We start from the raw sequence: 57,372 nt of genomic DNA on the forward strand, positions 1-57,372 counted from the left end.
AAGAAGACGGTATCTACGTTTCGATGGAAGGCAAAAAAGCCCCGGCTGAAGCGCAGCGTTATGATGCGGTTCTGGTGGCGATTGGTCGTGTGCCGAACGGTAAAAACCTCGACGCGGGCAAAGCAGGCGTGGAAGTTGACGACCGTGGCTTTATCCGCGTGGACAAACAGCTGCGCACCAACGTGCCGCACATCTTCGCTATCGGCGATATCGTCGGTCAGCCGATGCTGGCGCACAAAGGCGTTCACGAAGGTCACGTTGCCGCTGAAGTTATCGCCGGGAAGAAACACTACTTCGATCCGAAAGTTATCCCGTCTATCGCGTACACCGAGCCAGAAGTGGCATGGGTTGGCCTGACCGAGAAAGAAGCGAAAGAAAAAGGCATCAGCTATGAAACCGCCACCTTCCCGTGGGCAGCTTCTGGCCGTGCTATCGCTTCTGACTGCGCAGACGGTATGACCAAACTGATTTTCGACAAAGAATCTCACCGTGTGATCGGCGGGGCGATTGTCGGCACCAACGGCGGCGAGCTGCTGGGTGAAATCGGTCTGGCGATCGAAATGGGCTGTGATGCGGAAGACATCGCGCTGACCATTCATGCGCACCCGACGTTGCACGAGTCCGTCGGTCTGGCTGCTGAAGTGTTCGAAGGTAGTATTACCGACCTGCCGAACCCGAAAGCGAAGAAGAAATAATCTTCTGTAGGTGGCAATGCGCCACCCGATACAAAAAAGCGGCTTTACAGCCGCTTTTTTTATGCATGGCAAATCAGATGTGTCAAATGATGGCGAAGGATAACGAAACCGCAAAATTTATCTTTTCCGCAGCAGTACGTTTTTCAAAGCTTATGCCGTCGGTAGTGCCTTTGTCTGTCATTTTCGACCAACTAATTGTTTCATAAGAAATACCTCTCCTTACTTTGTCATCACCCTGAAATTAGTAACTCTATAAAATAATAGCGAGCTAATTATGAGGTTTGATATATGAAACTTTTTCTGACAACAGCAGCGCTAACCGCGACGTTGGTTTCCGGCATGGCATTTGCTGGCGATCCCGTCATCCCTTGGGCGACTAACAGCGGCGGTACGGAAAGCACGCATATTGCGGCAATGGGCGAGGATTTGAATGCGCAGCATCAGCAGATCACCCACACGCATGAAGGCGTATGGGCGGCTAATTCCGGCAGCATTCAGGCTGATGAAGCCGCGCTGACCAGCAACAAGCCGCCGGTACAAGGCCACCCGGAATTAATGCCGCATCAGGGCTAATGATCACGGCCTGGCGATAACGCCAGGCGCTTACGGGTTATTCGGCGACCTGCCATTGCGCGTCTGGCGCAAAACGCGTGATAGCCTGAACTTTACTCTCCGTCTCCTTGCCTAAATCCGCCTGATAAATACGATCGTCCTGGTTGACCATAAAACTCATCACCCCGGTTTCGCCGTAATGCATCGGCCAGGCCAGAAGCGCCGCGCCGTGACCGTCGTTATCGCTGATAATACGGAAATGGTAGCCGTGGTAACCCTCGTCTGGCGCTGCGGGGCTAAAGTTTGGGCCTAAGGGACTGGGGACGTCGCCTGCTTTGGTTGGCCAGTACAGGCCATCTTTTTGGCCTTCGCTACTGATTATCCTGTGCGCCCAGCGATGGTTTTGTAAGTAATAGTCCTGCTGCGCATCAACGTAAGCATGCATGGCCTGTAAGGTAGAAAGTTCATTTCGCCCAATAGTACGGGTGAGGATCTCATTCCCGGCTGCCGCCATATCAAAGCGCCAGCCGCCAGTCTCTTTCACCATGGGCACCGGGAGCTGCCAGTCTTCTCGTCCGACATTCAGGTGCGCCGTATTGTCTTTTTGTACAATGCGATGGCCTTCGCGCCAGTCACGATTGAAGCGGGCCACGGCCTCGGGATCGGCACCTTCCGGCGGCAGAAATTGCCGCCAGTCATCGCCCAGTAGCGCGGTAAGCTGCGTTTCGTTTTTTCCGGCTACCGCCGCGGCGAAGGCGCTGGCGGCCGCTTCCGGGGAGGGGAACCGTTCCTGCGCGTAGCCCAGCAAGGGTAACGACAGTAACAGAGCGCTTAACATAACCTTTTTCATTATCTGCTCCGGTTAACGGCGATGAAATTCATGATGTTCAGAAAAATGTTCTCGCGCGGCGGCGCGTTGCTCGGTGTTCAAGTGACTGCCGCGACGGCTTTCCAGGCCGCGTAGCTGTTGCGATTGCCATGACGGCGATCGACTGTCGTTCCCGCTAAACACATTGGCGTGCATATTCTGGCGAAATGCCTGACGCTGTTGCGGCGTAGAGGATTCAATACGCTGGCGGGCGGTGTCTCTCTGCTGTTGTGAAACAGGGTGCTGCTGGGCTTTAGCCTTCAGCTCGGAACGATGCTGCTGCGTGGTGGATTTATTCAGTGTCTGCTGCGCCGCCTCGCGACGACTGCTGTTTTGTGTTCCGTCATAGCCACGGTAATTATTACGCTGGGCAATTTGATTTAACTGCTGCGATGCCGCTTTGCGCTGTCTATCGCGGGATGTCTCGCCTGACAGGTTAGCGGGTGATGTATGGCTGCGTTGTTGGAATTGCGCCATGGCCGCCTGGCGCTGACTGTCGCGAGACACTGGCGCTTGCTGCGTTGCGCTTAACCCGCCGCTAACATTGGTGGGATGGAACCGTTGCGCAACGGTATTATTCGGATAGGGGACGCCATTGCGCCTGGCGGGATTATGCTGCCAGCCCATCGTTTGGCCCGGCAGGTTTTGCCCGGATATCCGGTTGAAATTATTGACATTGATGTTGATATTATCGCCATTATGTTGATAACCGTTACCACCATGATGGTAATCATCATCATGATGGTCGTCGTCATGGTGGTGATGATCGTCGTCATCCCAGTCTATGCTGCTGAACAACGCATAGGTGGTGGCGACGCCCAGACTATAACCAAAACCTTTAACAAAACTATCGGCAAACTGCTGCCCCGGAGGGGGCGGTAAATACACCGGCGGATAAGCGGTATTGGGCCAGGCGCCATACACCGTCGCGGGGTTATAGTTCGGCACGTACACCACCTGCGGATTCGCGGGTTCAATTTTGATGACGGTCGACGGTGTCGCTGGCGTACTGGCGGATGTGGTGGTGGTTGTTGTCGTGACGGCGGTAGAAGCGCTGGGCTTCGGCACGCTGGTGACGGTTTGCTGCGGCGTTGATTTTAGCGAACCGGTTTGTTGAGCGAGCAGACGCAGCCTTTGCACCGCATCCATCACATCCTGTGGCTGGGCTAAGAACGCATCGCCCAGGTTTTGCACCCATTGCGGATTCTCGCCCATAAGCGCCATCAACTGGGGAAAGGCGACCAGCGATTTGACGCTGGGATCCCACGGTTGGCTGGCCACCGCCTGAATAGCGGCATCGCCCTGCAGCGTGGGGTTATCTCGCGACCACTGGACGGCCTGAACCACGTTCGCCGGGTAGGTGGAGGCCATGAGCACCTGCGAAAGCAGGGCATCGGGATAAAGCGCGACAGGCGCGACCCATTGATCGATTTGCGCAGTGGTAAAGGTCGTTTTCGCGACAGGCGCGGGCACAGCGGTCTGCGTTTGCTCAGGGGCGGGAGCTGCCGCCTGCGCGGGCGCTTCGGGAGCGCGGCTTTTAACATACAGTACGCCCGAAGCGGCAAATAACCCGGCACTGCACACAAGGGCAATGAGATGGGGTTTAAAGGGCAACGTCATTTTATCTCTCCCGATTCCAGAGAATCGCTATGGTCATTATGCCTGCCGCCGACGGGGTGCAGTTTCGCGTGAGTATAAAGGGACGATAGTTTAATTTTTAGCTAATGTTGGGATCGGTAACGTTACGTGACGATCAAAGCACGAAATGAGGTAAGCATTTATGGCTGCAGCTCCCGTCTCAGTAGAGCATTAGACCATCCTTAACGATTCAGCCACTTTTTTATGTTGCTTTTTTGTAAACAGATTAACACTTAAAGAAAATCCTGTTATTGTGCCTTATGCGGTACCGGGCATTTACCCTACTAACTACTGTCTCACAGGAGCGTGAAGAGAATCGCCCATCAACAAAAGCGCCGCATTATGACAATGAGAGCGAGGAGATATCGTCGTGCTAGAAGAATACCGTAAGCACGTAGCTGAGCGTGCTGCCCAGGGGATTGTGCCAAAACCTTTAGACGCAACCCAAATGGCTGCGCTTGTCGAGCTGCTGAAGACCCCGCCTGTGGGCGAAGAAGAATTCCTGTTAGACCTGTTGATCAACCGCGTTCCTCCTGGCGTAGATGAAGCCGCTTATGTTAAAGCCGGTTTTCTCGCTGCTGTCGCGAAAGGCGACACCACCTCCCCGCTGGTCTCCCCAGAAAAAGCCATTGAACTGCTGGGCACCATGCAGGGTGGTTACAACATTCATCCGCTGATTGATGCGCTGGACGATGCGAAACTGGCGCCGATTGCGGCCAAAGCACTGTCCCACACCCTGCTGATGTTCGATAACTTCTACGACGTAGAAGAGAAAGCCAAAGCGGGCAATGAATACGCCAAACAGGTGATGCAATCCTGGGCCGACGCCGAATGGTTCCTGAGCCGTCCGCCGCTGGCGGAAAAAATCACCGTCACCGTTTTCAAAGTGACCGGCGAAACGAATACCGACGATCTCTCTCCGGCGCCGGATGCGTGGTCGAGACCGGATATCCCGTTACATGCGCAGGCGATGCTGAAAAACGCCCGTGAAGGCATTGAGCCGGATCAGCCAGGCGTTGTCGGCCCGATCAAACAAATCGAAGCATTGCAGAAAAAAGGCTACCCGCTGGCTTACGTGGGTGACGTGGTGGGCACCGGTTCTTCCCGTAAATCCGCGACCAACTCCGTGCTGTGGTTCATGGGTGACGACATCCCGAACGTGCCGAATAAGCGCGGCGGCGGTCTGTGCCTCGGCGGCAAAATTGCGCCTATCTTCTTTAACACTATGGAAGATGCGGGCGCGCTGCCGATTGAAGTTGACGTTTCTAACCTGAATATGGGCGATGTGATTGACGTCTACCCGTACAAAGGCGAAGTGCGTAACCACGAAACCGACGAACTGCTGGCAACCTTCGAACTGAAAACCGACGTGCTGATCGACGAAGTGCGTGCCGGTGGTCGTATTCCGCTGATTATCGGCCGTGGCCTGACCACCAAAGCGCGTGAAGCGCTGGGACTGCCGCACTCAGACGTTTTCCGTCAGGCAAAAAACGTGGCGGAAAGCAGCCGTGGCTTCTCGCTGGCGCAGAAAATGGTCGGTCGCGCCTGCGGCGTGAAAGGTATCCGTCCGGGCGCGTACTGCGAACCGAAAATGACCTCCGTCGGTTCTCAGGATACTACTGGCCCGATGACCCGCGATGAGCTGAAAGACCTGGCCTGTCTGGGATTCTCCGCCGATCTGGTCATGCAGTCGTTCTGTCACACCGCAGCTTATCCGAAGCCGGTTGACGTGACCACGCACCACACGCTGCCAGACTTCATTATGAACCGTGGCGGTGTCTCTCTGCGTCCGGGCGACGGCGTGATCCACTCCTGGCTGAACCGTATGCTGCTGCCAGATACCGTGGGTACCGGCGGTGACTCCCATACCCGTTTCCCGATTGGTATCTCTTTTCCGGCGGGCTCTGGTCTGGTGGCGTTTGCCGCGGCGACCGGCGTGATGCCGCTGGATATGCCGGAATCCGTTCTGGTACGCTTCAAAGGCAAAATGCAGCCGGGTATCACCCTGCGCGATTTGGTACATGCCATCCCGCTGTACGCCATCAAACAGGGCCTGCTGACCGTTGAGAAGAAAGGCAAGAAAAACATTTTCTCTGGCCGCATCCTGGAAATCGAAGGTCTGCCGGATCTGAAAGTCGAGCAGGCGTTTGAGCTGACCGATGCTTCTGCCGAGCGTTCCGCTGCGGGTTGTACCATCAAGCTGAACAAAGAGCCGATCATTGAATACCTGACCTCCAACATCGTCCTGCTGAAGTGGATGATTGCGGAAGGCTACGGCGACCGTCGTACGCTGGAACGCCGTATCCAGGGCATGGAAAAATGGCTGGCGGATCCGCAACTGCTGGAAGCCGATGCCGACGCGGAATACGCGGCGGTGATCGACATCGATCTGGCGGATATCAAAGAGCCAATCCTGTGCGCGCCGAACGATCCGGACGACGCGCGTCTGCTGTCTGACGTGCAGGGCGAGAAGATCGACGAAGTGTTCATCGGTTCCTGCATGACCAACATCGGCCACTTCCGCGCGGCTGGTAAGCTGCTGGATAACCACAAAGGCCAGTTGCCAACCCGCCTGTGGGTGGCGCCGCCAACCCGTATGGACGCCGCGCAGCTCACCGAAGAAGGCTACTACAGCGTGTTTGGTAAGAGCGGTGCGCGTATTGAGATCCCAGGCTGTTCCCTGTGTATGGGTAACCAGGCGCGTGTAGCCGACGGTGCGACGGTGGTCTCTACCTCTACCCGTAACTTCCCGAACCGTTTAGGTACCGGTGCGAACGTCTTCCTGGCCTCTGCGGAGCTGGCGGCCGTTGCAGCGCTGATCGGCAAACTGCCGACGCCGGAAGAGTACCAGACCTACGTGGCGCAGGTGGATAAGACGGCGGTGGATACTTACCGTTACCTGAACTTCGACCAGCTCTCTCAGTACACTGAGAAAGCGGACGGCGTGATTTTCCAGACGGCGGTGTAAAAGTGACTGGCCCGGATTTCCGGGCCAGTTTTTACAGCGAAGAATCGTAATAAAAATGGATATCCAGGTTTTCATCGGGCTTGAAGTTTTTTTGTTTAAACTCCAGGGTTAACGGATCAATTTGTTTTAGCGGGTAATTAAAGCAGGGGACAACCACTTCAGTCTCATCCTTCTTATGAATGCGCAAGGTAAAGTCGCCAATGACACCCTCTTTCCAGTTAGCGCCAGTTTTCAGAATATAGCCCAGATAGCCCCAGCCGATATTCGCGCTACCGTCTTCGTTTTTATATTTTATTCCTGCATCCAGCTGTTTTAACGCCTTGCGAGTGGCGGTGGTCAGGCATTGATCGCCGAACTCATCACCAAGAAGACTGTCAAGGCTGTCAGGCACGCCGGTGGACGTACTGGGCGTGTATGAGTGGTGAATAACGATCTCCTTGCCCGCCGGAAAACGTTGTTGCCAGATAAAATATTGTTGAACGGCAATATTCAGATAGCCGTCATCAAACCACTCTGACGGTAATTGCTGTTTTCCCTCTTTATATCCTTCTTCAATAGAGGCTTTGCCCTCGCGATTGAGGACATGGCGTAGCTGTGGGATCGTCCAGCCGGTTTGCAGTAGTTTCGCCGTAATGTCTTCTTCACCTTTACCGCCTAAGTCATGGATGACTCGCCAGCGGGACTCGCTTTTAACCGGTTTACCGTCCACGCTGATCTTAAAGTTGGCAATACCTTCTGTGCTATCTCCCATATATCTTTGGGAAATAGCCGGCATCGGAAAGGCTACCGGAACGGTAATATCCTGCGCCGAATGATTAATAAATACATAATCGACATTGATACGATCGCTGGCAATCAACAATCGCTCTTTCGCCATGCTGATCTCATTTTGTTGCAGAAATTCAATGGAACCATTGGTTTCCCCGACCGCCGAGTCGTTTGCATAAGCATGATAACTGGTAATAAAACACAGGAGTACGCTCAGCCACTTAAAATATGTCATACCGGTGCATTCCATGTCCGAAACATAAACATTATCATAATCCGGCGAGTGCCGTTTTTCGAGGGAAGAAAAATGCGGTATTATTTATTTTTATTATTAATAATTTGCCAAAATACATTTGCCGAAGAAATAAAACCATTGCCACAAGGTGATACCTGGCGCAAATATATTGCCCTGTCGCTGCGCGATGAAGAAGGGCTTGAGGATGGGCTGTTTAACCTGCGGCGGATTGAAGCAAACAGTAGCATTGCTTACGTTTGTGGCTTAATAAAAGACAAAAACGATAATTTTCTGACGGATGGGCAAAATCAATATCATCTTTATGACCGCGTGATGGCGATAGGTTATCACTGGAGTTGGGGCAGCGTTGTGCGCTTTGATAAAACCATTGCTTCGCCGCAGGATGTTCACTGCCATTATGGTAAAAACGTACCGTTAACGTCTGCGCTCTTACGCGAGCAGGTCGCCGCGCAAGGGCGCAAAAATATTTGCCAGCCGGTAAAAGCCAGCGACCCGCTGCGAAGCGATATTCTGAACGGCCTGCGCGCCAGTTATATTGGCGACAGCAATAGCTTAACCCTTAACGGCCCGCTGCCGACGGTAAAATTTATCGTCGAAGACCTTTGCGCCACGGAAGATTATGCTTACTTTTTGGGTAAGGCGACGGGAGATAAAACGAGTTTTTTTATCCATGATGACGCCAATAATCGGCTTCGCGTCGTGCTGAAAAAATCCCCGGATGGCGTGTGGCGCCCGCAGCCGGAAAACAAGCTGCTGACACAACAATCTAAAGTGAGCGGCGGGTACTGTAGCGATGGCACGCTGCGAGAAACCGATTTAGCGCAACTGGCGCAGGCGTGCAGGGTGGAGGGAGACACCGTTAACCTCACCGGCACGCTTCGCCAGCAGGGTGACGGCGAGTCCGCTTACTGGACCCTGACCCCGGATAACCCCCTTGCCTGCGTGCGCGATGCCAATAAGCAGCAGCCTGGCTGGAACCAGACGATGCAACTGGTGCTAACCCCACAAGAGCGGGAATCGCTCAACAATTTGGTCGGTAAAAAAGTCAGCGTCGGCGGCGATATTTTTCTGGCGCTGATTGCCTCGCATCATACGTCGCTGTTACTGGATAATATTTTTCGCTTAACGGAAATAAAGTGAATGAGAAAGCTATGGGTTATAGGAATGCTATTGATGCTATGCGGCAACGCTGATGCGGCGGCTAAATTACAGTATTTACACGTTACTAACGGTGGGATGATGGCATTTTACGATGACGGTAACGCAAAAATGTGCGCGCGCTGCGAACCGATGGTGCAGAATCTCAAATCAATGAATAACAAGGCGCCTTATGCCCGTTGGAAACAGATGGGGGATGTCATAAAACTGAAGTCGCCAAATGGCGAGAGTGATTATAAATTTTACCAGCAGGGTGAAATTCTTTCTACCTGGTGGATTTTTAATTATAAGACGCTTCACGCGCTCGTGGATTTGAGTGAGTAAAGCGTTTTATGCCATCATTCGTACATAGACGATAAAGAATAAAACGTCACTGCCAAATTTTCCGCAGGCCGGAAATTTTTCTGCTTAAATTCCAGCGTAGTGGCGTTAACCCGCGTCAGCGGCGGCTGAAAGCAGGTGGTGATCACGTCGCCGTGAAGGCGCAGCGTAAACTCGCCGATGTCCCCCTCTTTCCACGCGGGATCACCGGTTAGCACCACATCCATCCGGTTTTGCCCCAAAGCGCCTGCCGGGCCTTGCTTCGTCATTAACTGATCCAGCGCCTGCTGTATTTGCTGGCGGTTTTCCGCCGTCGGGCAGGTGTTGTCATTGTCCAGCTCATCCGTTGACATTAGCGCGCTGAGTGACACGCTCGGGGTGTAAACCTGGTGGATAGTCACCGCTTTCCCCGCCGGAAAGGTCTGTTGCCAGATGAAGTTGCGCTGGATAGTAAACTGCGGCTGATTATCCTTAAACCATTCCGGCGGCAGCGCCGGGAGATCCGCCGGAGGCGAAAATTCACCATCGCTTAGCGCGGCGATCAGTTGCTCCACCGTCCAGCCAGCCTGCTGAAGTTTATTGGTGATCTCTTCCTGCGGAGCATTCAGTACTACGGTCCAGCGTGGTTGCGGGGTCACGATCTGACCATCGACGCGGATTTTAATGTTGCGGATGCCGGGGATGTAATCTTCACCGGCTTCGTCAACGTCGCTAAATGACAGCGGCGGCATGGGGAAAACGACAGGAACGATAATATCCTGCGCGGTCGGATTCACAAACAAATAATCGGCATTAATCCGATCGCGTTCAATTAACAGACGCTCTTTCGCCAGTTGAATATCGCTCTGTGCCAGTAAATGCAATGAACTATTCGCCACGGCCTCATTGGCTTGCGCCGGATGAGGCAATACTGCCAGCAATAACGGGAAACCGAACGCGATCTTTTTCATGAGCAAATGATTACTGATAATAACGCAAAGCGCTATTATGGCACCCTCAATGCAATTTTTCGACGGTCACGTTCATGCGTTATTTTTTATTGGTGTTGATGATGATTTGTTGCAATTTATATGCATCAGATATGTTCCCGCTGAAGCTTGATGAAAATCCACGCGGCGCTATTGCATTAACGCTACGCGAGGAGGTTGGGCTATTAAACGCCCGCTTCGATATCAAGCGGATTGAAATCAACGAGACGCGCGAACTGGCCTATTTTTGCGGCCTGCTAAAAGATACTGACGGTCAGTATATTAAAGATGAAGATGATAAATATTATCTCTTCGATCGTATTCTGCTGGACAGCGGTACCGAAGGGTGGGTGAGTACGGTTTACCTGGATGAAGAGTTTAGCGCGCCGGAGCAAGCGAAGTGCCACTTTGCCGGGAATGTTGACCTGAAGTCACAGGAATTACGCGCGCAGGTGAAACAGTACGGGCGCATCGCAGCTTGCCTGCCGGTAGAAAAAGGCGATCCGTTGCGCACGCAACTGCTTGACGCGGTACGTGAAAACTACGTTGGCGATCTCAATCGTAAAACAACGCTGAATAATACGCCTGTGCCATCCTTCGTGGTGACGCAGCTATGCGCGGCGCAAAAATATGCCTATTTTTGTGGCGAACCTGCCAATGCCGATGCTGACTGGTATAGTCAGGATAGTAAAAAGCTGGATGTGGTATTGCAGAAAGACGCTAATAACACATGGTGGTTGCCCGTTCCTCAATTTCAGGGCATTAGTCGCCAAAGCTCACTGGCCTGGTGTAACCACAGCACCGACATTTTGCCAGTCAAAACGGTTGAAGAAATGGCGAAAAAACGGCAACAGCGCTGCGTGCGGGAAGGCGATACCGTGTCATTGCGCGGAATACTGGCAGAGCAAAAAAGCGGCGCGCAGCGTTATTGGGTGGTTAAACTCGAAGAACCGTTAACCTGCGTCCAGGATGCCGACATGCAGACAGCCGACTGGAATGGGCAAGTGCAACTCTTGTTGAGCGATGAGATCATAGAAAGAGTTAAAGTACAGTACGGCGACGATTTGTTAAACCAAGAAATTGTTGTCACAGGTGATGTTTTACTGGCATTAAGTTCAGATCACCACACGCCACTGGTACTGGAGAATATTGTGAAACTCATGCCCGTGATGGAGGGGCCGGGCTGGTGATGTGAGACTCCCCATTTTTAATGACTGCGTTATTCCGGCGCATAATAAAAGGTCATCGACAGATCGTTTTCCGGCTTCTGCGGAGCTGGCGGCGGTGGATACCTACCGTTACCTGAACTTCGACCAGCTCTCTCAGTACACTGAGAAAGCGGACGGCGTGATTTTCCAGACTGCGGTGTAACAGAGACGGGCCCGGATTTCCGGGCCCGAATGGCGCTTCTTATTTATTATTACGCTTCACTTCCCGTAGCCCCGGCAAATACGTAATTACCCCGCCCATTATTGCCCCGGCTACAATCGCTGGAATAAGCATAATCAATACTTCACCATATATTAATGGTAGTATGCTTATGTCAAAACCATATCGCACCAAATTAAACAACGTCGTGATCAGACCACCTGCAATGGCGCAAAGGATCATCCTGTTAATTATTTTTTGATATAATTTCAGGGGTATCAGCGCGCAGGCGACACCGGTTAACCATGCGGGGAGGAGACTGTATATCCAGCCGGTAATAATAACTAATGCTGGTATTGTTCTGTAGAAACAGAACAAAAATGAGTCTGGTCCGCCAATAATGGAGGGTGAATAGTTTATGACACCTATCGCGGTGGCTGCGCCTATTAACGGCCCAAGCAGAATAAACCAACCGCTATGATAAATTATTCGTCGAAATACAGACATAATGTATCCTTCCTTAATTTTCCTTCAACCGTCTGACAAAAAATACAACTCACTACGGCTTCTCTGCTGATATCGCCCATTGCTGGAGCTCAGTTGAAAAGTGCTTATCAAGTAGCCAACAATTTCATGACAACGACCCGGATGATAAGGAAGCGTCTGAAAGACTAGCAGGCGTCGGCGTGGGCAGGGTATTGATGATTTCTGAAAAAACGCCAGAGGGACACCGGGCTGGTAATGCTATAACTGGATGAGGGGCAGCCATTTTTAATGACTGCGCTCTTCCGGCACATAATAAAAGTTCATCTAAACGGCGTGCTGCCTGATGTGAAATTTGTCGTCGAGTTTTCGCTTAACGGAGAGTAAGTGAATGTAAACGTGATCGATGATGGACATTTCCTTGCGGCAACGCCTATATCCCCAGCACTTCCGGCACCAGCTCTTCCAGTTGCCTGACCAGCTCAGGGTCCATATAGCGGTAGTCATCGGGGATATCGAGTACGTGCAGGGGCTTATTTTCAATAATACGACGATATTCAGCCATCAACCGGTCTTTATGTTTCTGCTCCATAACGCAGATAACGTCAGCCCACTGAAGTAACCCGCACGACACGCTTTTTTTGGCGTTGCGGCTGGTGCCGGCGGAACGGACGCTAAGGCCGGGATAGCGGCGGAACACCTGCTCCGCCGTGGGGCTGCGCCATTGATTACGGCTGCATATGAAAAGCACATTCATTAAATAAATACTCTTCCAGATCGCGCTTCGCTAACGGCGAGTTTGTGAGCCGTGGAGACTAAATACCCCACGGTGCGGCACGTAGCACTTTGTCGGAGCGCGTGTAGATATATTGAAGCGCTAGAGTGACTTTCTGTATGAATAATAAACCGTTTTGGCATTTTTATTTTATCTTTTGTGCGCCCCGCTGTTTTTCTTTCACCGTGCTGCGATAATTACCTCAAGGCGCAATGCGGTATTGGCGCATTGCCAGGGCAGAGGAAAACAATTATGGATTACGAATTTCTGCGCGACGTTACCGGAGGGGTAAAAGTACGAATGTCGATGGGCCACGAGGTGGTCGGTCACTGGTTTAATGAAGAGGTTAAAGACAACCTCTCGCTACTGGATGAAGTAGAACAAGCCGCGCGTACGGTCAAAGGCAGCGAACGTTCCTGGCAACGAGCAGGGCATGAATACACGATCTGGATGGACGGCGAAGAAGTGATGATTCGCGCCAATCAGCTGGATTTTTCCGGCGATGAGATGGAAGAGGGGATGAGTTATTACGATGAAGAGAGTTTATCCCTGTGCGGCATGGAGGATTTTCTGCGGGTCGTCGCTGCGTATCGGGAATTCGTCAGTAAAGCCTGACCCTCTCTTCGTTATTGTCCCACAACGCCAGTCGACGGACAGTTGGGGGTGGTAGCGGAAACGAAGTCGCCAAACATTCCAGCCGGGAGAATCCCGGCTTTTTTATTGCAGAATGATTTTTTGATTTTTATTAATCATTTTAAAACTGTGATCTGGCGCGTTTGTGATCTTAATTTGATTGAATATAATCGTTATGATTTTATTCAATCACAACAAGCAACAGGCGGTAAGACCATGAACATCAAAAAAGCAATAGAGCGCGTACCCGGCGGCATGATGGTCGTACCGCTCGTTATTGGCGCAGTCATTAACACCTTCGCTCCACAGGCGCTTGAGATCGGCGGTTTTACCACCGCCTTATTTAAAAACGGCGCGGCGCCGCTGATTGGCGCTTTTCTGCTGTGTATGGGAGCCGGTATCAGTGTGAAAGCCGCGCCCCAGGCGTTATTGCAGGGCGGGACGATTACGCTCACTAAGTTGCTTGTCGCCATCGGCATTGGCCTGGGCGTGGAGCATCTTTTCGGCGCGGAGGGTATTTTTGGCCTGAGCGGCGTGGCGATTATCGCGGCGATGAGCAATTCGAATGGCGGACTTTATGCTGCGTTGGTAGGCGAATTCGGCAATGAGCGCGACGTCGGCGCTATCTCTATTTTGTCTCTTAATGATGGCCCTTTCTTTACGATGATTGCGCTGGGCGCGGCAGGGATGGCGAACATTCCCATTATGGCGCTGGTGGCGGTGCTGGTTCCGCTGGTTGTCGGCATGATCCTCGGCAATCTTGATCCTCATATGCGCGATTTTTTGACCAAAGGCGGCCCGCTGCTCATTCCTTTCTTTGCTTTTGCGCTGGGGGCGGGCATCAACCTGGAAATGTTACTGCAAGGCGGACTTGCCGGAATTCTGCTCGGCGTGCTGACAACGTTCGTTGGCGGTTTCTTTAATATTCGCGCAGATCGTCTGGTTGGCGGAACTGGCATTGCCGGGGCGGCGGCCTCCAGCACCGCGGGTAATGCCGTTGCGACGCCGCTGGCTATTGCGCAGGCCGACCCTTCGCTCGCCGAGGTGGCCGCTGCTGCCGCTCCGCTGATTGCCGCCTCGGTGATCACCACGGCAATCCTGACGCCAGTGTTGACCTCCTGGGTTGCGAAAAAACAGGCGCGTCAGGCTTCTTTGGAGAAAAACGCATGAAAATGATGGTTATCGCCGATGATTTTACCGGATCGAATGATACCGGCGTCCAGTTGGCGAAGAAGGGGGCGAGAACGGAAGTCATGTTGAGCGCGTCGCAAAAACCGTCCCGCCGCGCCGATGTGTTAGTCATTAACACCGAAAGCCGGGCGATGCCCGCAGATCAGGCGGCATCTGCCGTTTATGCCGCGCTTTCCCCGTGGTGTGAGACATCGCCAGCGCCGCTGGTGTACAAAAAAATCGACTCTACATTTCGCGGCAATATCGGCGCCGAAGTGACGGCGGCCATGCGCGCCAGTCAGCGAAAACTGGCCGTTATCGCCGCCGCGATCCCTGCGGCCGGACGCACGACGCTTGAAGGAAAATGTCTGGTTAATGGCGTCCCGCTACTGGAAACCGAATTTGCCAGCGATCCGAAAACGCCCATTGTCTCTTCCCGCATTGCCGAGATAGTGGCGTTGCAAAGTGAGATCCCTGTGTATGAAGTCTTTTTGCAGGATGTCCGACGCGGTGGGTTAAGCGCCTTACTTACGGCTTATGCGGCTGAGGGCGAAGGGATTATCGTCGTGGATGCGGTGGAAGAGCGGGATCTGACGTTGATTGCGCAAGCGGCGTGCGAACAACCGTCGATGCCGCTGCTCGTCGGCGCAGCGGGTCTGGCGAATGCGTTGCCGGTTGAACTTTTTATGCAAGACCGGCAGCGGCTGCCGGTGCTGGTGGTGGCCGGTTCGATGAGCGAAGCCACGCGACGTCAGGTGGATAATGCGCTGTGCCGGGGACGTGCGGAGGTCGTGGATATCGATGCCGCGCGCATGGTGTCGGATAGCGCGGAACAGGAAATCGCGTCTGTCGTAGAGCAGGCCTGCGCGCTGTTAAGTCAGCATCGACATACGATATTACGCACCAGCCGTCGCGCAGAAGATCGACAGTTAATCGACGCGCTGTGCGAAAAATTCGCGATGAGCCGTCAGCAATTGGGCGAGCGACTGAGCCAGCGGCTTGGCGTCGTCACGTTAAACATTATCGAGCAGGCGCGGATTGGCGGGCTGTTTCTGACCGGCGGCGATATCGCTACCGCCGTCGCTGGCGCGCTTGGCGCTGAAGGTTATCGCATTCAAAGTGAGGTGGCGCCCTGTATTCCCTGTGGAACGTTTGTAAACAGCGAAATTGACGATCTGCCGGTCATTACCAAAGCGGGCGGATTCGGTTCAGACAGTACGTTGTGTGACGCGCTTTATTATATTGAGGAGATGTATTGTGGAGACTAAAACCGTTGCCATTACTATGGGCGATCCCGCGGGCATTGGGCCGGAAATTATTGTTAAAGCGCTAAGCGAAGACGGTCTCAACGGCGCGCCGCTGGTGGTTATTGGATGCCTCGCAACGTTGAAACGTTTACAGGCGAAGGGCATCACGCCGAACGTCGAGTTACGGGCCATTAAACGGGTCGCCGAAGCGCGTTTTGCGCCCGGCATCATTCATGTGATTGATGAGCCGCTGGCGCAGCCGGAGGCGCTGGAGGCCGGGAAAGTTCAGGCGCAGGCGGGGGATTTAGCGTATCGCTGCGTGAAGCGCGCCACCGAGTTAGCGTTACGGGGCGACGTACAGGCTATTGCTACCGCGCCGCTGAATAAAGAGGCGCTGCACCTGGCGGGGCACAACTATCCGGGCCATACCGAGCTGCTCGCGACCCTGACCCATAGCCGCGATTACGCGATGGTACTTTACACCGATAAACTAAAAGTGATTCACGTTTCAACGCATATCGCGCTGCGTAAATTCCTTGATACGTTAAGTACCACGCGTGTCGAAACGGTGATTGGTATTGCTGATACTTTCCTCAAGCGTGTGGGTTACGTTAAACCGCGTATCGCCGTGGCAGGCGTGAATCCTCATGCGGGCGAGAATGGCCTGTTTGGCGATGAAGAGACGCGTATCCTGACGCCAGCCATTACCGATGCCCGCGCAAAAGGTATGGACGTTTATGGGCCGTGCCCGCCGGATACTGTATTTCTCCAGGCTTATGAGGGGCAGTATGATATGGTGGTGGCGATGTATCATGACCAGGGGCATATCCCGTTGAAATTGCTTGGCTTTTATGATGGCGTGAATATCACCGCAGGGCTGCCGTTTATCCGGACTTCTGCCGATCATGGCACCGCATTTGATATCGCCTGGACGGGAAAAGCAAAATCTGAGAGCATGGCCGTATCGATCAAACTGGCAATGCAACTGGCATAATTCCCTGTTATGAAAGGACAACACCGTCTGGATCTCATTGTGGCGTATCTGAAAAATCATACGCTGGTTACGGTAGAACAGCTGGTTGAGGCGGTTGACGCATCGCCAGCCACTATCCGTCGCGATTTGATCAAGCTGGATGAGCAGGGCGTGATCAGCCGTAGTCATGGCGGCGTGGCGCTGCGGCGTTTTGAACCCGCCCAGCCCACCACCAATGAAAAACAACTGCGATCGCCCGCTGAAAAACGGGCGATCGCACGCGTTGCCGCATCGCTGGTCAATGCTGGCGATGCCGTCGTGCTGGATGCCGGTACGACAATGATGGAACTGGCGAAATGCTTAACCCATCTTCCGCTGCGGGTCATCACCGTCGATCTGCATATTGCGCTGTTTTTAGCTGAGTTCCGGCAAATTGAAGTGACGATTGTCGGCGGTCGTATCGATGACAGCAGTCAGTCCTGTATCGGTGAGCATGGGCGTAAGCTGTTGCGTAGCGTGTATCCGAACATCGCGTTTATGAGCTGTAATTCATGGGGGGTAAAAACGGGCGTGACGACCCCAACGGAAGATAAGGCCGGGCTTAAACAGGAGATTATTGCTAATGCGCAGCGCAAAGTGTTGCTGGCGGACAGCAGTAAGTATGGCGCGCATTCGCTCTTTAATGTGGTGCCGCTTGAGCGCTTTAATGATGTGATTACCGATGTCAATCTGCCGCCGTCAGCGCAGGTTGAACTGAAAGGGCGCGCTTTTGCGCTAACGCTGGTGCAGCCGGAGTGACAGCGCCGTCAGGCGCTGCCAGTGGTGAATCAGACCGCAGAAATATTGCGGCCGTAGTAAATCTCGCGCATCTCTTTCCACAGCGCGGCGGTGATCTCCTGGCGTTCGGTTTCAGTGAGATCTTCCGGTTTGGTGTGAAACATGTAGTGCTTAAGATCGAACTCTTTAAGCAGCATCTTGGTATGGAAAATATTTTCCTGATACACGTTTACATCCACCATGTCATACAGCGACTTCATATCTTCCGACATAAAATTCTGAATAGAATTAATCTCATGATCGATAAAGTGCTTCATACCGTTGACGTCGCGCGTAAAGCCGCGCACGCGGTAATCGATGGTGACAATATCGGACTCTAGCTGGTGGATCAGGTAATTGAGCGCTTTTAGCGGTGAAATCACCCCGCAGGTTGACACTTCGATGTCGGCGCGAAAGGTGCATAGCCCGCCTTCCGGATGGCTTTCCGGATAGGTATGCACGCAGATATGGCTCTTATCGAGGTGCGCCACCACGGTTTCCGGCAGCGGGCCGGGATGTTCGGTTTGATCGATAAGTTTCGGGTCGATCGGCTCTTCGCTCACCAGAATCGTGACGCTGGCGCCCTGGGGTTCATAATCCTGACGGGCGATGTTCAGGATGTTCGCGCCGATAATGGAGCAGGTCTCCGACAGGATTTCGGTCAGTCGGTTGGCGTTATAGAGTTCATCGATATAGGCGATATAGCCATCGCGCTCTTCTGCGGTTTTGGCGTAGCAGATATCGTAAATACAAAAACTCAGGCTTTTCGTCAGATTGTTAAAGCCATGCAGTTTCAGCTTTTTCAATTTTTATCACCTCCTTAACGTCACTGTGCGGACAGTGCGTCATGTAGATATTGCGGTAGCGCAAATGCAGCGGCATGAATAGCCGGGTTGTAATAGCGACATTTGAGGCCGGCGGCATGAAAACGCGCCTGAATAATTTCGCTCGACAGGTGACGAAGAGCGTCGTTGTCCGTCGCCCAGGCGAAGGTCATAATGCCGCCGTAATAGGTCGGAATCGCCGCCTGGTAGAAGCCGACATCGCTGAAGTAATGACTCAGCTTGCGGTGGCTGTCGAGCGCTTCATCCTGTTGCAGGAAGCACACGCCGTTCTGGGCGACAAAAATGCCGCCCGGATTCAGGCAACGCTTACAGCCTTCATAAAAGGCGGAGGTAAACAGGCTTTCGCCGGGGCCTATCGGATCGGTACAGTCGGAAATGATCACATCAAAGGTCTGATGGGTCTGATTGACGAAATTCACGCCGTCGTCGATCACCAGCGTAAAGCGCGGATCGTCGTAGCTGCCGGCATTGTGGTTGGGTAAATACTGGCGGCAAAACGAGACTACGCCAGCGTCTATCTCTACCATGGTGATGGTTTCGACATTTTTATGCCGGGTAACTTCACGTAGCATTGCGCCGTCGCCGCCGCCGATAATCAGAACGTGTTTCGCATGACCGTGCGCCAGCAGCGGGACGTGGGTCATCATTTCATGATAAATAAACTCGTCGCGTTCGGTGGTCTGTACCACGCCGTCCAGCGCCATCACGCGGCCAAAAGCGGCGTTTTCAAAGATGATTAAATCCTGGTGATCGGTTTTTTCATGATACAGAACGTTGTCGACGGCAAAGTACTGACCAAACTGGTCGTGTAGCGTTTCATGCCACATCGTATTTTCGGCCATTGGCTGATACCTCCATTGTTAACACCCGTAAAAAAAGGGCGCAACATCATAGCTAACAATGACCGTGGATGCACGGTCATTATTTCAGCAATAGGATCGCGGAGGATTATTTAACGTAGGCTAACAGGCTCAGAGAATCGCGGGCCAGAGCTTTGCATTTTTTAGCGACCGGAATACCGATGCCGCTAAGATCGCGGTAGCTGTCTTCGCCCAACGATTTCATATCGAAGGTGTCGTAGTTACTCAGGTCCCACTGATTTTGCTGGGCAAAAAAGACCAGCGCACGGCGAATCTGACTGTTGGGTAAATTTTGGTAACCACAGTCATTTTTCAGAAAAACGAAAACTGCCGTTAAATCGGCCATATCTTCAGCTTCGGATTCAGTAAGCGCATAGCTATTTGCGCATAAGGCCATCAGGCTGCCAAACAACACGGGTCTGAAAAACGTCTTCATTGCTTCTACCACGGCATCAGGGAAAGTCAACGTTAGCATACTGAGAACGTAGCGACGACTTTTATTATCAGGATTGGTCGCGGCGTTTTCATTCTTATTGTATTGCTGTCAGGAATGGTAAAGACGTGTTGCTGGCTTGACCTTCCCGTTAGGGCAGGGTCTAAGCTTAGACACCCGCCTGTTCATTATAAGGAAATGATTATGTTACGCCGTGATTTCTTAAAATATTCAGTGGCGCTGGGGGTTGCATCAGCGCTGCCGCTGTGGAGCCGCGCCGCTTTTGCCGCCGAACGTCCCGCGTTGCCTATTCCTGACCTGTTAACGGCAGATGCGAGCAACCGTATGCAGTTAATTGTTAAAGCCGGACAGTCGACATTCGCCGGTAAGAACGCGACAACCTGGGGCTACAACGGTAATTTGCTGGGGCCAGCGGTACAGCTTCACAAAGGAAAAAGCGTGACCGTTGATATCCATAACCAACTGGCCGAAGACACGACGCTTCACTGGCATGGTCTGGAGATTCCGGGCATCGTCGACGGCGGCCCGCAGGGGATTATTCCCGCAGGCGGAACCCGCACGGTGACGTTTACGCCGGAGCAACGCGCCGCGACCTGCTGGATTCATCCGCACAAACACGGCAAAACCGGGCGCCAGGTGGCGATGGGCCTTGCCGGACTGGTGCTGATTGAAGATGACGAGATTCGCAAATTGCGCCTGCCGAAACAGTGGGGCATCGACGATGTACCGGTGATCATTCAGGACAAACGCTTCTCCGCCGATGGCCAGATTGATTATCAACTGGATATTATGACCGCCGCCGTCGGCTGGTTTGGCGATACGCTGCTGACCAATGGCGCTATCTATCCGCAGCATTCCGCGCCGAAAGGCTGGCTACGTCTGCGCTTGCTAAATGGCTGTAATGCGCGTTCGCTGAATATCGCCGCCAGCGATAATCGTCCGCTTTATGTGATCGCCAGCGACGGCGGCCTGCTGGCGGAGCCGGTGAAAGTCACCGAACTGCCGTTATTAATGGGCGAGCGTTTTGAAGTGCTGGTGGATATCAGCGACGGGAAAGCCTTTGATCTGGTGACCCTGCCGGTCAGCCAGATGGGAATGGCGATCGCTCCGTTTGATAAACCGCATCCGGTGATGCGTATCCAGCCGCTGCGGATTACCGCCTCCGGTACGCTGCCGGATACGTTGACGACGATGCCGGCGCTGCCGTCGCTGGAAGGGCTGACGGTGCGCAACCTGAAACTGTCGATGGACCCGCGCCTTGATATGATGGGGATGCAAATGCTGATGAAGAAATATGGCGCTCAGGCGATGAGCGGCATGGATCATGACAGCATGAACGCGCATATGCAGGGCGGCAATATGGGGCATGGCGAGATGGATCATGGCAACATGGATCACAGCGGGATGAATCATGGCGCGATGGGCAATATGAATCACGGCGGAAAATTCGACTTCCATAACGCTAACTTTATCAACGGCCAGGTCTTCGATATGAACAAACCGATGTTCGCGGCGCAAAAAGGCCGACATGAACGTTGGGTGATTTCCGGCGTGGGCGACATGATGCTGCATCCTTTCCATATTCACGGCACGCAGTTCCGTATTCTGTCAGAGAACGGCAAAGCGCCAGCGGCGCACAGAACGGGCTGGAAGGATACGGTACGCGTTGAGGGCGGTATCAGCGAAGTGCTGGTCAAGTTCGATCACGACGCGCCGAAGGAACATGCCTATATGGCGCACTGTCATCTGTTAGAACATGAAGATACGGGAATGATGTTAGGATTTACGGTCTGACCGATGTCTGTGACGCAGGCCGGGTAAGGCGAAGCCGCCACCCGGCACAATGCCCGGCATACGCCGGGCATTAATGGTTATTTCGCGTCGTCAGGCAAAGCATAGGCCACGATATAGTCGCCCATCTTCGTACCAAACGAACCGTGGCCTCCGGCAGAAACGACCACGTACTGCTTACCGTTTACCTCATAGGTCATCGGCGTTGCCTGGCCTCCGGCGGGTAAACGTCCCTGCCACAGTTTTTCCCCGTTGCTCATGTTATAAGCGCGCAGGTAGTTGTCGGCGGTCGCGGCAATGAACAGCACGTTACCGGCGGTTGAGATTGGCCCGCCGAGCATGGGCATCCCCATGTTGAACGGCACCGGAACCGGCATCGGGAACGGCATACTGTCGCGCGGCGTCCCTATACGTTTCTTCCACACGATTTCATTGGTCTTCAGATCCAACGCGGAAATATAGCCCCAGGCCGGTTGTTTACACGGCAGGCCAAACGGCGAAAGGAACGGATTCAGCGTGACGCCGAACGGTACGCCGTACTGTGGCTGAATACCCGCTTCTGTTCCGGTACCTTTCGCGTCTTTCGGCGGCTCCATCGGATTACCCGGGCCGCGTGGGATCAGCTTCGAGACAAACGGCAGCGCCATCGGGTTAGCGATAGCGACCTGACGGTCTGGATCGACGGAAATACCGCCCCATTCAAACATCCCCAGGTTGCCAGGGAATACCAATGTCCCCTGCTCGGACGGCGGGGTGAAGATACCTTCATAGCGCAACTGGTGGAACATAACGCGGCACACCAGTTGGTCGAACATGGTCGCGCCCCACATATCCGCGCCGGAGAGATCTTTTTTCGGGCGGAAAGTTAAATCAGAGAACGGCTGAGTTTTGGCGACGTAATCGCCTTTTGCCGCGCCCTGTGGGACCGGTTTTTCCGGGGCGGGCACGACCAGCTCGCCATTACGTCTGTCGAGCACAAAGATATTACCGGTTTTCGCTGGCGCATAGATAACCGGAACGGTAGTACCGTCAACGGTAATATCTGCCAGCGTCGGCTGTGCCGGCAGGTCCATATCCCACAGATCGTGATGGACGGTCTGATAACTCCAGGCCAGTTTCCCGGTGGTGGCATTCAGCGCCAGAATGGAGCTGGCATAACGTTCCTGCTCCGGCGTGCGGTTACCGCCCCAGATATCCGGCGTGGTCACGCCCATCGGCAGATAGACCAGATCCAGTTTCGCATCATAGGCGGCAGGCGCCCAGGAGTTCGGCGAGTTAAAGGTAAAAGCGTGCTCATCGGCTGGAATCGCGTTCGGATCTTTCGCCCCCGGATCGAAGGCCCACAGTAGTTTACCGCTATTAACATCAAAACCACGGATAACGCCGGATGTTTCGCGGGTAGAGAAGTTATCCGTGACCGAACCGGCAATGACAATCGTTTTATCGGTGATAATCGGCGGCGACGTCGGTTCATACAGTCCCGGCGTGGTGTCCGGCATATTGGTTTGCAGATTCAGGACGCCTTTGTTGGCGAAGGTTTCACACAGCTTGCCGGTTTCGGCATTCACCGCGAAAAGGCGACCGTCATTGACCGGGAGGATAATGCGGCGCGGACAGTCGGCGATGACCTCCGGCGAGGCGGTATCCGCTTTGGCCTCATGATAAGAGACGCCGCGGCAGGTCACATGCTGGAAAGACGAATCGGTCTTCAACTGAGGATCAAAATGCCACTTCTCTTTACCGTTGGCGGCGTCCAGCGCGAACAGACGCTGGTGAGCTGTACACAGATAAAGCGTATCGCCGACTTTAATCGGGGTCACTTCGTTGGTGATTTCGCCCGGATCGTTGGGTTGTTTCAGATCGCCGGTGCGGAAGACCCACGCTTCTTTCAGTTGGTGAACGTTATCCGCAGTGATCTGTTTCAGCGGCGAATAGCGTTGGCCTTCCTGATTACGTCCATAGGCCGGCCAGTCTTCGTCGGCGATCGACGAGCTTGTTGCGGCGGGCGTGGCGTCGGCGCGAAGCGTACCGTTGATCTCCTGCGGGTCGTTGAAGCCAGCCCAGGTCAGAATGCCGCCGCTAATCAGCAGCGCCACGACCAGTGCCGCTACTGCGCCGCTGGAAGGAACCACCAGCCGATGCCAGACAAACGGCAATATTAGCCAGATGCCGAAAAACACCAGGATATCGCTACGCGGCGTGAGCGCCCAGAAGTCGAACCCGACTTCCCACACGCCCCAAATCATTGTCGCCAGCAGCAGGGCGGCATACAGCCACAGCGCGGCACGTTTACTGCGCCATAGCAATCCGGCCACAACCAGCATCACGAGGCCCGCGATGGGGTAGTACCAGGAACCGCCAATAGCAACCAGCCAGACACCTCCGATAAGAAGATACAGCCCGCAAAGTGCTGCAAAGAGGGCCGTCAGCGTCACGAGTAATCGTGGCGATCGTGCGTTATTTTCTGCCATAAAAAGACACCATCCCAAATTGTTAATTTTTTAGTAGCAATTAAGTATAGGAATTAACATGTGTGATCGTCATCACAAAATGAGCTTTCTTATCAAATGCCGCGAATGAATACGTTTGCTGTTATACTGCGTGCCTTGCGCGTCAATGCGGCGTTATTAGTCACCGGCATTGAGTGATTTGTTTTTAAATCATATGGTTATAAATATGAAACATACTGTTGAAGTCATGATCCCCGAAGCGGAGATCAAAGCACGTATTGCCGAGCTGGGTCGTCAGATTACCGAACGTTATAAAGACAGCGGCAGTGAAATGGTGCTGGTAGGTCTGTTGCGTGGCTCATTTATGTTTATGGCGGACCTGTGCCGTGAAGTCCAGGTTCCTCATGAAGTCGATTTTATGACCGCCTCCAGTTATGGTAGCGGCATGTCCACCACCCGCGACGTGAAAATCCTCAAAGATCTGGATGAGGATATTCGCGGTAAAGACGTGCTGATTGTTGAAGACATTATTGATTCCGGTAATACGCTGTCGAAGGTCCGTGAAATCCTGGGCCTACGCGAGCCGAAATCGCTGGCGATTTGTACGCTGCTGGATAAACCGTCTCGCCGCGAAGTGGACGTGCCGGTTGAGTTCGTTGGCTTTTCGATTCCGGACGAATTTGTAGTCGGTTACGGTATCGACTACGCCCAGCGTTATCGCCATCTACCGTATGTGGGTAAAGTGGTGCTGCTGGACGAGTAAGAGCAGAAATGCCGGATGGCGTCGCTAAAGCGACTTATCCGGCCTATAGCTAATGGCTTATTGGTGGGGAATGTATTTCAGACTTAGGGCGGAGATACCCTTATGATAGCCGTTCTCCAGCGTTTCTCTGTTGGTGGCGGTGACGTCAAGATCGCGCAGCAGGCCATCATTGATACTGTACGCCCAGCCGTGAATGGTCACATTCTGCCCGCGTTTCCACGCTGATTGCATAATGGTGGAATGCCCCAGGTTATAGACCTGCTCCATGACGTTCAATTCATAGAGCGCGTCCAGACGTTGCTCTTCGGGCATTTTTCCCAACAGCGAGCTATGTTTAAGCCAGATGTCGCGGATATGCAGCAGCCAGTTATTAATCAAGCCCAGCTCAGGGTTTTCTACCGCAGCCTTGATACCGCCGCAACCGGAGTGGCCGCAAATGATAATATGCTCAACTTCCAGAACATCTACCGCATACTGAACCACGGAGAGACAGTTCAGATCGGTGTGAATAACCAGGTTAGCCACATTACGGTGAACAAACAATTCGCCCGGTTCAAGCCCGGTTAAACGCTCTGCGGGAACGCGGCTGTCGGAACATCCAATCCATAGAAAGCGCGGTTTTTGCGCTTGCGCCAGTTTCTCAAAAAATCCGGGGTCCTCTTCCACCAGCATTTTTGACCATAGTGCATTGTTGCTGATGAGTGTATCTATGTCTTTCATGGAAGTTAACGACCTGTAACCAAATAAGTGCGTTGGGCTAATATAGGGCAACTCCGTAGTTATTTAAACCATATATAAAGTGTAAGAACGTAAAGTAAGTGAGAATTTATGACCATTGCGCTGGAACTTCAACAACTTAAAAAAACCTATCCCGGCGGCGTTCAGGCGCTGCGCGGCATAGATTTGCAGGTCGAAGCGGGGGATTTTTACGCGCTTCTGGGGCCAAATGGAGCAGGGAAATCGACCACCATCGGTATTATCAGCTCATTGGTTAATAAAACGTCCGGGCGCGTTAACGTTTTTGGTTACGACCTGGAAAAAGACGTGGTTAACGCCAAGCGACAGCTTGGACTGGTGCCACAGGAGTTTAACTTTAACCCGTTTGAAACGGTGCAGCAGATCGTAGTGAATCAGGCCGGTTACTACGGCGTGGAACATAAAGAGGCGGTTTTACGTAGCGAAAAGTATTTAAAACAGCTCGATCTGTGGGAAAAACGTCATGAACGCGCGCGGATGCTGTCCGGTGGGATGAAACGCCGCCTGATGATCGCCCGCGCATTGATGCATGAACCTAAGCTATTGATTCTCGACGAGCCGACGGCGGGTGTCGATATCGAATTGCGTCGCTCGATGTGGGGATTCCTGAAAGACTTAAACGCCAAAGGCACCACCATTATTCTCACCACCCACTATCTGGAAGAGGCGGAAATGCTGTGCCGTAATATCGGTATTATTCAGCACGGCGAGCTGGTGGAAAATACCTCCATGAAAAATCTGCTTTCAAAGCTGAAATCGGAGACGTTTATTCTGGATTTAGCGCCAAAAAGCCCGCTACCTAAGCTTACGGGTTATCAATATCGTCTGGTGGATACCTCGACTCTGGAGGTGGAAGTGTTACGCGAGCAGGGGGTTAACAGCGTCTTTAGCCAACTGAGCGAGCAGGGGGTACAGGTATTAAGTATGCGTAATAAAGCCAACCGTCTGGAAGAACTGTTTGTGTCGCTGGTGCATGAAAAACAAGGAGATCGCGCATGATGCAGCTTTACTGGGTTGCCCTTAAAAGCATCTGGGCGAAAGAGATCCACCGCTTTATGCGGATCTGGGTGCAAACGCTGGTGCCGCCCGTCATCACCATGACGCTCTATTTTATTATTTTCGGCAACCTGATTGGTTCGCGCATCGGCGAAATGCATGGTTTTAGCTATATGCAATTTATTGTGCCGGGCCTGATTATGATGGCGGTTATTACTAACTCCTACGCGAATGTCGCGTCGTCATTTTTTAGCGCCAAGTTTCAGCGCAATATTGAGGAACTGCTGGTCGCGCCGGTACCAACGCACGTGATCATCGCCGGATTTGTCGGCGGCGGCGTGGCGCGCGGGCTGTGCGTGGGGATTCTGGTGACGGCGATTTCGCTCTTTTTCGTGCCTTTCCAGGTGCATTCCTGGGTATTTGTCGCGCTAACGCTGATTCTGACCGCGATTCTGTTCTCGCTGGCCGGACTGCTGAACGCCGTGTTTGCGAAAACCTTTGACGATATCAGCCTGATCCCGACCTTTGTGCTGACGCCACTAACCTACCTCGGCGGGGTATTTTACTCGCTGACGCTGTTGCCGCCGTTCTGGCAAGGGCTGTCGCACCTGAACCCGATCGTCTACATGATCAGCGGCTTCCGCTACGGCTTCCTGGGTATCCATGATGTGCCGCTGGTGACGACGTTTGGCGTACTGGTGATCTTTATCGCCGCTTTCTACCTGCTGTGCTGGTCGCTGATCCAGCGTGGGCGCGGGTTGCGCAGTTAAGCGTTGACAGGGGCGTTGGGTTGCACTTTGCTTCACCCCATCTACGGGCCCGTAATATCAATGGGTTACGGGACTGTAGGTGGGGGGGCTTGCTGAAACCCAACGCTTCTCTCAGCGAATCTGAATCTCCAGCGTGGCGGTAGCCTGGTATTCTCCGGTGTGGGGAACATGTCCGGTGGTATTGACCGGCGCGGCGGTGAACTCGGTGCTGCCTTTACCGTCTGTGTAATCTTCAATCGGCAATTCGGCGCTACCGCCGGGAACGATGGTCTTATCGTATTTATCGGAAATCCGTATCCCTAAATTCTCATTGTCGGTTTTCAGGTATTCCGGGTTGTGCGGATCGGTTTCTCCATTCAATGACATTGACAGGTTGGTGCCGTCCGCCACGTTGCTACAGGTAAAGTTTACCTGAGTGGTGACGTGCGAGTTCTGCGGACTGTCGCCGAGATTACGAATATCTTTGCCCTCAATATCCGGCAGCCTGACCTCGATAACCTGCCCGGCGTTGATGGAACAGGACTGCGGCACGGTAATAGTTCCGGACAGGGTGACGTGCGCCATCGGTGGAACGGAAGGGGGAATATTATCTCCGCTGCTGCCCGGCACTTTTGACAAATAGAGATTCATAATCGTCGTCTCAGGAATGGTGATTTCACCTACCAGTGGGTGAGTAATATAAATACGCACGTTACCCTTATTCCCTGCGGACATTTTGTTTATGTCCGCGCCCGTACACCCGCCTGCGGTGGGGTCCTGATTACTGATCGCTGAAAAGGGAACGGGGATATACTGTTTCAGGTTACCGACGATATAGGTTTCCGTACCAATCTCCAGCTTACCCGCGACCAGAACATAAAAATCCATCTGCTGCCCATTGCTACCCGCTTCGCTGTACGTTCCTTTTTGTGTTAAATCGCCGGTCGTGGCGGTGAAATAGTTAACGCCCCGATAATCTTTATTATCGCAGTCGCACTTGGCGCTGTATTCGCCGCCGACCGACCAACTCTCTTTGACTATTTTCCCTGCCTGGTTCTCATCCGTATCGGTAATGGTCTGGTCAAGGGGAAAAAAGAAAGTATGCGTGCCGCTGGTGGGTTGACACCAGCCGCTTCCGTTGCCCATCGTTCCTTCTGCCAGCGCATGGCCTGAAAATAGCGACAGCGCCAGCAGTATCCATAAATTCTTCATTGTGTTCCTCACTGGCAGACGGCGTTCGCCATCACGATGCCGTTCATATTTTTGCTGATATCCAGGCGGTAATCCGCACGGCAAGAGGCGCTTCCCCAGTTCACCAGTAGCAGGCCCTCTTCCGGCAGGCCGCTGAGGAAGACCTGGCCTTTATCGCCGACGATACTGGCCAGGTTCGCATCCTGCCCATCGACGCTTGCCGTCGCGCCAAAGGGCACGGGCTCGCCATTGCTGCGCGTCAGCGTTAACAACACGCGATAGCCCTTATGCGTGTCATACGCCGCGCGCACCACCGCATTACGCGTCGGATAGACGGTCTGGTTGTTGAGCGGAATATCCACGTTGTCGGCAAACGTGCTGCTGTCGAGCGAGATATCGTAGCGATAATACGGCGTGACGTTGGGGATCACCGTATAACCCCGGAAGTCGGTGGCGACGCCGGTCTGGTTTTCAACCGAAACGCCGCTGGCGCCGGGCGCTTTAATTAAAATCGCCGCGCCGGTAATCGGCTGGCTCAGGGTAATACCGTTTTCGTGCGCCAGAATGCCGCCGCTGATGCCGTAGCTGACCTGTTGGCTATCTGGCGACTGATTGTAACCGGCGTTGAGGTTGGCATAAGTACCTTTGTAGCTGGCGTTTACCCCGCCGGAATCACCGTCTTGTGTGCTGTGGCTCTGCTGTAACGACCAGTTCAGGTTTCTGTCACGCAGCGCGGTGCCGCTAAGGGTGGTGCTGTTCACCGTGGCATCATGCTTACGCGTGTTCAGCATATAGCTGGCGTATAGCCTGGAATCGAACACCGTAAACGGAACGTGCAGCGACAGCGTGAACAGCCGATCGTTCTGGTTATAACGATCGTCGTCGTTATCATCATCGTCATTGTCCGAACGGTACTGGTAGGTGTTTTTGTTATAGCTGTAGCTCAGCGTATAGCTCACCGGACCCCAGCTATTGTTGTAGCTGGCGCTCAGAGATTCCATCTGCTGCGCGCTGTGCCAGTAATCTTCTTTGACCCAACTTAGCGTTAAGGAACCGAGCGTATTGCTAATTTGCTGGTTGACCGAGGCTTCGAAACGATTATGGCGCTTGCCGTAGTTATCATAAAAATCGTCGTCCGGGTTGATCACCTCGCTCAGCGAATTGTAGTTTTCGCTGGCGTAACGATAGCCGGCCAGCGAAAACGTGGTGCCCGTGCTGACGACGCCCTTGCTGTAGCGGACGCGCCAGGATTGCCCGATTTCTTTGCGGCCATCGTCAAATTTGGCGTGCGACCAGATGCCGTCCAGGGAAATGGCCCCCAGCATCTGCATATTTTGCCCGACGCCGAAGGCGACGGACTGGTATTTATCGCCGGCAATCTGGCTGCCGCCGTACAGGGTGATGCCCCACGGCAGGCCGTACAGCAGGGTTGCCTGGCCGAAGTCGTCCAGCGTGTGGTTGTTATAATCGCGATATTTACCCACGGTCACGCTGTATTTTGCCCGTCCGGTGCGCTGCAGAATCGGCAGCGAAGAGTAGGGCACGATAAAATGCTGTTCGCTGCCGTCGGCTTCTTTTACCGTTACGTCATAGTCGCCGTTGCTGCCGGTGGGAAACATATCGTTGATTTCAAATTCGCCCGGCGAAACGGCAGTCTGATAGGCGATATAGCCGTTTTGCCGCACGATAACCTGCGCGTTTGAGCGGGCAATGCCGCGAATCGTCGGGGCGTAACCACGCTGGCTGTTGGGCTGCATTTGATCGTCAGAGGTAAGCTGGAGGCCGCGAAAAGGTACGCTGTCGAACACGTCGGATGGCGTATTGCTGTCTCCGGCGGTGAACTGGCTTTTCAGCGCGATAATGTCGCGCTGTAAATAGTTATAAACGCTGTTCCAGCTACCGCTCTCGCCGTTATTTGAACTCCAGTTACTGTAGTTGCGAAAACGCCACGGCCCGAGGTTAAAACCCGGCTGGAGAGCGAGATACTTCGATTCCGCATCGTCGGAATCCTCGCTGGAACCGTACTCTTTATAGCCGCTGAAACTGTAGTTCAGCATTAGCGCGGTAATCCCCTCCTGCCACTTTTCCGGCGGCACGTAGCCGCGCGCGTTGTTGGCGATGTAGAGTTGCGGGATGCTTACTGATAATGTCTGTTGCTGAAAATCAAACCGCTGGCTGGCGCCGGGGATAACGCTGAGATCGACGCAGCCTTTTTCCCTCTCCAGGGTTGGAAAAAGGTCGGTTTTGACGCTGTTATCTTTTAGTTCCTGGAGCCGTAAACAGCCCTGTAATGCCTGTTGACCGTCACTGAGCGTCGTGAGTTGAAAATCAACGTTTCGCGCGCCGATTTCTGTTTTATTGATATTGATAGTGACGTAATAGGTGCCAGGCAGCTGGCTTTTGTCGTTATCAAATGTCGACAGATCGACGCTTGTGCGACTCGCCTGCCCATGGTTTTCAATAAATGCCGGATTGAAATAGTCGCGCGCCCATGCAACGTGTGCGAACGTGCTGCCCAGCGCGATACACACAGCGCAGCGCGATAAATAAAATACCCGGTGTTGCCTTTTGCACATCGGCACTCTCATCCCTGTCACTCTTCTCAAGGCGTTTGTTTATGTTCGGGGCCAGTACCGCCAAAATCGTTGATGATAGACCAGACAATCGGGCCGCTGGCGGCGGCAGGCAGCGTGTACTGCGCGTTGCCGAAAGGCGCCACATAGCGTGGGGCTTTCACTTTTTGACTGCCAACGGAAAGGGTGGCGAAGTTCATATAATAGGGCGTGGGGTTCTTCACGGTGAGCGTGCGACCCTGACGCGACCACGTTAACCGATCGGCAACCTCTTCTGGTTTTTGGGTTAACGCTTTTGGCCGGTAAATCAGCTTAAATTCCGCTTTAACGGCCAGCATGAGTGTGTTGTGTTTATTGTCCGGATTGCTGCTGGGAATCGATTTAATATCCAGCCAGTACAGCGACTCGCGATCTTCCGGCAAATTGCCGCCGGTACGGATAATTCGTAGTACGTTCTTTTGCCCGCCATTAAGGCGAAAAAGCGGCGGGGTGACCATAAACGGCGCATCGCCGCTCGCCCCGGTTTCGCTGATTGATTGCGCCCAGGACTGAATTAAATAGGGAACGTTGTCGCTATTGCTTATCGATATGGACGCATCTTTGGCATCGCCGTGAAAAATAACCCGCGTTGTGCCGATGTTTATCCCTGCGGCATGCGCCAGCGAACCGCACAACAGGCAACAAAGCAACCCTGCTTTAGCCAATGAATTCATTGATGACCTCAATAAACAAAGGGGCCAGCCGACGCTGGCCGCCAGGATCAGTTATATTGCAGATAGAATGTTGCGGTTGCATCGACCGTTCCCGACTTAACGGGAACCGCGGTGGAGATATAGCGGGCGGTGAAAGGCATTGAGAGTTCCGTCACCCCCTCTGTGAGCACGACTGCGGCAGACCATGCCTGAAGATCGTTAAAGGTCATAGGGGTGCTAGATTTATCAAGAATTTGCACGCCAATATTCTCAGCATCATCCTCATTTTTCAGGATGGTCGCATCGGTTCCGTCGAGTGTGCCTTCAAAGCGCGCCTGTACACTGCTGTAGACGTTTGCGTCGCAGTTTTCGAGTTCGATGGTGAAGTCTTTATCCCCTGCCGTCTGCCCTGCGGCAGTAAAAAGAGAGGCAAATTCGTCCTGTAATGTCACCTCTACTGAATCCGTTTTTACCGTACAGGCGTTTTGCTTAATGAGGCCGGTGATATGTACGGTGCCGTCTTTGGCGGTGTCTGCCAGCGCGGCGGGGGAGAGGGTGATGGCAGCCAGTGCCACAGTGAGTGTTTTTAAGGTGAGTTTCATTATCTTTGATCCTTTAAGATATTATAAATATTGACATAGTAACAATATCTATAGTGTGGAAAGTTATTGTTATTTTTATTGCCGAATGAGTAAATATAATGTCCGATGATTTTTGCGGAGCGAAGAAAAATTCAGAATACATAAATATGAAATATTTATAATATATATTTAATCAATTATTTTGGTGAGTGTTTGTTTAATTGAATCGCCGTGATTACCCTTTAATGGGCCAGATCCTATGAAGGCTGCTAACAATTTTAAAAAGAATGCAAATTTTTTTGAATAAAAAATGATCGTGGTCATAGTGTATTGTCGGCCAAAAAAACATGCTGACATCATGCAGGATTGGAGCTCAATGGAGGAGAAGTTATGCTGGGATGGGTCATTTCCTGTCATGACGATCGGGCGCAGGAAATGCTCGAAGGTCTTGAAAAGAAGTATGGGCCGTTGGCGCAGTGTCGGGCGGTCAATTTCTGGCGTGGGTTAAGCGTAAATATGCTCAGCCGCATGATGTGTGACGCCCTCCATGCCACCGACTCCGGTGAAGGCGTGATATTTTTAACCGACATTTCCGGCGCGGCGCCTTATCGTGTCGCGTCGCTGATGAGCCATAAACATTCTCAATGTGAAGTTATTTCCGGTGTCAGCTATTCATTGATGGAGGAAATGATTCCATGGCGAGAGTCAATGAGCAGTTCAGCATTTCGCGACCAGATTGTCGCGCTTGGCGCGCCGGATGTCACCAGTCTCTGGCATCAGCAGCAGAAAAATCCGCCTTTTGTATTGCTGCATGATTCGTATGAGTTTTGATCAATACCATTGACGACGCTTTTGCTACAATGACGGCGTTTTTTCGCCTCGGTTATGATATATGGTTATGCGCGTTGTTCTTATCTTGCTGTTCTTTTTCGCCGGTAATGTGTTGGCTGCCTTGCCCGCTCGTTATATGCAAACGACGAAAGATGCCGCCATCTGGTCGCAGATTGGCGACAAAATGGTGACCGTAGGGAATATCCGCGCCGGACAAATTCTTTCCGTAACGCCTGTTGCGGCTGATTATTATGCCTTTAAATTCGGCTTCGGTGTGGGCTTTATCGATAAAGGCCATCTGGAATCCGTGCAGGGAAAACAAAAAGTGGAAGATGGCCCGGGCGATCTTAACAAGCCGCTCAGCAATCAGAATCTGGTGACCTGGAAGGACACGCCGGTGTATAACGCGCCGGACATCAGTAGCGCCCCGTTTGGCGTATTGGTGGATAATTTGCGTTACCCCATTATTAGCAAGCTGCAAGGCCGGCTACACCAAACCTGGTATCAGATCCGTATTGGCGACAGGCTGGCTTATGTCAGCGCCATGGATGCGCAGGAAGACAACGGCATTCCGATTTTGACCTATCATCACATCTTACGTGATGAAGAGAATACCCGTTTTCGCCATACGTCCACCACGACTTCGGTTCGGGCATTCAGCAACCAAATGACCTGGCTTCGCGATCGCGGCTATGCCACGTTGACGATGTACCAACTGGAGGATTACATCCATAACCGCGCCAATTTCCCGGCGCGCGCGGTGGTTATCACCTTTGACGATGGCCTTAAATCGGTGAGTCGCTATGCGTATCCGGTATTAAAGCAGTACGGTATGAAAGCGACGGCATTTATTATCTCATCGCGTATTAAGCGCCATCCGCAAACATGGAATCCCAGGTCGCTGCAATTTATGAGCGTGTCCGAATTGCGCAAGATAAGCGACGTTTTTGATTTTCAGTCGCATACCCACTTTTTACACCGGGTAGACGGGCATCGTCGCCCGATTTTATATAGCCGCAGCTACCATAATATTCTGTTTGATTTTGAACGCTCGCGGCGGGCGCTCGCACAGTTTACTCCGCACGTATTTTATCTTTCTTATCCCTTTGGCGGTTATAACGCGACCGCGATCAAAGCAGCAAAAGACGCCGGTTTCCATCTGGCGGTCACCACGGTGAGAGGGAAGGTGAAGCCGGGGGATAATCCGATGTTGCTCAAAAGGCTGTATATTCTGCGCACGGATTCGCTGGAAACCATGTCGCGGCTGATCAGCAACCAGCCGCAAGGGTAGTTTACTCGTAGGTTACCTGGAAGGTGACAGACGATCCGAAAATACCGGGTGTCACGGCCTCCGTCCCTGTTTTGACCAGCTTTGCCTTAAAGTTGGCGTTTACTGAGGTCACCGGCCTCCCGATTATCTCGCCCACGGCAATGACTTCTGGCGTACTGTCGGCATGAATTTGCGGATAGGCCGGTGAGCTTATTTTTACGCCGACGCCGCCAGCCGCGGTAACGCTTGAGTTGCTGGTAATCGAGTTGGTGAACAGGTTCTTATCCGCATTGGTATATGAGGATTTCGCCACGAACGAGACTTCAATCGTCCCGGTACAGGTTCCGGTAATCTGAAAAGGCACCTCGGTGGTCTGATCTTTCTCCAGGTCGCTTCGGTACCAATCACCTAAATTCACGGTGGTGGGCGCGGTAAGAATACAGGTCGGTTCGGAGAATGGAATGTTAAACATCATATCAGAAATGGTGATTAGCGGGCGAGGATGGTCAGATTCAGAACCTACGGGGTCTCCGAGAACAATGCGCCCCAATGGGCCGCCGATTGAGCTAATAAAACCGACTCCTGAAGGTACGCCATTAAAGCCGGGCATCTGGTAGATTTCCATCACGGCGTACCATTTTTTTTCATGGTCGAAATAGCCTTCGTTGTCGTCAGCATAAGCGGTCATATAATATTGACCGGAATTGACGGGAAACCATCCGGTAATGCCTTTCCCTGCGGGGTATAACCCAATGGCATACGTAATGCCGGGTATATTGGTGCGAAACAACGCCTTACCGTCGACATACCCTTCAAGTAAGGTGTTGTCCGTCATCTGGTAAATGTTCTCTCCATCATCCCCCACTGCACAGTGGCTGTGCATTTCCGGCGTTAATTCCATCGTAATACCGCTAGCCAGCAGCGTGGCGGTTTGCACCGAGGGGTGAAAGGTAATGATTGGCTGAACGCCTGGCGACATTATCTGTCGTGTATCGCCATTGTAAAATTTACATTCCAGGGCACCATAGGCTACGCCGGATGTGCTCAACAATAGCAGTGCGGCCAGATAAGGGAATAGCTTCATCATAAATCCTTTTATTCGTAGCTGACGTCAACCAACACGTTGCTGGTGACAACGCCGCTGACAACTGCGCCCGTATTCTGATAGCGCGCGTAAAACTGATAATCCGTTAAATACAGCGAACTGCTTTTTCCGCTGACGTCGTAAACCACGTTAGAACTGCCATCGCTGTTTAAGACGTTAGTTTTATAGTCTGCCGAGAAAATGACGATACCAACGTTTTGCGCCGCGCCTGTTGTGGCATCATTTTTGAAAACCTGGTTTTGGTTGCTCCAAAAACCGGATTGCGGCGTAAAACTGAACATCAACTGCTTGATGCTACTGTTATCTGCACAGTTTTCGAGACGCACGTTAAAAGGCGTGCCGCCCGCTTCGTCGGTAGGCGCATATTTACTGCTGCCGTCGTTATTGTAAAACCATGCCCGCGTGACGTTGGGAAGGTAGACTTCCCCCCCGTTTTCCAGACTGAGTTTGCAGGTGCTGTTAACAATACTGGCGGTCAGATTGATATCCAAATTGGAACCCGCCTGGCTGATGCCAGACCAAAACCCGCCCGTCAGACCCATAAGCAACACAAGACCGGGCTGGCGTAAAAGAAACAGTAATTGTTGCATGAACAAAGCACCTGAAAATTAAGGGTATGTCACAACAAAGGTGACCGGAGCCGTGACATCGCCGGCGGTGACGTCGCTCAGGCTTTTACCGTTTGCCACCACAATGCGTGACGTCATTGGGTAGGTACCCGCACCGTTGGTAATGGTCACCTTCTGTGCGGCTGGTGGCGTTTTACAAGACAGTTTCACCCCCGTGTCTGCATCGCCGCCCCAAATTTCGAAGGCGGTATTCAGGCCCGCCGCGTAAGAATCGCCGTCTAAATTATCACCGGAGCAGGTGCCGCCGGTGCCCGCTTTTGCTTCTACTTCTGCGATGGTTACGCCGGAACAATTGCTCAAGACAATGCTCAGCGGCATCGCTTTCTTGTTAAGATCCGATTTATATGTCTCACCATAGCCAATGGTGCTGACATTTTTTCCGTCACCATTAACGACGATAGCTTTACAGGTACCGGTTGTCACTGTGGTCTTAAAGGTCATTTGTACACTGTCGGTACCGGTAATAGCGGCTCTGACCACTCCAGAGAATAAGACGGCAGAAACGGATAATGTGATTAAAGCTGATGTAAATTTCATAGTGATGCTCCGTAGATCTGCGTTAATTACTCGTAGCTAAATACGAAAGTCGCAACGGCTGAGAAAGCCCCGGTGGTAGCCGAATTTGCCTTGGTCTCTTTCATGATGGCGATCAGCGGAACCTCTTTACTGTTAATTTCTACCTCACTCCAGACCAGACGTTCTGAATCGGCGGTGGAGTTAATAACAAAAGGTTCATCTGGTTTGGATGCGCGCGATACTGACACCCCCATATAGTCGGCTGAGCCTTTTGTTCCATTCGTTAATATTTTTGTTGAATACCCGGATGGCGTTCCGTTGATTGATGTCTTTAATGATTGAAGCGATGCCGGGCATTCAACAATCACTAATTTAAAATCTGCCGTTGCTGTTCCCGCTCTTACATCATCAATACGAACTTCACCACTACTATTACCAATGATTAATTCCTGTACCGTGTCGGAGCCTGTACCACCGACCAGTTTCATGTTACACGTCGTCTCTAAAATTGTGGCCGTGAAGTTAACATCCAGGTTAGTGGAGTTAGCGGCAAGCGCGCTTCCAGAAGCTGCCATTACGGCAAGTGCCGCGATGGGAAGACTGAGGCGGTTTCTTTTCATATAAACTCTCATTAGTTTTTCCCTAAACAGGTCATTACATGTGACAAAGTTGATTGCTCAGTACGGGGGTGAGTCCCGCTTTTGCCGTGGTTTCAGCTAATTGGTAACGCACTGTACAGGTGCTTTCTTTACCACTGCCCCACACCACGCGAAGTTCGCCTTGCTGTTCTACGCCGCGCACGTACGCCTGTCCGGCCTGGCCTACGGTACCGACAGTTTCATTTTTCTCGTTAAGGACATCTGCGCCTAAAGGAATAAAGCCTTTATCGCTACGCAGTAATTCCAGAATCAGTGAGCGACCTTCATCGGTTTCAAAATTCACCAGCACGACGGCGCCGCTGCGCGGTACGGTAACCGTGCTGGTGCTTTTGATTTCAACATCGTTCTCCAGTGTGCTGATATCCAGCGACACCCGGTTTTCGCGGTAGGCTGACATATACGGTAAAATGCCATAGCCCGAACTGCCGATTTCGCTGCTGCTGTAGCCCAGTCCTGCGCCTTGTGCGCCGCTGGCTTTCACCAGCGCGACGGCGTCGGTTTCGCCAATGCTGCCCGGCGCGAACGCCACGCCGCCAGAATGCAGCACCATGCCACCGCTGTAACTGGCGGAATATTGCTGGCTATTGTCGTCGCCAAACGAGGCGGAAATCCCTAATGGGCCATAGCTGCTGTTAAGGGAGCCAAAGCCACTTACCTGATTCAGGTTGCCGTAATTACCGCTGCTGGAGGTGGCGCTCACGGAGTAGCTGATGTCGCTATCTTTGGTATTACCGCTGGCGGTGGAGTTGACGTTAGTACCGCCCTTCATGTCAGAACGCAGGCCCATGTTAATATTGGAGAAACCGCCAGATCGTTCCCCGTTGTGGGAGAACATACTCAACGGAATACTGAAACTTAAATAGACGCTGTCGTCTTTACTGCCGTTCTGGTCATAGGCGCGTTGTAATGACACGCTATAGCTGCCGTAGGCAAAACTGTTGTTGTAACCCACGCTATAGTTGGCCGTGGAGCCCGCATCATTCCAGTAGTCCTGCCATGTTCCGCTGACATACACAGAACCCCAGGTTGTTTCTCCCTGGTTTAAGGGCTGGTTGATGCTGATTTGCACCTGATTTTTGGTACGCTGGTAATCGTCATATAACTCATCACCTGAGCGATAACTTTGCTGCGCATATTGCTGATGTTTAACGCTGTCTTGCAAAGACGCGGCGTCATTCAGGCTGAGGTAGTCTTCAGTAGAAAAACGATAAGCGGCGACGTTAAATGAGGTATTGGTCGCCTCGATCATTTTGCTGTAGGTCAGCCGGTAGCTTTGCCCGCTGAGCGTGCCTAAATCATCAATACTGGCGTGAGATTGCGTTACATCAAAGGCGAATGCGCCAATACCGGTGTTCATTGCCAGACCTAATAACCCAGCATAGAAATTCATATCGGTATATTGCGCGCCGATATAGCCGGTAAAGGTGTTGTTCAGGCCATAGTAAAACTGCGCGTAACCCACCTGCGGTTTATCATGCAAAGAATCATCGTTCAGCTCGCCGACGCCGATATCCCAGCGTGTCGCGCCGGGGCGTAACATTTGGGTGACTGACGAAAAGGGAACGGTAAAGCTGCGTTTGCTGCCGTCCGCTTCTTCTACGGTGACCAGCAGATCGTTACCATAACCTGTGGTGCTAAGGTCGTTAATCTCGAACGCCCCCGGCGGTACGGTGGTTTCGTAGATTTTATTGCCGCTTTGCATCACCGTGACTTTGGCATTGCTGTTGGCGACGCCGCGGATAACAGGCGCGTAGTTGCTGGAGCCCATCGGTAACATGCGGTCATCGTTATACATTCGTATCCCGCTCAGGCTGAAGGAGTCAAACGCATCGCCGCGAGTGTAGGAGTCGCCTATCACCATTTGCGCTTTCAGCGCGGTGATATCTCGCTGTAAATAAACGTCCTGATTGTTGTATTCGCTACCGGTATCTTTGTTCCAGTTAAGGCTACCTCGGGAACGCAAACGCCACGGTCCCATATTTAAACCGTAACGTAGCCCCACGTAAGCGGTATCGGACGTTGTGCCATTGCCTTCACTGTGCCAGGCGTTCATATCGTAAGAGACGATGGCCGCCGGAACACCATCTTCCCACAGTGAGGGGTCAACATACCCGGCAGGACGCTTCAGGATATAAATCTGCGGGAAGTTGAGATCCATGGCCTGTTTGCCGGAATCGTAATTCGCCGTCGCACCGGGGTAGTATTTTTTTATATCCAGACATGTGGTGTTGTCGTCGACCTCGACGTCATCGCGCATTGCAGCGGGATCAACGCCTGCCTGGGTGAGTAAAAGCGGCGTCAGACATGCACTGGCGCGTGGCGTACCGTTTTCATTAAAGGTAATTTCAGAGGTAGATTTCAACGCATTGTTAAGATTCACTTTCACACGATAGGTTCCGGCAAGCACCGGGTTGCCATATGCATAGCGACTAATATCGATATTAGCGCTGCTATTAAGTAAAAATTGTTCGTTAAATTCTACGGCTTCGTCCGACTCAGCAACGGTTTTTTCTGCTGCTGAATTTGCAGCAGAAACGGAAAAAGGGAGTGCAGCGCCAATAGTAAGACATAATAATGAGCGTTGAAATAGCATTGTTTTTCCGAATAATTAACGTGGGCCAGAATGGCCCACTACATTGGTACGTAATTGTTATAATTGATTAGTCTATTTTGGCTTCTCGTTTATTTGTGCCACCATTATCATTAATGGTGTTATAGATAACGGTACCGTTAATATTATTCGAAAGGCCTTTTACGGGCATGCTGACCCCGCTAAAGGGTAAAACGGATTTGCTGTCGACGGTATATTCTTTACCGCCCACTTTAAATTTTACGTTGGAAATAGAAACGTTGTACGCGCTGTCATTTTGGGCAAATAGTGAAAGCGTATTGCCTTCTTTTTTCTGCGACCATTTCAGGTTTGCCGCCGCATCGCCAGGCGTGCCTTTCAGGCCATCCGGGCGGAAAAATAATTTGATCCGCGTGCGAAAGGCGAGTTGAAGTTGATTTAAACTCTCGCCTTCTTTCGCTTTTGATTTTGGCGGAATTTCCAGCACGTTAAACCAAAACAGCGATTCCCGATCCTGAGGTAATGCGCTACCCATATACGTAATACGCAAGGATTGCCCTTTTTGTGGATCGATACGAGATACCGGAGGCGTAATGACAAACGGCAGTTTTAGCTCCTGCGGATCAACACCGTCACGCCCGTCATCCAGCCAGGTTTGCACCAGTAGAGGTTTATTGCCCCGGTTATCCAGGTTCACAATCACGTCTTTTGATGACGCTGGGTACACAATACGTGTTCCGGAAATGACGATATCCGCGTTTACCTGGAATGTGGCAAATGCCGTGAAGGCCGCGGCAGCGAAGCAGGTGGTTTTAAATCCCTTTGTAATAACCGTATTGACCATTTTACCCTCCCTGTAGGTATACTTTAAAATTAAAATCCCCCAGCACAGCCGCTGAGGGATTGGCTAATCTTTTTAAATACAAAGGATTAGTTATAAATAACGGTGAAGGCAACTTGTGCCTGTACGGTTCCTGCCGTTACCGGGCTGGTGTCTGCATTCCACTTCTGGCCCTGGGTGTAGGCTACGCGGTAGAACAGGTCACCGGTGCCATCAGCGGAAATAGTGGCTTTCTGCGTGTTGTTAGTCTGGTCAATTTTGATCAGATCGGTAGCGCCGTTACCGTTGTTAGCCAGCACCAGGTTAACGTTTTCTGCTGCTCCTTGCAGATTAGCCGGTGGTACTAACAGACCACCTGACGTTGAACTGGAACCGCCCCAGGAATTAAACTGAGCGGAGGCATCTTTTACCGTTGCATTATCACATTCGCTCAGATTCAGGGTGAACTGTTTTTCGCCAAGAGTACTGTTAGCACCCAGTGCGGTAGCGAAGTTTTTAACAAAAACGGTATCCAGAGTAATGTCAAAATCATTACCGTCTTGATCTATTTTATTATCAAGAGAGATTTTACAGGTATTGTTAGAAACCAGACCGTGGAAAGTAATAGTACCCGTATCTGGATCTGCTGCCATTGCAGACCCGGCACCCAAAGTCATTGCAATAAAAGCGGCTACGCCATATTTTCTGAAAAACATTTAGAATATCCATATTTTAGTGATAAATATAAATAAAATATATTTATATATCTTATTTGTTGAAATATTATATTTCGGGGCGGATTTTATAGAGAGTTGCGATGAAAAGGAATAAAGTTATCCATTAGAAATACTTTATGTTATTTTAAGTAAAACTAATGCTTTATTATTTAAGCAATAAGATAAATAATAAATAATATTATTTATTGGTGATTTAAAAAAAAGACAACCCGTCCCAAAATATGTTTTTCTGGAAGGGTTGTCCTATTATTGAAAATCAGGCAACCTGTACCGGAATAGCTTTCGCGGTGCGCTTCATTTCGTTGTCGCCTTCAAAATAGGCCACTTTCGGACGCCATGTACGCGCTTCTTCATCAGACATGGTGACGAAGCTGGCGATAATCACAATGTCGCCAACTTCAGCGCAGTGCGCCGCCGCACCGTTCACCGAGATGATTCTGGAGCCGCGTTCAGCCGCAATCGCATAGGTTGAGAAACGTTTCCCATTGGTCACGTTCCAGATATCAATCGCTTCGTTTTCCAGAATACCGGAGGCATCAAGGAAATCCTGGTCAATGGCACAGGAACCTTCGTAGTGCAGGTCCGCCTGCGTGACTTTTACGCGGTGGAGCTTGCCTTGCAGCATGGTGCGAATCATAACTTCTTTACCCTGTCGTTTACCTTGGCTAAGCAGGCGCTTGTGGCCTGCTTTGGAAATTCTCAGGCAGTATTGCCCGATTTTTAACCCCTGTCTACTGGGCTAATGTAACGCTTTGATTATCGATCAGACGCGCCTGACCCAGCCAGGCGGCGGCCAGAATCACTGCGCGTTTGCTGGTTTCCGTCAGCTCCTGCAGCGTGTCGGCATCACGGATTTGAATGTCGTCGGCACGGAAACCTTTTTCATTCAGTTCCTGTTCGGCAATGGCAATAATCTCTTGCAGCTCACGATTACCCGCAATCAGTTTTTCAGCGATGCTATTCATCACGTTGTGTAGACCCGGCGCAATTTTGCGCTGCTCTGCGGTCAGATAACCGTTACGTGAGCTGAGCGCCAGACCGTCTTTGGCGCGAATAATCGGCACGCCGACGATCTCAATGTCATAACTCATATCCGCCACCATTTTGCGGATCAGCGCCAGTTGCTGGAAATCCTTCTCGCCAAAGCAGGCGATATCCGGCTGGATCAGGTTGAACAGCTTGCTGACGATAGTCGAGACGCCGCGGAAGTGGCCCGGACGGCTGGCGCCTTCCAGCATGGTGGAGAGGCCGGGAACATCAACGTACGTCTGGCCTTCCAGCCCCTGCGGGTAGATTTCCTCAACGGCTGGCGCAAAGACATAATCGACTTTGCGTTTGTTCAGCTTTTCACAATCTTCCTGCAGCGTGCGCGGATAACGCGCCAGATCGTCCGGCCGGTCAAACTGCATCGGGTTGACGAAAATGCTGACGATCACCACATCAGCCCGGGCTTTTGCCTCATCGACCAGCTTCATATGGCCGTCGTGCAGGTTGCCCATGGTGGGAACCAGTGCGACGCGTTGACCTTCCTGACGCAGACGACGAATATGCTGGCGCAGCAGCGGCAGGGTTTCAATGATTAGCACAACAAAACTCCTTGAGTTGCTTGATGATCCTGCCCGATGGCGCTGCGCTTATCAGGCCTACATCCGTTGAGGATCGGTAGGCCGGATAAGACGCGTCGCGTCGCCATCCGGCACGGTCAGAAAAATTAGTGAAAGCTGTGTTCTTCGCCCGGATAAACGCCGGACTCCACTTCAGCCATATACTGCCGTACGGCGGCGCGCATGTCGCCCGCCTCGGCAAGGAAATTTTTCGCGAATTTGGGAATATGGCCGCCGGTGATGCCAAACGCATCGTGCATCACCAGGATCTGACCGTCGGTGACGTTGCCCGCGCCGATGCCGATCACCGGAATCGACAGCGCTTCCGTGACGCGCTTCGCCAGCTCAACCGGCACGCACTCCAGCACCAGCAGTTGAGCGCCAGCGGCTTCTAAAGCCAAAGCGTCATCCAGCAGCACTTGTCCGGCATCGCCGCGGCCCTGAATTTTATAGCCGCCGAAGATATTCACCGACTGTGGCGTTAGCCCCAGATGACCACAAACCGGCACGGCGCGTTCGGTGAGCATTTTCACCGTATCAACCAGCCAGGCGCCGCCTTCAATTTTGACCATATTGGCCCCCGCACGCATCACGATAGCCGCGTTTTCACATGCCTGTTCCGGGGTGGCGTAAGCCATAAACGGCAGGTCGGAGAGCAACAGGCAGTTGGGCGCGCCACGTCGCACGGCACGAGTGTGGTAAGCGATATCTTTCACGGTGACAGGCAGAGTGGAGTCATGCCCCTGAATCGTCATGCCCAGCGAGTCGCCAACCAGCATCACATTGATACCTTCGTCGGCAAATAACTTAGCGAAGCTGTAGTCGTAGGCGGTAATTGTCGCGAAGCGTTTTTTCTCTTGCTTACATTTCTGCAGCAGTGAAATGGTGGTGGGTTTCATAACGTTTCCTGATGGTAAAAGTTATATTTCCCGGCATTCTAACAGTCATATTCAGGGGGGCAATTGATTTAAGCAATCGTTTGGCGCTAAAGCAGTAAACGCTAAAGGGGAGGCGATGTTTTACCAGTGGGCGGGTTTTGCAGCACCAAGATGGGTGAGATGCTGATGCAGGCTGATACCATCCGGAAAGATCAGATCAGGAGCGATTTCGAATAACGGCCACAGCATAAAACCGCGGTTTTTCATGTCGTAGTGTGGCACGGTCAGACGGTCGGTGTTAATGACTTCATCGCCAAACAGCATAATGTCGAGATCCAGCGTGCGCGGCCCCCAGCGTTCGGCTTTGCGCACCCGACCCTGTTGCAGCTCAATGCGCTGGGTATGGTTAAGCAATTCTTCGGGGGCGAGGGCGGTATCCAGCGCCACCGCGGCGTTCAGGTAATCGGGCTGATCCTGTGGGCCAAGCGGCGGCGTGCGGTAAAACGAAGAAACCGTGACGATACGGCTATCGGGAATGTCGGCGATAGCCTTCAGGGCGGCATTGACCTGCTCCAGCGGAGAGGCCAGATTACTGCCAAGCGCGATATACGCGATCGTCATACGGAGCCCTCGCGGCGCGGCGCGCGTTTGCGCGGACGTGAACGGCGGCGGCGTGGAGCAGGATCGTCGTCCAGCTCGTTGAGCATCCCTTTTTGTTCCGGCGGCGCGGAAGCCTGAAACTCGGCCCACCACTGCGCCAGACGTTGCAGTTCAGTATTATTTTCCACCTGAGCGCGCAGCTCCAGTAAATCAAACGCGGCGCGGAATTTGGGATGCTCCATCAGTTTCCAGGCGCGTTTGCCCTGGCGTCGCGACATCCGTAACTGAAGCTGCCAAATATCACGGGTAAGCGTGGTAAGGCGTTTCGGGATCGCCAGTGAACGGCAGGCTTCATCCAGCACGTCATTCATGGCCAGCGCGAAAGCGTCGTAATAGGCCAGACCGCTCTCCTGAGCGATTTTTTGCGCCATCTCCAGCAGCGGATACCAGAACATGGCGGCAAACAAAAATGCCGGATTAACGCGCATTTCGTTACGGATGCGGTTATCCGTATTCTTCAACACCTGCGCAATGATGCGTTCCATTGCGCTGTCGCCGTTTTCGGTGAAATAACGCGTAATGGTAGGAAACAACGGCTGGAAGAGGTGGTATTCCCGCAGTTGTTGATAGGTTTCAAAACCGTTCCCCGCCTGCAACAGCTTCAGCGACTCTTCGAACAGGCGCGCGGGAGGAATGTCGTTTAGCAAGGTTGCCAGACGCGGGATTGGCTCAGCCGTTTCAGGGCTGATACGCATATTGAGCTTCGCAGCGAAACGCACGGCGCGCAGCATTCGAACCGGATCTTCGCGGTAGCGCGTTTCCGGATTGCCGATCAGGCGAATCACGCCTTCTTGCAGATCCTGCATCCCGCCGACGTAATCGCGCACGGTAAAATCCGCTACGCTGTAGTAAAGGCTGTTGATGGTGAAATCGCGGCGCTGGGCATCTTCTTCGATAGAGCCGAAGATATTATCGCGCAGCAGCATACCGTTTTGCCCACGCTGGGAGGTCGTACGGTCGCTTTCACTGCCTTCATGATGACCACGAAACGTTGCCACTTCGATAATTTCCGGGCCAAACATCACGTGAGCCAGGCGGAAACGACGCCCCACCAGACGGCAATTGCGGAATAATTTCCGTACCTGATCCGGTGTTGCGTTGGTGGTCACGTCGAAATCCTTCGGCTTTTTGCCGAGCAGGAGATCGCGGACGCCGCCGCCGACCAGGTAGGCTTCATAGCCCGCTTTGTTCAGCCTGTACAGTACCTTGAGGGCATTTTCACTGATATCTTTGCGGGAGATAGCGTGCTGTTCACGCGGGATAATCGTCATATGTGGACGGGCGACGGCTTGTTCTGCCTCGCTCTCCTCGCGGCTTAACACCTTACGGCAAAAATTAGCGACTCGGGTAAAAATAGCGCACCTCGGTAGTGTCATACATTAATAAGATCAACTTACTCTATGTCTTTCGCATTACGGCAGACGGGCGTAAGAGAGCAACGCGACCTGGGCTGTAAGCATCATTAACGCCGCAGCAATGCGAAAGACGATGAGCAAAAATAGCGGCTAATCATAGCTCAGCGAGACGCATTTGAGAATGCCGGATTTACATTAGCCGATGTGGGTACGGCTGTAAGCCTCCAGTGCGTCACCGCAAAGCGCAGCAACTCCTCAACAGACATCTCCTGCCACGCTACGACGGCGCGTTGGCCTAAAAAGCGCAATGCCTGGACCAGTACCGGGCGCGGATCGCCTGTCGCAAGCGCAGGGGCATGATTTTGCTTGGAAAGTTTAGCGCCTTGTTCGTTGAGCGCCAGCGGAAGGTGCACGTAACCTGGCGCACGCCAGCCAAACTGTTTATACAGCGAAAGTTGTCGGACAGTGGGTTCGATTAAATCTGCGCCGCGGACGATCTCCGTCACCCCCTGAAAATGATCGTCGACCACCACGGCCAGATTATAAGCAAACAGTCCGTCGCGGCGGTGGATAATAAAATCTTCGCTCGCCAGCTGTGGGTCAGCCTGGATGTCGCCGCGCAAGGTATCATGAAAACGCATCACCGGATGCTGCTGCTTAATTCTGACGGCGGCATTCTCCGGCCCGTGGTATAACGTCCGGCAATGGCCGTCGTAAATACCGCCCAGACGCTGAATGCGCGAGCGGGGGCAAGTGCAGTAGTAGCTCAGTCCCTGCTCGTGAAGCCAGGCCAGCGCCTCGCGATAAGCCTCATGACGCTGTGATTGCCATAAGACCTCGCCATCCCAGTGCAGGCCGTAATGTTCCAGCTGGCGCAGAATGGTCGCTGCGGCACCGGGAACTTCACGTGGGGGGTCGATATCCTCTATGCGAACGCGCCAAATTCCGCGTTGCGCACGGGCTTGTAGATAGCTGCCGAGGGCGGCGATTAACGAGCCGAAATGCAGTTCGCCGGATGGCGACGGCGCGAAACGGCCAATATAGTGTGAGTCAGTCATGCTGCGGGCAATAAAGAATAAGGCGGGAAAACTCCCGCCTGTCATAAATAGGGTAGAAACGAACGGGATTAACCCGCCATCTGTTTTTCGCGAATTTCAGCCAGCGTTTTGCAGTCGATGCACAGATCGGCTGTTGGACGCGCTTCCAGGCGGCGGATACCAATCTCCACTCCGCAGGACTCGCAATAACCGAAGTCTTCATCTTCCACTTTCTTCAGCGTCTTCTCGATCTTTTTGATCAGTTTGCGCTCACGGTCACGATTACGTAACTCCAGGCTAAACTCCTCTTCCTGCGCGGCGCGATCGACCGGATCGGGGAAGTTGGCGGCTTCGTCCTGCATGTGCGTCACAGTGCGATCGACTTCATCCCGGAGTTGATTACGCCATGCTTCAAGAATACGCTTGAAGTGCGATAGCTGGGCTTCGTTCATATACTCTTCGCCCGGTTTCTCCTGGTACGGCTCCACCCCAGCGATGGCGAGAATACTCAGGGACGATGTTTTACGGTTTTGCCCTTCTTGCATGTTGCTTCTCCTTAACACGCACTATCGATCCCCATGTTCGGGGGAAAATCAGGTCGCTATAAATAGCAGATGCTTTTCCGGATAGCAATTATCTAAACGTAACACTTGACAACCCTGTGAGGAAAAGCGTATTTACGCACGCGGCCAGAATACTTAATAATCAGGCTGTTATTCCACTACAACGTTATGGGTACTGGTTCGTTCAGTTCCATTTTTTGGGCTGAAAGTTCTGCTTTATAAGCTAAAACTTCCACGCCTTTATTCTGAGCCTCGCTCAATAGCTGCGCGTATTTTATATCGATATGACGTGCGGGTGAAAAACGTGTAATGGCGGAGTGCAGCACCGCGAACACCACCACCGCGCGATGACCTGCCGCCGCAACGCCCATCAACTCCCGAAGATGTTTTTGCCCTCGTTCGGTGATGGCGTCGGGAAAATAACCGTTTTCTTTTTCCGCTAACGTGACCGATTTCACTTCAATATAGCAGTCCGGGCGGAAATCTGCCTGTAACATAAAATCTATACGGCTGCGCTCGGCGCCATATTTGACTTCACTTTTCAGAATATTGTACCCCGCCAGCGCCGGCAGGCGATTCTCCTGAATCGCTTCTTTCGTTAGCTGGTTCGCCCGCAGCGTATTCACGCAAATGAATGCGCCGAATTGCGTTTCAGTCAATTCCCAGGTATGCGGATATTTGCGTTTAGTATTTTCTGATGTCGAATACCAGACGGTATCGCCAGGCGTGGCGCAGCCGGTCATCGCGCCGGTATTAGGACAGTGCAGCGTAAGCGTTGTACCGTCAGGGGTGATCACATCGGCTAAAAAACGTTTATAGCGCTGAATCAGCGTAGCGCGTTGTAAAGGGGGTGAGAATAGCATCGACATTCCTTCATTATTATTCGCCCAGCGTCCAGCGCTGCAGCTCGGCATAGCGGGTACGGCCTTGCCCATACGAAGAGGCGTAAAGCGCAAACGACGTGACCGGAAATGACCAGCAAAAGCCCGGCGGCGGGATAGCCACCGTATGGCTGGCGTCGCGCAGCAGCGTAATATGCGGGTGAAAAGGCTGCGGGCTTTGGTAACAACCGCTGCGGGCGGCCTGCGCGCGCAGCATATTAGCCAACTGCAACAACCCGCGCGGCGGCTGGCGCATCCCCAGCCACACCACGCGCGAACGCAGCCACTGACCGGCGTCATCCAGATGTAGCGTAAAGCCCGGCTGGCGAATTCGTCCGGCCAGTTGCGCAAGCGCGCGCTGCTTATCGTTACTGACGTCGCCTAAAAAGGCCAGCGTCAGGTGCAGGTTCGCCGCTGCCACGGGGCGTCCGTCTTCAGACGCAAAATGGGCGGCGCGCCAGGCGATAATTTGCGCGCGCGCGTCGTCGGGTAAGTCAATCGCAAAAAACAGCCGTTTTGGCTCAGACATAGGGATACTCGGTTATGGATTAACACGATGCTACAATGCGGCGCAAAGAAAGTTAACCCCGTGGAGCCGTTTGTGACGTCATTGCCCGTTGCCGCCGTATTGCCTGAATTGTTGACAGCCCTAAAAACCGCGCCGCAGGTTTTGTTGTCCGCGCCTACCGGGGCGGGGAAATCCACCTGGCTGCCGTTGCAACTCCTGCAACAGGGGCCGGTTGCTGGAAAAATCCTTCTGCTTGAACCGCGTCGTCTGGCGGCGCGTAATGTCGCGCAGCGTCTGGCGGAAGCGTTGAATGAAAAGCCTGGCGAAACGGTAGGTTACCGGATGCGCGCGCAAAGCTGCGTGGGGCCGCGTACCCGGCTGGAAGTGGTGACCGAAGGCGTATTGACCAGAATGATTCAGCGCGATCCCGAATTACGCGGCGTGGGGCTGGTGATACTGGATGAATTTCATGAGCGCAGTTTACAGGCGGATTTAGCGTTGGCGCTGTTGCTGGATATCCAGCAAGGGCTCCGTGACGATCTCAGGCTGTTAATCATGTCAGCGACGCTGGATAACGACAGGCTTTGTCAGCGACTGCCTGATGCGCCGACGATCGTCTCGGAGGGGCGCGCGTTTCCCGTGGAGCGACGTTATCAGCCGCTCGCGGCGCATTTGCGTTTTGATGAAGCCGTCGCGATGGCGACAGCGGAACTGCTGCGCAATGAAAACGGTTCGCTGCTGCTATTTTTACCCGGCGTAGGTGAAATACAGCGCGTTCATGAACATCTGGCGTCGCGGGTAGGGAGCGATGTCCTGCTTTGTCCGCTGTATGGCGCATTGTCTCTGGAAGCGCAACGCAAAGCGATTGTTCCCGCCCCCGCCGGGATGTGTAAAGTGGTGTTGGCGACTAACATTGCCGAAACCAGTTTGACGATTGAAGGGATTCGTCTGGTTGTCGATAGCGCTCAGGAGCGCGTGGCGCGATTCGACGCGCGAACGGGACTGACGCGGCTGGTTACGCAGCGTATCAGTCAGGCGTCAATGACGCAGCGCGCGGGGCGCGCCGGACGACTGGCGCCGGGTATCTGTTTACATCTGCTGGCCAAAGAACAGGCGGAGCGGGCGGCGGCGCAAAGCGATCCGGAAATCTTACACAGCGACCTCTCCGGTTTGTTGATGGAGGTGTTGCAGTGGGGATGTCACGATCCGGCATCGCTTTTCTGGCTGGACAGGCCGCCGGAGGTGAATCTTCAGGCCGCCCGCCGTTTATTATTGATGTTAGGCGCGCTGGAGGGCGAGCGATTAAGCGCGCGGGGCCGGAAAATGGCGGCAATGGGTAACGATCCGCGCCTGGCGGCGATGTTAGTCAACGCCGGCGAGGGCGACAGCGCCGCCACCGCCGCCATGCTCGCGGCCATCCTTGAGGACCCGCCGCGCGGCGGCGGTACGGATTTAAGCGGGCTATTTTCGCGGCGACAGCCGGGCTGGCAGCAGCGTAGCCAGCAGCTTTTAAAACGGCTGCAGGTGCGTAATGGCGAGCCGGATAGCGCGCTTATTATGCCGCTGTTGGCCAGAGCGTTTAGCGACCGCATCGCGCGGCGTCGTGGTCAGGAAGGGCGCTATCAGTTAGCCAATGGTATGGGCGCGATGTTAGATGCGGATGACGCGTTGGGACGTCATGAATGGCTGATCGCGCCGCTGTTACTGCAAGGTAGCGCCTCGCCGGACGCCCGAATATTGTTGGCGCAGCCGCTGGATATTGCCTCGTTGATTCAGGCGTGTCCTGATTTACTGCGCCAGTCTGACACGGTTGAATGGGACGAAGCGCAGGGAACGTTGAAAGCGTGGCGCAGAATGCGTATTGGACAGTTGACGGTTAGTGTTCAGCCACTGGCGAAACCGTCTGAAGAGGAGCTTCATCAGGCGATGCTGAACGGCATCCGCGATAAAGGTCTGGCCGTCCTTAACTGGACGCCGGAAGCGGAGCAGTTCCGTCTGCGTCTGCACTGTGCGGCGAAATGGCTGCCGGAATATGACTGGCCTGCCGTGGATCAGGCGTCGCTGCTGGCGACTCTGGAAAACTGGTTGCTGCCGCACATGACAGGCGTACAGTCGTTACGGAGTCTGAAATCTCTGAATGTGACTCAGGCGTTACGGGGACTGCTTGACTATGCCATGCTGCAACGTCTGGATAGTGAACTGCCTGGGCATTACACTGTGCCGACGGGAAGCCGAATAACGATTCGTTATCATGAAGATAACCCGCCCGCACTGGCGGTCAGAATGCAGGAAATGTTTGGCGAAGCGAAGACCCCAACCATCGCTCAGGGCCGCGTGCCGCTGGTGCTGGAACTGCTTTCGCCTGCGCAGCGACCGCTACAGATTACACGCGATTTAAGCGCTTTCTGGCAGGGTGCGTATCGCGAAGTGCAAAAAGAGATGAAGGGCCGTTACCCCAAACATGTCTGGCCGGACGATCCGGCGAATACGGCCCCAACGCGGCGCACGAAGAAGTATTCGTGACGTGTTATACGTTGCCTCCAGGCCGGATAAGGCGTTAATCGCCATCCGGCAAAAGAGTAAATTGAGAGATTTCTTCTTCTGTCGTCTGGCGGAAGAATAGAGAATCGGGCCTTTGCGCCTGTATGTTGCGGAGAAAAAGCATGGCGGGGAATGACCGCGAGCCGATTGGACGTAAGGGGAAACCGTCACGTCCTGTGAAACAAAAGGTGAGCCGTCGTCGGCAGCATGACGACGATTATGATGATGACTATGAGGATGAAGAACCGATGCCGCGTAAAGGTAAGGGCAAAGGGCGTAAGCCTCGTGGCAAGCGCGGCTGGCTGTGGCTATTGCTAAAACTGTTTATCGTTTTTGTGGTGCTGTTCGCCATTTACGGCGTCTATCTGGATCAAAAAATCCGCAGCCGTATTGATGGCAAGGTCTGGCAGCTTCCGGCGGCGGTATATGGTCGGATGGTGAACCTTGAGCCAGACATGCCTGTCAGCAAAAACGAGATGGTGAAATTGCTGGAAGCGACGCAGTATCGTCTGGTGACGAAGATGACCCGTCCCGGCGAATTTACCGTGCAGGCCAATAGCATTGAGATGATCCGTCGTCCGTTTGACTTCCCGGACAGCAAAGAAGGGCAGGTGCGCGCGCGGCTGACGTTCAGTGACGGGCGTCTGGAAACCATCGTCAATCTGGATAACAACCGCCAGTTTGGCTTCTTCCGCCTCGATCCGCGGCTTATCACCATGCTTTCTTCGCCAAATGGCGAGCAGCGTTTATTCGTCCCGCGCAGCGGTTTCCCGGATCTGCTGGTCGATACGCTGTTGGCGACGGAAGACCGTCATTTCTATGAGCATGATGGCATTAGTCTTTACTCTATCGGGCGTGCGGTACTGGCCAACCTGACGGCGGGACGTACGGTGCAGGGGGCCAGTACGCTAACCCAGCAGCTGGTGAAGAACCTGTTCCTCTCCAGCGAAAGATCATACTGGCGTAAAGCGAATGAAGCCTACATGGCGCTGATCATGGATGCCCGTTACAGTAAAGATCGTATTCTTGAGCTGTACATGAACGAGGTCTACCTCGGTCAAAGCGGGGACAATGAAATTCGCGGTTTTCCGCTGGCGAGCCTGTATTACTTTGGGCGTCCGGTAGAGGAATTGAGCCTCGATCAGCAGGCGTTACTGGTGGGGATGGTAAAAGGGGCGTCGATTTATAACCCGTGGCGCAACCCGAAACTGGCGCTGGAGCGTCGTAACCTGGTGCTACGCCTGTTACAGCAGCAGAAAATCATCGATCAGGAACTCTATGACATGCTGAGCGCGCGTCCGCTTGGCGTACAGCCGCGCGGCGGCGTTATTTCACCGCAGCCAGCGTTTATGCAGATGGTTCGTCAGGAACTGCAGGCGAAGCTGGGGGATAAAATTAAAGATCTCTCCGGCGTGAAGATCTTCACCACCTTTGACTCCGTGGCGCAGGATGCCGCAGAAAAAGCCGTTGTCGAAGGCATTCCGGCGTTGAAGAAGCAGCGTAAATTGAGCGATCTGGAAACCGCGATGGTGGTAGTGGATCGCTTTAGCGGCGAGGTGCGCGCGATGGTTGGCGGGGCGGAGCCGCAGTATGCCGGCTATAACCGTGCCATGCAGGCGCGCCGTTCCATCGGGTCGCTGGCGAAACCGGCGACCTATCTGACCGCGTTAAGTCAGCCGAACTTATACCGTCTGAACACCTGGATTGCCGATGCGCCGATTTCTCTGCGCCAGCCGAATGGTCAGGTCTGGTCGCCGCAGAACGACGATCGTCGCTACAGCGAAAGCGGGAAAGTGATGCTGGTGGATGCGTTAACTCGCTCAATGAACGTACCGACGGTCAATCTGGGGATGGCGTTAGGTTTACCGGCGGTAACCGATACCTGGACGAAGCTCGGCGTGCCGAAAGATCAGCTCAATCCGGTTCCGGCGATGCTGTTAGGAGCGCTGAACCTGACGCCGATCGAAGTGGCGCAGGCGTTCCAGACTATCGCCAGCGGCGGAAATCGCGCGCCGTTATCAGCGCTGCGTTCAGTTATTGCGGAAGATGGTAAAGTGCTGTACCAAAGTTATCCGCAAGCTGAACGCGCCGTACCGGCACAGGCGGCTTACCTGACGCTCTGGACAATGCAGCAGGTCGTCCAGCGTGGTACGGGGCGTCAGCTTGGCGCGAAATATCCGGGTCTGCATCTGGCGGGTAAAACCGGGACGACAAACAACAATGTCGATACCTGGTTTGCCGGTATCGACGGCAGCCAGGTGACTATCACCTGGGTAGGCCGTGATAACAACCAGCCGACGAAATTGTACGGCGCCAGCGGCGCGATGGCGATTTATCAGCGCTATCTGGCGAACCAGACGCCGACGCCTTTAGTTCTGACGCCGCCGGAAGATGTGGTGGATATGGGCGTTGATTACGACGGTAATTTTGTCTGTAGCGGCGGTATGCGCACTCTGCCGGTCTGGACGGACGATCCAAATACGCTGTGCCAGCAGGGCGAGATGATGCAGCAGCAACAGCAGCCGTCAGGCAATCCGTTCGATCAGTCGTCTCAGCCGCAGCAGCCTGCGCAGCAACAGCCGCCGAAAGAAGAGAAGAGCGACGGCGTTGCCGGCTGGATTAAGGAGATGTTCGGCGGCAATTAATCACGGTAATAGTGCCGGGTGGCGCTGTGCTTACCCGGTCTACACCGTTACGACTCCTTTATGTGCGACGTAGGCCGAATAAGACGCTTACGTCGCCATCCGGCAAATCCCCTATAAATAACATTTCAGTCTAATTTATTAACCCTTCCTTTTCATCTGGTTGTTTCTTAACCCCTTAGTTTTCGTAGGGCCGCGTATCGCTTGCCATTGCGACGATATTTCGCCTATCATGCTGCGGTTATAATAATAATTATCGTTTACGTTATCATTCACTTTCATCAGAGATATACCAATGGCGCGTCTTAAAACTGCTCAGCCAAACTCCTCACTGCGTAAAATCGCAGTTGTAGTAGCCACAGCGGTTAGCGGCATGTCTGTCTATGCACAGGCGGCGGTTCAACCGAAAGAAGAAACCATTACCGTAACCGCAGCGCCTGCCGCGCAGGAAAGTGCCTGGGGACCGGCGGCAACCATCGCTGCAAGACAATCCGCCACGGCAACCAAAACGGACACGCCGATTCAAAAGGTGCCGCAGTCTATTTCTGTTGTTACCGCCGAAGAGATGGCGTTGCATCAGCCAAAGTCGGTTAAAGAAGCGTTGAGTTATACCCCTGGCGTTGCCGTGGGCACTCGTGGCGCGTCCAATACTTACGACTACCTGATCATTCGCGGTTTCGCCGCTGATGGCCAAAGCCAGAATAACTATCTGAATGGCCTGAAAATGCAGGGCAACTTCTATAATGATGCGGTGATAGACCCGTATATGCTGGAACGCGCGGAAGTGATGCGTGGTCCGGTTTCCGTTCTGTACGGGAAAAGTAGCCCTGGCGGTTTGCTGAATATGGTTAGCAAGCGCCCGACGACGGAGCCGCTGAAAGAAATTCAGTTCAAGATGGGTACTGACAGCCTGTTCCAGACTGGTTTTGACTTCAGCGACGCGCTGGATGAAGAGGGCGTATATTCTTATCGTTTGACCGGTCTGGCGCGTTCCGCCAATGCGCAGCAGGATCGCGCGGAAGAGCAGCGCTATGCGATTGCGCCAGCGTTCACCTGGCGTCCGGATGACAAGACAAACTTTACGTTTCTCTCTTACTTCCAGAATGAACCAGAGACGGGTTACTACGGCTGGCTGCCGAAAGAGGGAACGGTTGAGCCGCTGCCAAACGGTAAACGTCTGCCAACAGATTTCAACGAAGGGGCGAAAAACAATACCTATTCTCGTAATGAGAAGATGGTAGGGTACAGCTTCGATCATGAATTCAACGACACCTTTACCGTGCGCCAGAATTTGCGCTATGCCGAGAATAAAGTCTCGCAAAATAGCGTCTATGGTTACGGCGTTTGTTCCGATCCGGCAAACCGTGACAGCAAGCAGTGCGCGGCATTAGCGCCAGCGGACAAAGGTCATTATCTGGCTCGTAAATATGTTGTTGACGACGAGAAACTGCAAAACTTCTCCGTTGATACTCAGTTGCAAAGTAAATTTGCCACCGGTGAGGTGGATCACACGCTGCTGACCGGCGTCGACTTTATGCGTATGCGTAATGATATCAATGCCTGGTTTGGCTACGACGACTCCGTACCTCTGCTTGACCTCTATAACCCGGTGTACACTGATTTCGACTTTGCTTCGCGAGATCCAGCAACATCCGGCCCGTACCAGATTTTGAATAAGCAAAAGCAAACGGGTCTGTACGTCCAGGACCAGGCACAGTGGGATAAAGTCCTGGTAACATTGGGTGGACGTTATGACTGGGCCGATCAAGAGTCTCTTAATCGCACTACTGGCATCACATCTAAACGTGATGATAAGCAGTTTACCTGGCGTGGTGGTGTTAACTATCTGTTTGATAATGGAATAACGCCTTACTTCAGTTATAGTGAGTCGTTTGAGCCGGCTTCACAGACGGGAGAGAACGGGAAAATATTTGCACCTTCGAAAGGTAAGCAGTATGAAGCGGGGGTTAAATATGTACCGAATGATCGGCCGATAGTCATTACCGGTGCGGTCTATCAGTTGACCAAAACCAACAACCTGATGGCTGATCCGGCGGGGTCTTTCTTCTCGGTTGAAGGCGGTGAAATTCGCGCCCGCGGCGTGGAACTAGAAGCGAAAGCGGCGCTTTCTGCAAGCATCAACGTCGTGGGTTCTTACACCTATACTGACGCCGAATACACGACGGATACGACTTATAAAGGTAATACTCCTGCACAGGTACCAAAGCATATGGCGTCGTTGTGGGGCGATTACACTTTCTTTGATGGCCCATTGTCCGGTTTAACGCTGGGGACTGGCGGGCGTTTCACGGGGTCAAGCTATGGCGATCCGGCAAACTCCTTTAAAGTAGGGAGTTATACGGTTGTCGATGCATTGGTACGTTATGACCTTGCGCGCGTAGGCATGGCAGGCTCCAACGTTGCCCTTCATGTCAATAATCTGTTTGATCGCGAATACGTCGCCAGCTGCTTCCAGACCTACGGCTGTTTCTGGGGCGCAGAACGTCAGGTCGTTGCAACGGCAACCTTCCGTTTCTAATTTCTTTTTGGGCACGGCTTGCCGTGCCCGTTTTACAAGTTGGCTGCGATGCAGGAAAACCACATTCATTCCGATACCACCTTTGCGCTGCGAAGCGTCGCCTTTCGTGTGCCGGGCCGCACGCTTTTACACCCCCTCTCGTTAACGTTTCCCGCAGGTCGCGTCACCGGACTTATTGGCCATAATGGTTCCGGTAAATCCACGCTGTTAAAAATGCTGGGCCGCCATCAGCTGCCTTCCGAAGGGGATATTCTGCTCGACAATCAGCCGCTGGCGAGCTGGAGCAGCAAGGCGTTTGCCCGCAAAGTTGCCTATCTGCCTCAACAATTGCCGCAGGCGGAAGGAATGACGGTGCGCGAACTGGTGGCGATTGGCCGCTATCCGTGGCACGGCGCGCTGGGACGCTTTGGCGTCGCGGACCGGGAAAAAGTAGACGAGGCGATTACGCTGGTCGGCTTAAAACCGCTGGCGCATCGTCTGGTAGACAGCCTTTCCGGCGGCGAGCGCCAGCGCGCGTGGATTGCCATGCTGGTCGCGCAGGACAGCCGTTGTCTGCTGCTGGATGAGCCGACGTCAGCGCTGGATATCGCCCATCAGGTTGACGTGCTGGCGCTGGTGCATCGCTTAAGCCAGCAGCGCGGGCTGACGGTGGTTGCGGTGCTGCACGATA

52 protein-coding genes and 1 pseudogene (2 of these 53 only partly in view) are annotated in these 57,372 nt (G+C 53.1%); 22 read left to right on the top strand and 31 right to left on the bottom strand.

The annotated features are described in order from the left end of the window. Both lpdA and ACLJQD_RS14905 read left to right on the top strand, forming a co-directional pair. Positions 1-695: the end of a dihydrolipoyl dehydrogenase gene (gene lpdA / locus ACLJQD_RS14900; RefSeq protein WP_001519338.1), read on the top strand. It extends 730 nt beyond the left edge of the window; only the last 695 of its 1,425 coding nucleotides appear in the window; its start codon lies beyond the left edge, outside the window; its stop codon occupies positions 693-695. A 288-nt stretch (positions 696-983) separates the two neighbouring features. Next, a complete protein-coding gene (locus ACLJQD_RS14905; RefSeq protein WP_017441553.1) occupies positions 984-1,268 on the top strand; it encodes a hypothetical protein in 285 nt (94 codons plus the stop codon). 37 nt (positions 1,269-1,305) lie between these two features. Here ACLJQD_RS14905 and ACLJQD_RS14910 read toward each other — a convergent pair whose 3' ends face one another. Then, a complete protein-coding gene (locus ACLJQD_RS14910) occupies positions 1,306-2,097 on the bottom strand; it encodes a DUF2950 family protein (RefSeq protein WP_000757452.1) in 792 nt (263 codons plus the stop codon). Positions 2,098-2,109: 12 nt separating this feature from the next. Further along, positions 2,110-3,735 (bottom strand): DUF3300 domain-containing protein, encoded by a 1,626-nt coding sequence (locus ACLJQD_RS14915; protein WP_017441552.1) that lies wholly within the window; start codon positions 3,733-3,735, stop codon positions 2,110-2,112. Between the two features lie 388 nt (positions 3,736-4,123). Between ACLJQD_RS14915 and acnB the strand changes: the two genes are divergently transcribed. Then, positions 4,124-6,721 carry a bifunctional aconitate hydratase 2/2-methylisocitrate dehydratase gene (gene acnB, locus ACLJQD_RS14920; protein WP_017441551.1) on the top strand — a complete coding sequence of 866 codons (2,598 nt, stop codon included), beginning with the start codon at positions 4,124-4,126 and terminating at the stop codon, positions 6,719-6,721. A gap of 31 nt (positions 6,722-6,752) precedes the next feature. Here the strand turns inward: acnB and ACLJQD_RS14925 are convergent, their stop codons facing one another. Then, positions 6,753-7,724, bottom strand: a complete 972-nt coding sequence (locus tag ACLJQD_RS14925; protein ID WP_017441550.1) for a DUF4424 family protein — start codon at positions 7,722-7,724, stop codon at positions 6,753-6,755. Between the two features lie 138 nt (positions 7,725-7,862). Here ACLJQD_RS14925 and ACLJQD_RS14930 point away from each other — a divergent pair, with 138 nt between their 5' ends. Together ACLJQD_RS14930 and ACLJQD_RS14935 are read left to right on the top strand one after the other, a co-directional pair. Continuing rightward, positions 7,863-8,885 (top strand): DUF4431 domain-containing protein, encoded by a 1,023-nt coding sequence (locus ACLJQD_RS14930; RefSeq protein WP_223195363.1) that lies wholly within the window; start codon positions 7,863-7,865, stop codon positions 8,883-8,885. Further along, positions 8,886-9,227, top strand: coding sequence for a hypothetical protein (locus tag ACLJQD_RS14935; protein ID WP_017441548.1), 342 nt, complete (start codon positions 8,886-8,888; stop codon positions 9,225-9,227). 14 nt (positions 9,228-9,241) lie between these two features. Here the strand turns inward: ACLJQD_RS14935 and ACLJQD_RS14940 are convergent, their stop codons facing one another. Next, positions 9,242-10,174 carry a DUF4424 family protein gene (locus ACLJQD_RS14940; protein ID WP_017441547.1) on the bottom strand — a complete coding sequence of 311 codons (933 nt, stop codon included), beginning with the start codon at positions 10,172-10,174 and terminating at the stop codon, positions 9,242-9,244. 74 nt (positions 10,175-10,248) lie between these two features. On the opposite strand from ACLJQD_RS14940, the gene ACLJQD_RS14945 reads away from it, so the two are divergent. Next, positions 10,249-11,382 (top strand): DUF4431 domain-containing protein, encoded by a 1,134-nt coding sequence (locus ACLJQD_RS14945; RefSeq protein WP_017441546.1) that lies wholly within the window; start codon positions 10,249-10,251, stop codon positions 11,380-11,382. 88 nt (positions 11,383-11,470) lie between these two features. Then, positions 11,471-11,563, top strand: a pseudogene (locus tag ACLJQD_RS14950) (hypothetical protein); the annotation flags it as partial. Between the two features lie 39 nt (positions 11,564-11,602). Here the strand turns inward: ACLJQD_RS14950 and ACLJQD_RS14955 are convergent. After that, the gene (locus tag ACLJQD_RS14955) at positions 11,603-12,067 is read right to left on the bottom strand and encodes a membrane protein (RefSeq protein ID WP_017441545.1); all 465 of its coding nucleotides are present in this window, start codon (positions 12,065-12,067) and stop codon (positions 11,603-11,605) included. A 409-nt stretch (positions 12,068-12,476) separates the two neighbouring features. Further along, complete coding sequence (locus ACLJQD_RS14960) at positions 12,477-12,800, bottom strand: low molecular weight protein tyrosine phosphatase family protein (protein WP_001101536.1); 324 nt, start codon at positions 12,798-12,800, stop codon at positions 12,477-12,479. A 270-nt stretch (positions 12,801-13,070) separates the two neighbouring features. Here ACLJQD_RS14960 and yacL point away from each other — a divergent pair, with 270 nt between their 5' ends. From yacL to ACLJQD_RS14985, 5 genes are all read left to right on the top strand, one after another. Then, the gene (gene yacL / locus ACLJQD_RS14965; RefSeq protein ID WP_000384308.1) at positions 13,071-13,433 is read left to right on the top strand and encodes a protein YacL; all 363 of its coding nucleotides are present in this window, start codon (positions 13,071-13,073) and stop codon (positions 13,431-13,433) included. A gap of 234 nt (positions 13,434-13,667) precedes the next feature. Next, positions 13,668-14,621, top strand: coding sequence for a 2-keto-3-deoxygluconate permease 1 (locus tag ACLJQD_RS14970; protein WP_001022089.1), 954 nt, complete (start codon positions 13,668-13,670; stop codon positions 14,619-14,621). Next, positions 14,618-15,889 (top strand): D-threonate kinase, encoded by a 1,272-nt coding sequence (dtnK, locus tag ACLJQD_RS14975; protein WP_000783300.1) that lies wholly within the window; start codon positions 14,618-14,620, stop codon positions 15,887-15,889. The genes ACLJQD_RS14970 and dtnK overlap by 4 nt, the downstream gene beginning before the upstream one ends. Then, positions 15,879-16,862, top strand: coding sequence for a D-threonate 4-phosphate dehydrogenase (locus tag ACLJQD_RS14980; RefSeq protein WP_017441544.1), 984 nt, complete (start codon positions 15,879-15,881; stop codon positions 16,860-16,862). Before dtnK ends, ACLJQD_RS14980 begins: the two co-directional genes overlap by 11 nt. Before the next feature lie 9 nt (positions 16,863-16,871). After that, positions 16,872-17,639 carry a DeoR/GlpR family DNA-binding transcription regulator gene (locus tag ACLJQD_RS14985; RefSeq protein WP_000678254.1) on the top strand — a complete coding sequence of 256 codons (768 nt, stop codon included), beginning with the start codon at positions 16,872-16,874 and terminating at the stop codon, positions 17,637-17,639. A 29-nt stretch (positions 17,640-17,668) separates the two neighbouring features. Here ACLJQD_RS14985 and speD read toward each other — a convergent pair whose 3' ends face one another. From speD to ACLJQD_RS15000, 3 genes are all read right to left on the bottom strand, one after another. Next, positions 17,669-18,463 carry an adenosylmethionine decarboxylase gene (speD, locus tag ACLJQD_RS14990; RefSeq protein ID WP_000734276.1) on the bottom strand — a complete coding sequence of 265 codons (795 nt, stop codon included), beginning with the start codon at positions 18,461-18,463 and terminating at the stop codon, positions 17,669-17,671. 20 nt (positions 18,464-18,483) lie between these two features. After that, complete coding sequence (gene speE / locus ACLJQD_RS14995; protein WP_000829968.1) at positions 18,484-19,344, bottom strand: polyamine aminopropyltransferase; 861 nt, start codon at positions 19,342-19,344, stop codon at positions 18,484-18,486. Positions 19,345-19,450: 106 nt separating this feature from the next. Further along, positions 19,451-19,798 (bottom strand): YacC family pilotin-like protein, encoded by a 348-nt coding sequence (locus ACLJQD_RS15000; protein ID WP_000846613.1) that lies wholly within the window; start codon positions 19,796-19,798, stop codon positions 19,451-19,453. Between the two features lie 201 nt (positions 19,799-19,999). Between ACLJQD_RS15000 and cueO the strand changes: the two genes are divergently transcribed. Beyond that, the gene (gene cueO / locus ACLJQD_RS15005; protein ID WP_000946047.1) at positions 20,000-21,610 is read left to right on the top strand and encodes a multicopper oxidase CueO; all 1,611 of its coding nucleotides are present in this window, start codon (positions 20,000-20,002) and stop codon (positions 21,608-21,610) included. Between the two features lie 77 nt (positions 21,611-21,687). Here the strand turns inward: cueO and ACLJQD_RS15010 are convergent, their stop codons facing one another. Further along, positions 21,688-24,078, bottom strand: a complete 2,391-nt coding sequence (locus ACLJQD_RS15010; protein ID WP_017441543.1) for a glucose/quinate/shikimate family membrane-bound PQQ-dependent dehydrogenase — start codon at positions 24,076-24,078, stop codon at positions 21,688-21,690. Between the two features lie 205 nt (positions 24,079-24,283). On the opposite strand from ACLJQD_RS15010, the gene hpt reads away from it, so the two are divergent. Beyond that, positions 24,284-24,820, top strand: a complete 537-nt coding sequence (gene hpt / locus ACLJQD_RS15015) for a hypoxanthine phosphoribosyltransferase (protein ID WP_000683342.1) — start codon at positions 24,284-24,286, stop codon at positions 24,818-24,820. Positions 24,821-24,877: 57 nt separating this feature from the next. Here hpt and can read toward each other — a convergent pair whose 3' ends face one another. Beyond that, positions 24,878-25,540, bottom strand: coding sequence for a carbonate dehydratase (gene can / locus ACLJQD_RS15020; RefSeq protein WP_000651591.1), 663 nt, complete (start codon positions 25,538-25,540; stop codon positions 24,878-24,880). A 108-nt stretch (positions 25,541-25,648) separates the two neighbouring features. On the opposite strand from can, the gene ACLJQD_RS15025 reads away from it, so the two are divergent. After that, the gene (locus ACLJQD_RS15025) at positions 25,649-26,575 is read left to right on the top strand and encodes an ABC transporter ATP-binding protein (protein WP_000150619.1); all 927 of its coding nucleotides are present in this window, start codon (positions 25,649-25,651) and stop codon (positions 26,573-26,575) included. After that, complete coding sequence (locus ACLJQD_RS15030) at positions 26,572-27,342, top strand: ABC transporter permease (protein WP_000983418.1); 771 nt, start codon at positions 26,572-26,574, stop codon at positions 27,340-27,342. Before ACLJQD_RS15025 ends, ACLJQD_RS15030 begins: the two co-directional genes overlap by 4 nt. 111 nt (positions 27,343-27,453) lie before the next feature. On the opposite strand, the gene ACLJQD_RS15035 is transcribed toward ACLJQD_RS15030, so the two are convergent. The 4 genes from ACLJQD_RS15035 to stiA are packed head-to-tail and all read right to left on the bottom strand — an operon-like array spanning position 27,454 to position 32,379. Then, positions 27,454-28,533 (bottom strand): fimbrial protein, encoded by a 1,080-nt coding sequence (locus ACLJQD_RS15035; RefSeq protein ID WP_017441542.1) that lies wholly within the window; start codon positions 28,531-28,533, stop codon positions 27,454-27,456. An 8-nt stretch (positions 28,534-28,541) separates the two neighbouring features. Beyond that, positions 28,542-31,088 (bottom strand): fimbrial outer membrane usher protein, encoded by a 2,547-nt coding sequence (locus ACLJQD_RS15040; protein ID WP_017441541.1) that lies wholly within the window; start codon positions 31,086-31,088, stop codon positions 28,542-28,544. Positions 31,089-31,114: 26 nt separating this feature from the next. Beyond that, positions 31,115-31,798 carry a fimbrial biogenesis chaperone StiB gene (stiB, locus tag ACLJQD_RS15045; protein ID WP_001086408.1) on the bottom strand — a complete coding sequence of 228 codons (684 nt, stop codon included), beginning with the start codon at positions 31,796-31,798 and terminating at the stop codon, positions 31,115-31,117. 47 nt (positions 31,799-31,845) lie between these two features. After that, positions 31,846-32,379, bottom strand: a complete 534-nt coding sequence (stiA, locus tag ACLJQD_RS15050; RefSeq protein ID WP_017441540.1) for a Sti fimbria major subunit StiA — start codon at positions 32,377-32,379, stop codon at positions 31,846-31,848. A 369-nt stretch (positions 32,380-32,748) separates the two neighbouring features. On the opposite strand from stiA, the gene ACLJQD_RS15055 reads away from it, so the two are divergent. Both ACLJQD_RS15055 and ACLJQD_RS15060 read left to right on the top strand, forming a co-directional pair. Then, entirely contained in the window at positions 32,749-33,189 is a 441-nt protein-coding gene (locus ACLJQD_RS15055; protein ID WP_000901958.1) for a PTS sugar transporter subunit IIA, read from the top strand. 61 nt (positions 33,190-33,250) lie between these two features. After that, entirely contained in the window at positions 33,251-34,480 is a 1,230-nt protein-coding gene (locus ACLJQD_RS15060; protein ID WP_017441539.1) for a polysaccharide deacetylase family protein, read from the top strand. A 1-nt stretch (position 34,481) separates the two neighbouring features. On the opposite strand, the gene ACLJQD_RS15065 is transcribed toward ACLJQD_RS15060, so the two are convergent. The 16 genes from ACLJQD_RS15065 to thpR form a co-directional block, all read right to left on the bottom strand. Beyond that, positions 34,482-35,543: a fimbrial protein StkG gene (locus ACLJQD_RS15065; RefSeq protein WP_017441538.1), complete on the bottom strand. Its 1,062-nt coding sequence runs from the start codon at positions 35,541-35,543 to the stop codon at positions 34,482-34,484. An 11-nt stretch (positions 35,544-35,554) separates the two neighbouring features. Continuing rightward, positions 35,555-36,154, bottom strand: coding sequence for a fimbrial-like protein (locus ACLJQD_RS15070; protein ID WP_001186616.1), 600 nt, complete (start codon positions 36,152-36,154; stop codon positions 35,555-35,557). Positions 36,155-36,172: 18 nt separating this feature from the next. Continuing rightward, entirely contained in the window at positions 36,173-36,730 is a 558-nt protein-coding gene (locus ACLJQD_RS15075) for a fimbrial protein (RefSeq protein WP_000673424.1), read from the bottom strand. A gap of 26 nt (positions 36,731-36,756) precedes the next feature. Next, entirely contained in the window at positions 36,757-37,341 is a 585-nt protein-coding gene (locus tag ACLJQD_RS15080; protein WP_017441537.1) for a fimbrial protein, read from the bottom strand. Positions 37,342-37,363: 22 nt separating this feature from the next. Then, positions 37,364-39,961: an outer membrane usher protein gene (locus ACLJQD_RS15085; RefSeq protein ID WP_017441536.1), complete on the bottom strand. Its 2,598-nt coding sequence runs from the start codon at positions 39,959-39,961 to the stop codon at positions 37,364-37,366. A 67-nt stretch (positions 39,962-40,028) separates the two neighbouring features. Next, on the bottom strand, positions 40,029-40,781 hold the full coding sequence (locus ACLJQD_RS15090; RefSeq protein ID WP_017441535.1) for a fimbrial chaperone: 753 nt from the start codon (positions 40,779-40,781) through the stop codon (positions 40,029-40,031). An 86-nt stretch (positions 40,782-40,867) separates the two neighbouring features. Beyond that, positions 40,868-41,473 carry a fimbrial protein gene (locus ACLJQD_RS15095; RefSeq protein ID WP_000466114.1) on the bottom strand — a complete coding sequence of 202 codons (606 nt, stop codon included), beginning with the start codon at positions 41,471-41,473 and terminating at the stop codon, positions 40,868-40,870. A gap of 277 nt (positions 41,474-41,750) precedes the next feature. After that, on the bottom strand, positions 41,751-42,131 hold the full coding sequence (gene panD / locus ACLJQD_RS15100) for an aspartate 1-decarboxylase (RefSeq protein ID WP_000621526.1): 381 nt from the start codon (positions 42,129-42,131) through the stop codon (positions 41,751-41,753). Between the two features lie 94 nt (positions 42,132-42,225). After that, on the bottom strand, positions 42,226-43,080 hold the full coding sequence (gene panC, locus ACLJQD_RS15105; protein WP_017441534.1) for a pantoate--beta-alanine ligase: 855 nt from the start codon (positions 43,078-43,080) through the stop codon (positions 42,226-42,228). A gap of 125 nt (positions 43,081-43,205) precedes the next feature. Continuing rightward, positions 43,206-43,997, bottom strand: a complete 792-nt coding sequence (gene panB, locus ACLJQD_RS15110; RefSeq protein ID WP_017441533.1) for a 3-methyl-2-oxobutanoate hydroxymethyltransferase — start codon at positions 43,995-43,997, stop codon at positions 43,206-43,208. 120 nt (positions 43,998-44,117) lie between these two features. Further along, complete coding sequence (folK, locus tag ACLJQD_RS15115; protein ID WP_000150777.1) at positions 44,118-44,597, bottom strand: 2-amino-4-hydroxy-6-hydroxymethyldihydropteridine diphosphokinase; 480 nt, start codon at positions 44,595-44,597, stop codon at positions 44,118-44,120. Next, the gene (gene pcnB, locus ACLJQD_RS15120; RefSeq protein ID WP_204902749.1) at positions 44,594-45,991 is read right to left on the bottom strand and encodes a polynucleotide adenylyltransferase PcnB; all 1,398 of its coding nucleotides are present in this window, start codon (positions 45,989-45,991) and stop codon (positions 44,594-44,596) included. Before pcnB ends, folK begins: the two co-directional genes overlap by 4 nt. Positions 45,992-46,152: 161 nt before the next feature. Beyond that, positions 46,153-47,049 carry a tRNA glutamyl-Q(34) synthetase GluQRS gene (gluQRS, locus tag ACLJQD_RS15125; protein ID WP_023242869.1) on the bottom strand — a complete coding sequence of 299 codons (897 nt, stop codon included), beginning with the start codon at positions 47,047-47,049 and terminating at the stop codon, positions 46,153-46,155. Positions 47,050-47,117: 68 nt separating this feature from the next. Next, entirely contained in the window at positions 47,118-47,573 is a 456-nt protein-coding gene (gene dksA, locus ACLJQD_RS15130) for an RNA polymerase-binding protein DksA (protein WP_001155232.1), read from the bottom strand. A 176-nt stretch (positions 47,574-47,749) separates the two neighbouring features. Further along, the gene (sfsA, locus tag ACLJQD_RS15135; protein WP_000899408.1) at positions 47,750-48,454 is read right to left on the bottom strand and encodes a DNA/RNA nuclease SfsA; all 705 of its coding nucleotides are present in this window, start codon (positions 48,452-48,454) and stop codon (positions 47,750-47,752) included. A 16-nt stretch (positions 48,455-48,470) separates the two neighbouring features. Further along, a complete protein-coding gene (gene thpR / locus ACLJQD_RS15140) occupies positions 48,471-49,001 on the bottom strand; it encodes an RNA 2',3'-cyclic phosphodiesterase (RefSeq protein ID WP_001294175.1) in 531 nt (176 codons plus the stop codon). A gap of 72 nt (positions 49,002-49,073) precedes the next feature. On the opposite strand from thpR, the gene hrpB reads away from it, so the two are divergent. The 4 genes from hrpB to fhuC all read left to right on the top strand — a co-directional run. Next, the gene (gene hrpB / locus ACLJQD_RS15145; protein WP_023242868.1) at positions 49,074-51,503 is read left to right on the top strand and encodes an ATP-dependent helicase HrpB; all 2,430 of its coding nucleotides are present in this window, start codon (positions 49,074-49,076) and stop codon (positions 51,501-51,503) included. A gap of 140 nt (positions 51,504-51,643) precedes the next feature. After that, positions 51,644-54,166: a bifunctional glycosyl transferase/transpeptidase gene (gene mrcB / locus ACLJQD_RS15150; protein ID WP_000918127.1), complete on the top strand. Its 2,523-nt coding sequence runs from the start codon at positions 51,644-51,646 to the stop codon at positions 54,164-54,166. A 292-nt stretch (positions 54,167-54,458) separates the two neighbouring features. Then, entirely contained in the window at positions 54,459-56,702 is a 2,244-nt protein-coding gene (fhuA, locus tag ACLJQD_RS15155) for a ferrichrome porin FhuA (RefSeq protein WP_000113212.1), read from the top strand. Between the two features lie 48 nt (positions 56,703-56,750). Further along, positions 56,751-57,372: the 5' portion of a Fe3+-hydroxamate ABC transporter ATP-binding protein FhuC gene (fhuC, locus tag ACLJQD_RS15160; RefSeq protein ID WP_017441529.1), read on the top strand. Its footprint extends 176 nt past the window's final position; 622 of the gene's 798 nt are visible here — the first part of the coding sequence; its start codon is at positions 56,751-56,753; its stop codon lies beyond the right edge, outside the window.

The organism is Salmonella sp. SAL04214 (assembly GCF_046550615.1).
Classification (GTDB): domain Bacteria; phylum Pseudomonadota; class Gammaproteobacteria; order Enterobacterales; family Enterobacteriaceae; genus Salmonella; species Salmonella enterica.

What these genes read in the sequence shown, in the direction of transcription:
- ACLJQD_RS14905 (WP_017441553.1), top strand. Translation starts at nt 984, where the DNA reads ATGAAACTTTTTCTGACAACAGCAGCGCTAACCGCGACGTTGGTTTCC.
- ACLJQD_RS14910 (WP_000757452.1), bottom strand. Translation starts at nt 2,097, where the DNA reads ATGAAAAAGGTTATGTTAAGCGCTCTGTTACTGTCGTTACCCTTGCTG.
- ACLJQD_RS14915 (WP_017441552.1), bottom strand. Translation starts at nt 3,735, where the DNA reads ATGACGTTGCCCTTTAAACCCCATCTCATTGCCCTTGTGTGCAGTGCC.
- ACLJQD_RS14925 (WP_017441550.1), bottom strand. Translation starts at nt 7,724, where the DNA reads ATGACATATTTTAAGTGGCTGAGCGTACTCCTGTGTTTTATTACCAGT.
- ACLJQD_RS14935 (WP_017441548.1), top strand. Translation starts at nt 8,886, where the DNA reads ATGAGAAAGCTATGGGTTATAGGAATGCTATTGATGCTATGCGGCAAC.
- ACLJQD_RS14940 (WP_017441547.1), bottom strand. Translation starts at nt 10,174, where the DNA reads ATGAAAAAGATCGCGTTCGGTTTCCCGTTATTGCTGGCAGTATTGCCT.
- ACLJQD_RS14945 (WP_017441546.1), top strand. Translation starts at nt 10,249, where the DNA reads ATGCGTTATTTTTTATTGGTGTTGATGATGATTTGTTGCAATTTATAT.
- ACLJQD_RS14955 (WP_017441545.1), bottom strand. Translation starts at nt 12,067, where the DNA reads ATGTCTGTATTTCGACGAATAATTTATCATAGCGGTTGGTTTATTCTG.
- ACLJQD_RS14960 (WP_001101536.1), bottom strand. Translation starts at nt 12,800, where the DNA reads ATGAATGTGCTTTTCATATGCAGCCGTAATCAATGGCGCAGCCCCACG.
- yacL (WP_000384308.1), top strand. Translation starts at nt 13,071, where the DNA reads ATGGATTACGAATTTCTGCGCGACGTTACCGGAGGGGTAAAAGTACGA.
- ACLJQD_RS14970 (WP_001022089.1), top strand. Translation starts at nt 13,668, where the DNA reads ATGAACATCAAAAAAGCAATAGAGCGCGTACCCGGCGGCATGATGGTC.
- dtnK (WP_000783300.1), top strand. Translation starts at nt 14,618, where the DNA reads ATGAAAATGATGGTTATCGCCGATGATTTTACCGGATCGAATGATACC.
- ACLJQD_RS14985 (WP_000678254.1), top strand. Translation starts at nt 16,872, where the DNA reads ATGAAAGGACAACACCGTCTGGATCTCATTGTGGCGTATCTGAAAAAT.
- speE (WP_000829968.1), bottom strand. Translation starts at nt 19,344, where the DNA reads ATGGCCGAAAATACGATGTGGCATGAAACGCTACACGACCAGTTTGGT.
- ACLJQD_RS15000 (WP_000846613.1), bottom strand. Translation starts at nt 19,798, where the DNA reads ATGAAGACGTTTTTCAGACCCGTGTTGTTTGGCAGCCTGATGGCCTTA.
- cueO (WP_000946047.1), top strand. Translation starts at nt 20,000, where the DNA reads ATGTTACGCCGTGATTTCTTAAAATATTCAGTGGCGCTGGGGGTTGCA.
- ACLJQD_RS15010 (WP_017441543.1), bottom strand. Translation starts at nt 24,078, where the DNA reads ATGGCAGAAAATAACGCACGATCGCCACGATTACTCGTGACGCTGACG.
- hpt (WP_000683342.1), top strand. Translation starts at nt 24,284, where the DNA reads ATGAAACATACTGTTGAAGTCATGATCCCCGAAGCGGAGATCAAAGCA.
- can (WP_000651591.1), bottom strand. Translation starts at nt 25,540, where the DNA reads ATGAAAGACATAGATACACTCATCAGCAACAATGCACTATGGTCAAAA.
- ACLJQD_RS15025 (WP_000150619.1), top strand. Translation starts at nt 25,649, where the DNA reads ATGACCATTGCGCTGGAACTTCAACAACTTAAAAAAACCTATCCCGGC.
- ACLJQD_RS15030 (WP_000983418.1), top strand. Translation starts at nt 26,572, where the DNA reads ATGATGCAGCTTTACTGGGTTGCCCTTAAAAGCATCTGGGCGAAAGAG.
- ACLJQD_RS15035 (WP_017441542.1), bottom strand. Translation starts at nt 28,533, where the DNA reads ATGAAGAATTTATGGATACTGCTGGCGCTGTCGCTATTTTCAGGCCAT.
- ACLJQD_RS15040 (WP_017441541.1), bottom strand. Translation starts at nt 31,088, where the DNA reads ATGTGCAAAAGGCAACACCGGGTATTTTATTTATCGCGCTGCGCTGTG.
- stiB (WP_001086408.1), bottom strand. Translation starts at nt 31,798, where the DNA reads ATGAATTCATTGGCTAAAGCAGGGTTGCTTTGTTGCCTGTTGTGCGGT.
- stiA (WP_017441540.1), bottom strand. Translation starts at nt 32,379, where the DNA reads ATGAAACTCACCTTAAAAACACTCACTGTGGCACTGGCTGCCATCACC.
- ACLJQD_RS15055 (WP_000901958.1), top strand. Translation starts at nt 32,749, where the DNA reads ATGCTGGGATGGGTCATTTCCTGTCATGACGATCGGGCGCAGGAAATG.
- ACLJQD_RS15060 (WP_017441539.1), top strand. Translation starts at nt 33,251, where the DNA reads ATGGTTATGCGCGTTGTTCTTATCTTGCTGTTCTTTTTCGCCGGTAAT.
- ACLJQD_RS15065 (WP_017441538.1), bottom strand. Translation starts at nt 35,543, where the DNA reads ATGAAGCTATTCCCTTATCTGGCCGCACTGCTATTGTTGAGCACATCC.
- ACLJQD_RS15070 (WP_001186616.1), bottom strand. Translation starts at nt 36,154, where the DNA reads ATGCAACAATTACTGTTTCTTTTACGCCAGCCCGGTCTTGTGTTGCTT.
- ACLJQD_RS15075 (WP_000673424.1), bottom strand. Translation starts at nt 36,730, where the DNA reads ATGAAATTTACATCAGCTTTAATCACATTATCCGTTTCTGCCGTCTTA.
- ACLJQD_RS15080 (WP_017441537.1), bottom strand. Translation starts at nt 37,341, where the DNA reads ATGAGAGTTTATATGAAAAGAAACCGCCTCAGTCTTCCCATCGCGGCA.
- ACLJQD_RS15085 (WP_017441536.1), bottom strand. Translation starts at nt 39,961, where the DNA reads ATGCTATTTCAACGCTCATTATTATGTCTTACTATTGGCGCTGCACTC.
- ACLJQD_RS15090 (WP_017441535.1), bottom strand. Translation starts at nt 40,781, where the DNA reads ATGGTCAATACGGTTATTACAAAGGGATTTAAAACCACCTGCTTCGCT.
- ACLJQD_RS15095 (WP_000466114.1), bottom strand. Translation starts at nt 41,473, where the DNA reads ATGTTTTTCAGAAAATATGGCGTAGCCGCTTTTATTGCAATGACTTTG.
- panD (WP_000621526.1), bottom strand. Translation starts at nt 42,131, where the DNA reads ATGATTCGCACCATGCTGCAAGGCAAGCTCCACCGCGTAAAAGTCACG.
- panB (WP_017441533.1), bottom strand. Translation starts at nt 43,997, where the DNA reads ATGAAACCCACCACCATTTCACTGCTGCAGAAATGTAAGCAAGAGAAA.
- folK (WP_000150777.1), bottom strand. Translation starts at nt 44,597, where the DNA reads ATGACGATCGCGTATATCGCGCTTGGCAGTAATCTGGCCTCTCCGCTG.
- gluQRS (WP_023242869.1), bottom strand. Translation starts at nt 47,049, where the DNA reads ATGACTGACTCACACTATATTGGCCGTTTCGCGCCGTCGCCATCCGGC.
- dksA (WP_001155232.1), bottom strand. Translation starts at nt 47,573, where the DNA reads ATGCAAGAAGGGCAAAACCGTAAAACATCGTCCCTGAGTATTCTCGCC.
- sfsA (WP_000899408.1), bottom strand. Translation starts at nt 48,454, where the DNA reads ATGCTATTCTCACCCCCTTTACAACGCGCTACGCTGATTCAGCGCTAT.
- thpR (WP_001294175.1), bottom strand. Translation starts at nt 49,001, where the DNA reads ATGTCTGAGCCAAAACGGCTGTTTTTTGCGATTGACTTACCCGACGAC.
- mrcB (WP_000918127.1), top strand. Translation starts at nt 51,644, where the DNA reads ATGGCGGGGAATGACCGCGAGCCGATTGGACGTAAGGGGAAACCGTCA.
- fhuA (WP_000113212.1), top strand. Translation starts at nt 54,459, where the DNA reads ATGGCGCGTCTTAAAACTGCTCAGCCAAACTCCTCACTGCGTAAAATC.